Here is a 46,576-nt window from a genome sequence, read left to right as displayed (position 1 = left end):
CTGTCCCTCGCGGACGCCTGCACGCTGGTCGTGGCGCGCGGTCGGCTGATGGAGGCGCTGCCCGAGGGCGGCGCGATGGTGGCCGTCGGGGCTCCTGAGGCTGAGGTGCGGGAGCTGCTGGACGGTACCGAGGGTGTGTGGGTGGCGGCCGTGAACGGCCCGTCGTCCCTCGTCCTCTCCGGACACGAGGAGCAGGTCCTCGCCGTGGCCGCGGCTGCGGCGGAGCGGGGCTTCCGTACTCGTCGTCTGACGGTCAGCCACGCGTTCCACTCGGGTCTGATGGACCTGATGCTGGAGGAGTTCAACACGGTCGTCTCGGGCCTGCGCTTCGAAGAGCCGACCGTTCCCCTGGTGTCGACCGTGACGGGCCGGGTGGAGACGGAGCTGTGGACGGACCCCGCTTACTGGGTCCGCCAGGTCCGTCAGTCGGTGCGCTTCGCCGACGCCGTGACCACCATGCTCGACCTCGGCACCGGCGTGTTCCTGGAGGTCGGCCCCGACGCCGTGCTGTCCGGGATGGTGGCCGAGTGCCTGCCGCAGGACGGCCCGGCCCGCGCCGTGGTCCCGTCCCTGCGCCGTGACCGTGACCAGGCTCGTACGGCCGTCGAGGCGCTGGCCCGTCTGCACGCGGCGGGAACCCCCGTCACCTGGGAGACCGTGTTCCAGGGCACCGGCGCTCGCCGGATCGACCTGCCGACCTACGCCTTCCAGCGCCGCCGCTACTGGCCGGAGGTGTCCGGGACGGGCGTCAAGGACGCGACCGGGCTGGGCCTGGAGACCGCCGCGCACCCGCTGCTCGGCGCGGCGATCGAGGTCGCGGACAGCGACGAGGTCCTGTTCACCGGCCGGCTCTCCCTCGCTACGCACCCGTGGCTGGCCGACCACACCGTGCTGGGCGCCGTCGTGCTGCCCTCGGCCGGATTCCTGGAGCTCGCCGTCCGCGCCGGTGACCAGGTGGGCGCCTCCTTCGTCGAGGAGCTGACGCTGGAGGCACCGCTGGTGCTGGAGAAGGGCGCCGGGGTTCGCCTGCAGGTCCTGGTGGCGGAGCCGGACGCCGCCGGCCGGCGCGGCGTGGCGATCCACGCGCGACCGGAGGGCGCCGTGGAGGAGCCGTGGACCCGGCACGCGAGCGGTGTGCTGGCGGCGGACGGCCCGGTCACCGGGACCGATCTGACGCAGTGGCCGCCCGCCGGGGCCGAGGCCGTCGACCTCGACGGGTGCTACGAGCGGCTCGCCGGGTCGGGCTTCGCCTACGGGCCGGCGTTCCAGGGCCTGAGGGCCGCCTGGCGCCTCGGCGACACGGTGTTCGCCGAGGTGGTGCTGCCGGAGCAGGTCGCCCCGCAGGCCGCGTCGTTCGGCCTGCACCCGGCGCTCCTGGAGGCCGCGCTGCAGTCGGTGTCGCTGCCGGCGGCGGACGGCGGGGAAGGCCACCGGGGGCTGCCGTTCTCCTGGAGCGGCGTCTCGCTGGAGGCGGTCGGTGCGACGGCCCTTCGGGTCCGGCTGACCCCGACCGGGCCGGACACGCTGTCCCTGGCCGTCGCGGACGGGGCGGGCCGGTCGCTGGCGGCCGTCCGCTCGCTCGCGCTGCGGCCGGTCCGGGCCGACCGGCTCGCCGCCGTCGGCGGCACGGGGCAGCGGTCGCTGCTCGAACCCGCCTGGGTGTCGGTGTCGGTGCCGGAAGCGACCGCGGCCCCGTCCTGGGTGGCGGTCGGCGGCACCGGGGCCGTGCGGCTCGCGGCGGCCGTGGACGCGGCCGCCGACGACCGGCCTGCTGCCGGGGCGCTGGTCGTGCCCGATTTCGACGCGCTCGGCGGTCTGCTGGCCTCGGGCGGTCGGGTGCCGGAGGTCGTCCTGATCCCGGTGCCCACCGCGGCGGAACTCGCCGCGGCCGGCCTCGCCGTGGGCGCTCCGGCCCCGGCGGACGCGGACGCCCCGGACGCGGACGCCAACGTCGTGGGCGCCCCGATCGCGGACGCCGCGGTGGCGGCTGTGCGCTGGGCGGCCGAGGCGGTCCGGGCCGGGCTCGCCGACGAGCGGCTCGCCGGTGCGCGGCTGGTGTTCGTCACGCGTGGCGCGGTGACCGTCGACCCGGCCGACCGTGCGGCGGACCCGGTGGGAGCGGCGGTGGCCGGGCTCGTCAGGTCGGCGCAGGCAGGGGACGCCGGACGGTTCGGCATCCTCGACCTGCCCGACGGTCCGTTCGACGAGGCCGCTGCGGCCGCCGCGGCCGCCCTGCGGATCACGGACGAGCCGCACCTCGCGGTCCGCGCGGGGACGGTGCTCGCGGCGCGGCTCGTCCGCGTGCAGGGGCGGGAGGCCGGGGCCACGGCGCCCGCGCCGCTGTCCGAGGGCACGGTGCTGGTCACCAACGCCGATGGGGCGGTCGGTCAGGAGGTGGTCAGGGAGCTGGTGGACGTCCACGGCGCTCGGCACCTGCTCCTGACGGTCTCCGACGCGGGCGACCTCGACGGCGGCTCCTACGGCGACCTCGACGGTGGCTCCGAGGGCGACATCGACGGCGCGGAGGTACGGCTGAGCCGCGTGGTCTGCGACCTCACCGACCGTGCGGCGCTGGACCGGCTGCTGCGGGACGTCCCCGCCGACCGCCCGCTGACCGCGGTGGTCCACCTGCCGGGAGCGGAGGCGGCCGGAGCGGCCGCCGACCAGGCCGACGAGGAGGCGCGGCAGCACCTGCGGGCGCGGCTGGTCGCGGCCGAGAACGTGGATCTGCTGACCCGTGGAGCCGGGGTGGCGGCCTTCGTCCTGTGCGCCTCCCCGGCGGGTGTGCTCGGCGAGCCCGACCGGGCCGGCGCCGGTGCGGCCGGCGCGTTCCTGGAGGCGCTCGCCCACCGGCGCAGGGCCGCGGGCGGTGCGGCCACGGTGCTGGGCCGGGAGGCGTGGGCCGAGGAGGCCGGGACCGACCGGTCGCTGCCCGGGCCGTGGTCGGCCTGGCTGAGCGACTCCGGTCGGCCCGGGGGGCTGGGCGCGGCGCTCGACAGCGGGCTGCCGGCCGTGCTGGCCGTGCGGCCGCGGGTCGGGAGCCGGGGGGCGTCGGACCACACCGGTCCGGTTCCCGCGCTGCTGCGGGGCCTGGTGCGGGCGACGGTGCGCCGCACCGCGTCGGCCGGGACCGCGGAGACGCGGGAGGACCTCGGGCGGCGGCTGGCCGGTCTGCCGGAGCACGAGTGGCCGCCGGTGCTGACCGAGATCGTCTGCGGCCAGGCCGCCGCGGTGCTCGGCCACGGTGCCGCGGCCGCCGTCCGGCCGGAGAAGGGCTTCATCGAGCAGGGCTTCGACTCGCTCACGGCCGTGGAGCTGCGGAACCGGCTGAACGACGCGACGGGCCTGCGCCTGCCGTCGACCCTGGTGTTCGACTACGCGACCCCCGAGGCGCTGGTCCGGGGCCTGTGCGGGGAACTCGCCGCCGGGGTCCCGGCCGGTCCGGGGGAGGCGGCGGCCGGGGAGCTGCGGGCCGGTTCGCCGGGTGCCGGGGCCGTCGCGCCGGCTCCGGCCTCCGACGACTTCCTCGCCTCGATGTTCACGCAGGCCTACGAGCGGGCCAAGCTGGAGCACGGTCTCGATCTGCTGATCGCGGCCGCCAGGATCAGGGAGAAGTTCGAGGATCCGGCGGCGGTCGCCCGGGTGTCGGAGCCGGTGACGCTGGCGTCGGGTCCGGCCGGTGCGGCGATCGTCTGCTTCCCCACCCTGGGCGCGCTGTCCAGCCCGTACCAGTACGCGCGCTTCTCCGCGCCGCTGGCCGGCCGGCGCGAGGTGCTCTCGCTCCCGCTGCCCGGCTTCGTGAAGGGCGAGCTGCTGCCCGCCGATCTGGAGACGATCGTCGAGCAGCAGGCCCTGGTGATCGAGCGTCGGTTCGGTGACCGGCCGTTCGTGCTGCTCGGCCACTCGTCCGGGGGCTGGACGGCCGCCGCGGTGGCGCGCCGGCTGGAGCGGGGCGGTGCGCGGCCGGCGGCCCTGGTGCTGCTCGACACCTACGCACCGGACAGCCCGCCGCCGGCCTCGATCCAGTACGGGTTCATCGACACCATGCTGGACCGCGGCGACGTGTTCGGGAGCATCGACGACACCCGGTTCAGTGCGATGGGCGGCTACTTCGACGTGTTCGCCGAGTGGCAGCCGGAGACCGTTCCCGTCCCGACGCTGCTGGTGCGGGCGCAGGACCCGCTGCGGCACCCGTCGGCGGAGGCCGGCGAGACGGAGGAGTGGCGCTCCTCCTGGCCGCTGCCGCACGAGGCGCTGACCGTCCCGGGCCACCACTTCAGCATGCTGGAGGAGTACTCGGAGGACTGCGCCGTCGCCGTGCACGACTGGCTGACCACCGAACTCGGCGCCTGACGCCGGTTCTCTCCCGGGGGCTCCCCGGCGGCGTTCGCCGCCGGGGAGCCCCCGTTCGGTTTGCCGCTTGCAATCCGGAAAGTGCCACGGGGCCGTTTATGCGGTGCCGGAATTTGCGGAACCGGACCGTCAACACCCGCTTTCGATGAATTGTTGCGCCTGCACAAAGTCTGTCCGAGACTTGCTGGGAGATCGACCGGGGCTGGGGTAGGGTGAGCTCGTCGCGGGGGGCGAAGGAGTCGGGTCTGCCCCCAGGCTGCGGGTTCCGAAAAAGGCCTCATCGCCTATTCGGGCAATGCGTACACACGGGGAGATGCAGACCTATGGGAAATCTTCTTTCTGAACGCTTATCCGGCCGGTGGGCGCAATTTGTCGGCCCGCACCGCTTTTCACCTGGTCCTGCAGCGGGCCCTGAATTCGCTGTGCAGGAATTCCCGGCGCGCGCGGTTCTGAATGCCGCGCGCCGGCCTGGCCTCCCTCCTGCCTGATCCCCTCCGGGGGTGACCGCCGGCAGGCGCCTTGGCGCGTACGGACGCCGGTCGACAGGACGCCGGTCGGCGGGACGCCGTCGATGCCCGTCCTCTGACGCTCCCTCGGTGCCGGTGGCGCTCCGACCCGCGGTGGTGTGAGGGGGCGTCCGTCCGTGTGCCCGCGATCGGGTCCGGCGGGCGATCGCCACAGTCCGGAACCGAAGCCCGTCCGCCCCGGGGTCGCGCCGGCGGTGCCCGGCTGCCCCGTGCCCACCCGGTGGTGACGGCCGTGCCGCCGCGGCGCCGGTCCGGGCATCCCGGCCCCGCCGCGCGCACTTCGCTCCGCCATGCGCACTTCGCTCCTCCCCGGGCCGCAGCCGGGGGCATCCACGAAGGGAACTCTGATGACGGATCTTGTCATGCCTGCGACGGAACGGCCGGTCTCCGCCGAGCCGGCCTCGCCCGCCGAGGCGTTTCCGGTCCTGGGCGTCGACGCCGTCGAGTTCGCGGTCGGGAACGCCAAGCAGGCCGCGCACTACTACTCCGCCGCGTTCGGCATGCGCCTCGTCGCCTACCGGGGCCCGGAGACCGGCTGGCCGGAGACGGCGTCCTACGTCCTGGTCTCCGGAGACGTCCGGTTCGTCTTCACCTCGGTGGTGCGGGCGGCCGGCCCGGAGGCCGCCTTCCTCGCCGACCACGTCGCCCGCCACGGCGACGGTGTGATCGACGTGGCCATCGCCGTCCCCGATGCCCGGCGCGCCCATGACCTCGCGGTGGCACGGGGCGCGACCAGCCTGGCCGGGCCCCGCGAGGCGGCCGACGAGTACGGGGTGGTGCGGACCGCCGCGATCGCCACCTACGGGGACACCCGGCACAGCCTCGTCGAGCGGACCGGCTACACCGGCCCCTACCTGCCCGGCTACGCGCACCGCGAGCCGCTGCTGCCCGTCCCCCCGCGGCCCCTGCTGACCGGGATCGACCACTGCGTGGGCAACGTCGAACTGGGCCGGATGGACGAGTGGGTGGCTTTCTACCGCCGGGTCATGGGCTTCACCAACATGAAGGAGTTCATCGGGGACGACATCGCCACCGAGTACTCCGCGCTGATGTCCAAGGTCGTCGCCGACAGCACGCTGGCCGTGAAGTTCCCGCTCAACGAGCCGGCCGTCGGCCGGAAGACGTCCCAGATCGACGAGTACCTGAGGTTCTACGGCGGGCCGGGCGTCCAGCACATCGCCCTGGCGACCGGCGACATCGTCGCCGCCGTGCGCGAACTGCGGGCCAGGGGAGTGGAGTTCCTGGACACGCCGGACAGCTACTACGACACGGTCGGTACGTGGATCGGCGAGACCCGGGCGGCCGTCGACGAACTGCGCGAGCTCAGGATCCTCGCCGACCGCGACGAGGACGGCCACCTGCTGCAGATCTTCACCAAGCCCGTGCAGGACCGGCCGACGGTGTTCTTCGAACTGATCGAGCGCCACGGCTCCCAGGGCTTCGGCAAGGGCAACTTCAAGGCCCTGTTCGAGGCCATCGAGCGCGAGCAGGAGCGCCGCGGCAACCTCTGAGCCGCCACACCCCGACGTGGAAGGGAGACGACCCGTGTCCGACGAACGGTCGGAGCATCAGGCAGGCAAGCAGGTGCAGACGCAGACGCAGACGCAGACGCAGGCGCGGACGGAACGGTACCCCTCCCTCACCGGGCTGCGGTTCCTCTGCGCACTCGCGGTGTTCTTCACCCACGCCTGGTACGTCGCGGGTGTCTTCCGCGACGACCGGACCGAGCAGGCTGTCAAGGCCGTCCTGCCCCTGGGCATGGTGGGCGTCTCGGTGTTCTTCGTGCTGAGCGGATTCGTGCTCACCTGGTCCGCCCGCGAAGCCGAGCCCGCCCGCGCGTTCTGGCGCCGCCGGGCCGCCAAGGTCTACCCCAACCACCTACTGGTGTGGGCGCTGCTCCTGGTGTTCGTCCTCGCGACCGGCTCCGCCGTCACGGGCGGGCCGGGCGGCGCCTTCCCCTGGCTGCCCGCGCTTGCCAGCCTGCCGCTCGTCCACGCGTGGCTGCCCGACCCCGGATTCACCGCGGGCCTGAACATCGTCACCTGGTCGCTGGCCGTCGAGGTGTTCTGCTACCTCCTCTTCCCCGTCCTCCTGCCCCGGCTGCGGAGGATCCGCCCGGAGCGGCTGTGGCCGGCCGCCGGGGCGGCGGTACTGGCGGTGTGGCTGGTGGCCCTGACCGCCTCGCTGTTCCACGGCGGCCGCACCGTCCCGGACGTCGGGGTCTCCCAGTGGCAGTTCTGGATCCCCTACTTCTTCCCGCTCGGCCGGCTGCCGGAGTTCGTCCTCGGCATGCTGCTGGCGCGGATCGTCCGCGCGGGCCGGGGGGTCGCGCCCGGCATGGCGCTGTCCGGGGTGGCGCTGCTGCTCGCCCTGGGGACGGCGCTGGCCACGCTGCCGTTCGCCTTCCTGCCGGCCGCCGCGACGATCGTGCCCGTGTGCGGCCTGATCCTCTCGGCCGCCGCCGCGGACCGCGACGGCCGGCGGTCCTGGCTGCGCCGCCCGGCGCTGGTCCGCCTCGGCGAGGCGTCGTTCGCCTTCTACGTGGTGCACTGGCCGGTCGTCATGATCACCCACTGGGCGCTGGGCGGCGGCCGCTGGTCCACGCCCGCCGCGATGGCCGCGACCGCGCTGTTCCTCGCCCTGGCCCTCCTCGCGGCCCGCCTGCTCCACCGCTACGTCGAACTCCCCGCGATGCGCCGCTTCGCCCGCCCGCGCGGACCGGCTCCGTCGAACCCGCCCCCACCCCCCGAAGAGGCACGCCGCGCAGCGGTCCCGGTGCCCGGAAGAACAGGGAGCTGACGCATGAACAGCAGCACAGGATTCGCCGCCCCGGTCCCGGCGGCCGCGCCCGCACTGCCGCGCGCCGACCGGGTGCGCGCCTTCGTCCGGCTGGGCAGACCCAAGTTCCTGGTCCAGAGCATGATGGTGGTCGGCCTCGGGGTCAGCATGTCGGTGCACGACGGCCACGCCTTCCGGCCCGGCTGGTTCGTCCTCACCATGCTCTTCGCCTGGTGCACGCACCTGATGACGCACTACTGCAACGAGTACTTCGACCTCGACGCCGACCGGGCCAACGCCTCGCCGACCTCCTGGACCGGCGGCAGCCGGGTGCTGGTGAGCGGCCTGCTGCGCCCGGTGGTCAGCCTCTCCACGGCCTTCGTGCTGCTCTTCGTCTCCATCGTCCTGATCGCCGTCATGCCGACGACGGCCACCCGGCTCATGGCCGCCGCGATCGTCACCCTCTCCTGGTTCTACACGGCCCCGCCGCTGCGGCTGAACTACCACGCCCTGGGCGAGCTGGCCTGCGCGCTGGTGCTGTACGGGCTGGGGCCGCTGCTCGCCTGCACGCTCCAGTCCGGCTCGGTGACCCGGGCGGACCTCGTCTACGCCGGCGTGGTCTGCGCGCTGCAGTTCCTCCGGATGTCCGTGATGAACCTCGCCGACATCGAAGGCGACCGGCAGACCGGCAAGCACACCCTCGCGGTCAACCTCGGCGCTCCGGCCCTGATCCGGCTCTTCGTCGGCGGCCAGGTCGTCGTCCTCGCCGGGATGCCGACGCTCTGGGCACTGGACGTCGTCCCGCCGGCCGGCGCGGTCGCCGTCGTCGTGACCTCGCCGGTCGCGGTCTGGGTCTCCCACCGGCTGCTCACCGGCGCCCTGCGGGTGCCCGCGAAGGCGAACGCCGTGACCTTCTGGGCCTCCATGCACATGCCGCTCACCGCCTGCGCGATCACGCTCGGCCTGCTGGCCGGCGCGATGGACACCGACCGCGGCGTGCCCGGCGGCTGGCTGGCCGTCTACGGGGTGACGCTCGCGTCCTTCCTGGTGTGGCTGACCGGAGCCGTCCGCGGCAACGTCCTCCGCCGCCCCGCCTGACCGGCCCCACCTCCGAGGAACCACGCCCACCACCAAGCCGACCACCGCGACAGGAGAAAGGGTCCGCCATGACGACGATCGCGCACACTCCGACCCCGCACACGTTGGCCGCGCTCACCACGAGACGAGCCCGGGCACTCACCGAACCACTGCTGCGCGAGGCGGTCTCCCGGCTGGAACCCTGGATGGCCCTGATCAGCTCCTACCACCTCGGCTGGTGCCGGGCCGACGGCTCACCGGCCGAGTCCGACTCGGGCAAGGCCGTCCGGCCCGCACTCGCGCTCCTGGCCGCGGAGGCCGTCGGAGCGCCGGCGGAGGCCGCGCTGCCCGGCGCGGCCGCGGTCGAACTGGTCCACAACTTCAGCCTGATCCACGACGACATCATGGACGGCGACGAGGAGCGCCGGCGCCGTCCGACGGCCTGGAAGGAGTACGGCGTCCCGGGGGCGATCCTGGCGGGCGACGCGTTACAGGTCCTCGCGTTCGACGTGCTGCTGGCCGGGGGAGGACCGCTCGGCCAGGTCGCCGCCGGCCATCTCACGCTGGCACTGCGCGAGCTGGTGGACGGCCAGGCCCGGGACATCCAGTTCGCCGCCCGCCCGTGGTCCGGCCCCGGGACGGTCACCGTGGCCGAGTACCGGGCCATGGCGATGGGCAAGACCGGCGCCCTGCTGGCCGGCGCGAGCGCGATCGGCGCGGTGCTCGGCGGGGCCGACGAGCCGCTGGCCCGCACCCTGGCCGAGGCGGGGGGACAGCTGGGGCTGGCCTTCCAGTGCGTCGACGACATCCTGGGGATCTGGGGCGACCCGGCCGTCACCGGCAAGCCCGTGCGCGGTGATCTGCGCGAACGCAAGAAGAGCCTGCCCGTGATCGCGGCGCTGGCCGCCTCCGAATCCGCCGCCGACCAGCTGGCGGACCTGCTGGCCGATCGTCAGTCGGTGGGCGACGAGGGCGCTGCCGAGGGCGGCTCCGAGACGGCGCTGCTGAAGGCCGCCGACCTGATCGAGGAGTGCGGCGGCCGACGGGCCTGCGAACGCGAGGCCGAACTGGCCCTGGCCCGGGCGCACGACCTCCTCGACCTGGTGCCGATGCCCGCCGAGGTCCGGGCGCAGTACACCGCACTCGCCGACTCCTGCGTCGCCCGCGTGACCTGACGCGCCGGCCCGTCACCCCCACCGGAGTCCGGCCACCCCACCACCCCCGCGGAGCGTAGATGTCCCTCCAGCCGAACCAGCACACCCACGACGGCTTCGACCGGCAGGCCCGGCTCGAAGGCGCGGTCACGGCGAGCACCGGCCTGCTGCTCACCACCCAGCTGCCCACGGGCTCCTGGACCAACCCCCGCCCCGCCGCGATCTCCGGCACCGCGGCCGCCGCCCTCGCCCTGCACCTCGCGGGCACCGGCACGGACCACGCGCTGGCCGCACGCGGCTGCACCTGGCTGCTGCGCGTCCGCAACCCCGACCACGGCTGGGGCACCCTGGAGGGCTCCCCGTCCGACGTCGTGGCCACCTGCATGGCGGCGGCCGCGCTCCGCCTGGTGCCGCCACACGACCCGGACGACGCGGGCCGGGCCGCCGACGCCGTGTCCGGTGCGCTCCGCTGGCTCGGTGCGGCGGGCGGCGTCGAGGCCGTCGAGGACGACACCGTGCGGCAACTGTGCTCCCTGGTGCTGGCCCTGGCCGGCCTCGGCGGCGCCGCGCGACTGCGCCGCGTCCCGGTCGAGATCGTGCTCCTGCCCGCGCCGCTGCGCCGCAAGGTGCTGTCCTACCTGTCGCCCCCCTTCATCGCCCTGGCCCTGCTGCAGTCACGCCTCGGCGCTCCGGGCCCGCTCGCGCGCGGCGCGCTCGCCGCCGCGCGCCCGGCGGCGATCCGGCTGCTGGGCGAGGTGCAGCGGCAGGAGGGCAACGTCGGCTCGTACGGCGGCGACCCCTGGCTCACCGGCCTGGTCGTCACGGCCCTGGCCGGCCCCGACCCTGACCGGGTCCGGCCGGAACCGGGGCTGGTCGCCGCCGGGCTCCGGTACCTGCGCGACACCGTCCAGCCCGACGGTTCCTGGTGCATGATCCACGGCATGGAGACCGCCCGGGTCGAGGTCACCGGCCCGGCCTTCGCCGCCGCGGCCCTGGGCGCGGCCGGCTTCGCCGACGACCCCCGGCTCGCACGGACCAGGGACTGGCTGGCCGACTGCCAGCAGAAGAGGCCCTCCCCCCTCTACGACTGCCCGCCCGGCGGCTGGACCTGGTCCGGGACCAAGGGCTGGCCGAACGTCCTCGACTCGCTCGCCGTCCTCGAGGTGCTGCTGCAGGGCGACCGCGACGCCCCCGCGCTGCGCCGCGGCCTGGACTGGCTGCTCGCGCGGCAGGACCGGCGCGGCTCCTGGAGCACCTTCGTCCGCAACACCCTGGTCCCGCTGGACGGCCCCTGCCCGTACATCACCGCGAAGGCGCTGCTCGTCCTGCTCGACGGCGGCCTGCCCGCCGACGACCCCCGGCTGGCCCGAGGACTGCGGTGGCTGCTGCGCCGACAGCGCCCGGACGGCGGCTTCCAGGCACTGTGGCACCGGGGCGTCGTCCCGGCCACCGCCGCCGTGCTCCGGCTGCTGGCCAGGCTCGACCGGGCCGCGAGCCCGGCCGCCCGGCGCGCCCTCGACCGGCTGCGCGCCGCGCAGCTCCCGGACGGCTCCTGGTCCACCGGCGATCCGGGGGAACCCGGCACGGTGGACGAGACCGGCCGCGCGGTCCTCGCGCTGGCGGCCTGCGGGGAGCGCGCCCCGGCGCTGCGCGGCGCCGACTGGCTGCTGGAGCACCAGCGGCCGGACGGCAGCTGGCAGCCCGGCCAGACCTGCGTCTACATCCGCGACCACGTGCACTACAGCGACTTCCTGATGGCCCAGGGGCTGGCCCTCTCCGCCCTGGCGGCCTGCGCGCGCGAGGGGGGCCCGCGATGAGCACGGAACCGGGCAGCGGGCCGGACAGCGAGCCGGGCAGCGGGCCGGGCAGCGGGCCGCACACCTGGGACGCGATCGTCTGCGGTGCCGGCGTGGCCGGGCTCGCCACGGCCCGCGCGCTCGACCTCGCCGGGCTGCGCGTGCTCCTGCTGGAGAAGCGGCGGGTGCCCGCGCCGGTCGCCAAGGGCGAAGTGCTGCAACCGAGTTCGGTGCGGATCCTGCGCGACTGGGGCGTGCTGCCGATGCTGCTGCGGCGCGGCGCCGTCCCGCTCGGACAGCTGATGATCCGCGACGCGCACGGCCGGCGCCTGATGCTCTTCGACTACCGGACGATCCCCGGCGACGACCGTCAGCTGTACTCGCTCGACTACCCCGAGATCCTGGCGGCCCTGCGGGAGTCACTGGGGGAGGGCGTCGAGTCCTGGCCGGGCGCCCTGGTCGAGGAGCCGATCCGGGACGGGGGACGGGTGTCGGGCGTGCGCGTCTCCTGGCGCGGCCGCACCCGGGAGCTGGCCGCACCGCTGGTGGTGGCCGCCGACGGACGCTCGTCGAGGCTCCGCCGGTCGGCCGGCATCGAGACGACGTCCACCGAGTACCCGCACCGGCTGCTGTCGTTCGACATCGACGTCGAAGGCGTCCCGGCCGCGGCACCCGAGGTGACGACCTATCTCACCGGCCAGGGCCTGCGGCTGGCCTACCCGCTGCCCGGCCGGCGGATGCGGCTCTACGCCCAGGTGTCCCCGGACGCGCTGCGCGGCGCGGGCCGCGAGCACCTGGAGCGGTGGTGCCGCGAACTGCTCGACGGGACACCCGCCCTGCGGCCGCTCGAAGAACGGCTGGAGGGCAGCCTCGGGAGCAGGCAACTGCTCAACCTGTGGCGGTTCACCGCCTCGGTGCTGGCCGTGCCCGGCCTCGCCCTGGTCGGCGAGGCGGCGCACTGCGTCCACCCGATGGCGGCCCAGGGCATGAACACCGCGATCGCCGATGCCGAGGCCCTGGCCCGGTGCCTCGCCGACCGGGGCTTCGCTGACCGGGGCTTCGCCGCCCGCCCGTCCGCGACCGCCGCTGACCGGGCGCTGGAGGCGTACCAGGCGGAACGTTCCGCCTGGGTCCGGCACATGGACCGGATGAGCCACGACGCGACCCGGATGATCACCCAGCTGTCCCGGCCCGGCCAGGCGATCGGACGCCGGGTGCTGCGCCGGATGGACGGCAACCCGCGGCTGCGCTACCAGGCCACCTACAACATGGCGGGGCTCGGGATCCGGCCGTTCACCGCGCTCGACCGGCTGCACCAGCTGGGCCTGCCGGATCCGCGGGCCCGGCGCGTACCCGACTGGGCGTGACCGTGGCACCGACCGATCAGAAGAGGACGGGCCGACGAATGGACTCACGCTCGGACCGGGGGATGGACCGGGGGACGGACCGGGGAAAGGACCTCCGCCGCGCCGTCGTCCTCGGCGCGGGCTTCGCGGGCATGCTCACCGCCTCGGTGCTCGCCCGCCACGCGGCGGAGGTCGTCGTGGTCGACCGGGACCGGCTCCCCGCCGGCCCGCTGGCCAGGCCCGGCCTGCCCCAGGCTCACCACGGGCACCTGCTGATGGCCTCGGGCGCGGAGAGCCTGGAGGCCCTGCTGCCCGGATTCACCGACTCCCTCACTGCCGCCGGCGCCCGCCGCCTCGCCCTGCCCGGCGACCTGCTGTCGCTCGGTCCGCACGGCTGGCTGCCGCGGATCCGCGAGGCCTCCCACGGCTGGTGCCTCAGCCGCGACCTGCTGGACTGGATCGTGCGCGAGCGGGTCCTCGCCGATCCCGCCGTCCGGCTCGAACCGGGCGTCCACGCCGAGGGACTGTGCGGCGACGCCCGGCGGGTCACCGGCGTCCGCCTGCGCGGCGACGAGTGGCCGGACGGGCACGAGCTCGCCGCGGACCTGGTGGTCGACGCCACCGGACGCGGCTCGCGCGCACCGCGCTGGCTGGCCGGGCTGGGCCTGCCCGAGGTCGCGGAGGAACGCGTCGACTGCGGACTGGTCTACGCCACCCTGCTGGTCCGCCCGCCCGACCGCGCCGCCGGCTTCCCCTCCGTCTCGATCCAGACCGGCCCGGGCGCCGGGCCCGGGCGGGCGGGGGTGATCTTCCCGATCGAGGGCGGCCGCTGGCTGGTCACCCTCTCCGGCACCCGTGGCGTGGAACTCCCGCGCGATGAGCCGGAGTTCCACGCCTACGCCCGAGCCCTGCCGCACCCCCTGATCGCTGACCTGCTGTCGGCCTGCCGCCCCCTCGACCGGGTACGCCGCTACGGCAACACCGCCGACCGCCGCCGCCGCTACGACCGCTGCCGCCGGTGGCCGGACGGCTTCGCGGTCGTGGGCGACGCCGTCGCGCACACCAACCCCGCGTACGGGCACGGCCTGTCCGTCGCGGCGGGCGGCGTCCTGGCCCTCGCCCGGACCCTCGAACGCCACGGGCCGGACCGCGCGGGCGTCACCGGCGACATCCAACGGGCCGTCCACCGCGGCACACGGGCCGCCTGGAGCCTCGCCACCGCCCAGGACATCCACTACCCGGACGTCGTCGGCGCCCACCCGACCCGAGCCGACACGCTGCGAGCCCGCCTGGCCGACCGTCTCCAGGCGGCCGCCGCCCGCGCCGACGGAACGGGCGGCGACGCGGACGCCATCCTCGCCACCCTCATCCGCCTGGGCACCCTCAAAGCCCACCCCACTGCCCTCGCCCGCCCCGCCACCCTCCGCGCCCTCCTCCACCCCCCGACCCCAGCCCCCACCCCCGACCCCGCCCCACCCCTCACCCCCACCGAACAATCCGCCCTCCCGCAAGCCCCCCACCACACCTCGCCCCACCCTTGACCCCGAACGCCCCCCGAACCGACGGCATCGCGTCAAACAGGCCGAGTCGACCGGGGCGGGTTGGCGGCATGGCCCTTTCCGGTCATTCTGCCGAATGCGCCTACCTTCGGGCGGGATGCGGTCCTATGGTGTTCCTCCATCGATCCGTTCGTGCACTTCAGGAGATGACATGAGCATGCAAAAGCGAGTCGCGGCGCTCGCCTTGGCCACGGCCATGGTCGGAGCGGGTTTCGTCGGCATCTCGGCGACATCGGCCTCCGCCACCACGACGGCGCTGAGCTGCGGCAACAAGCAGTTCTTCTCCGGGAGCGGCGGCCATGCGGGCGCGTCGATCAGGTGTACGGGCGGGGCCTTCGTCGCGAACGTGACGTGCTTCAAGCCGGGCTATGGCAGGTACCACCACTACGGCAACCGCGTCGAGAGCGGTGGCACCTCGGTCGTGTGGTGTGACCTGTACGCCACCGCGGAAGACGTGACGGGCCTGCCGTCCTGAACGCGCGTCATCGACCGGTGGCCTGGCGGTCGTGGACGTCCGCCAGGCCCCGCGCGCGCAGGTACGGCCGACCGCCTGTCCGGCCGCACCTGCACTTCACTTCGGTGGGCGCTGAGCGGCCCTCGTCGGGTCGCCGGCCGGTCAGGTCTCAGGAGCCTGACGGCATCAGCCGGGATCGGCCCAGGACGGGCCGGGTGGCGTCGGCCCGTGCTCGCGGGGATTGCTCCTGCGTCGGCGTACCCACCAGGCAGCCGGACGATTCGGCCCGGCACGCGCGCCCGGAGGACCGGCCCTTCGCCCAGGCGGGTGGCCGCGGCCGTGCGGTCGGGCGGGGGTGCCTGTCCGCCGGGCAGCCGCCCCGGGCTCCTGCCCCGCGCTCAGAGTGACATGCGGTCAGCCACGGGCCGGTCGGCCGGGTACACGGGAGGCACCTTCCGACACGGCGGCGGCGAGTCGGCACACCGCGTAGGCCGTCCTGGTGAGGTCGGCGGCGGCGTGGCGCAGTGCGGTGTCGAGGTCGCGGGGGCCCGGGCCGATGGGCAGGACGGCGGCGGCCCCGCGGTCGTAGAGGAGGTCGGCGTCGGGGCTGAGCGTGCCGCCGAGGACGACGCAGGGCACGGCGGCTTCCGCGCACGCGTCCACGACGCCGCGGGTGGTCTTTCCCGCGTCGGTGCCGGCGTCGACCTTGCCCTCCGCGGTGAGGCAGAGGTCCGCGCCGGCGAGTCGCTCGTCGAACCGGGTGAGCCGCTGGACGAGGCTCGCGCCCGGGACCAGTTCGGCGCCGAGGGCCAGCAGTGCCGCACCCAGCCCGCCGGCGGCACCGGCGCCCTCTTCGTCACCGGCTCCGAGCAGGAGCGGCGAGAGCCGCCGGAGACCGTTGTCCAGCAGCGTGACCGTGTCCGCTCGCGCGCCCTTCTGGGGGCCGAAGACGTGGGCGGCGCCGTCCGGTCCGAACAACGGGCTGGCCACGTCGGCCGCGACCAGGACGTCCACGCCGGCCAGGCGGCGGCGGGCGGGGGCGAGGTCGATCGCGTGGACGTGGGCGAGGTCGGCGCCGCTGCCGCTCAGTCGGTTGCCGTCCGCGTCGAGGACGTGGGCGCCGAGGGAGGCGAGCAGCCCGGTGCCGCCGTCCATGGTGGCGGTGCCGCCGAGGAAGACGACGATCCGCCGGGCGCCCTGCCGGACCGCCGCGAGCAGCGGGGCGGCCAGGCCGGCGCTGGAGGCGCGCAGCACGTCGGGTTCGGTGCTGCCGAGCGCGTCCCAGCCGATCGCCTCGGCCGCCTCGACGACGGCGGTCCTGTCGTCGATCCAGTCGATCCAGCTGACGGGGACCGTCAGGGGGCGGCCGAGCGCGTCGATGCTGTCCACGCTCATCGCCGTGCCGTCGAGGGCGGTCTGGACGGTGCGGCGGGAGCCCTCGCCGCCGTCGGCGAGCGGGTGTTCCACGGGTGTGCCGCCGGCCGCCCGCACGCCTGCGGCGAGGGCGGCGGCAGCCTGGGCCGCGTCGAGCGAGCCGCGCAGCTTGTCGGGGGCGCAGACAACGTACATGGTGGTTCCCTGGGAATGTGTGGCGGTCCGGGAGGGCCGGGGGTGTGGGTGACGGGTGGTCTGCCCGTTCGGGATCGGCGGGGCCGGCGCCGGATCTTCGGGACGCCCGACCGCTGACCGACGACCGAGGTCGCCGCCGGTCGGGCGTCCGTTGGTGAGGTGGGCCGGTCAGACGGTCATCCAGCCCAGCACCGGCGTCGACTGCAGGTAGACGATCAGGGCGAACACGGCGAGCAGGCCGAGGCTCCAGCCGAGCACCCGGCGGAAGATGGTGCTCTCGCTGCCGGGCAGGCCGATCGCCGCGGCTGCGACGGCCAGGTTCTGCGGGGAGAGCATCTTGCCGAGCACACCGCCGCTGGAGTTGGCGGCGGCGAGCAGCACCGGGTCGAGTCCGGTCTGGTGCGCGGCGGTCACCTGGAGCACGCCGAACAGCGAGTTGGCCGAGGTGTCGGAGCCGGTGACGGCGACGCCGAGCCAGCCCACGATCGGGGAGAACAGGGCGAAGGCGGTGCCGGTCTGGGCGAGTGCGGTGCCCAGGCTGACGGTCTGCCCGGAGAGGTTCATGACCCAGGCGAGGGCGAGCACGGCGGTGACGGTGACCACCGTCCAGCGCAGCCGGTGGAGCGTCGCCCCGTACGCCTTCGCCGCGGTGCGCGGCCCGATCCGGTAGAGCGCCATGGTCAGCAGGCCCGCCAGGAACAGCACGGTGCCGCCGCCCTTGAGGTGTTCCAGCTTGAAGGTGACGGCCGAGGCGGGCGCGCCGGCGGGGGTCTCGACGTGCAGGCCGGGCCAGGTGAAGTGCAGGGTGCCGTTGGTGGTCAGCCAGTCCTTGACCGGGCCGACCTGGGTGAGGGCGAACAGCGCGCAGATGATCAGGTACGGGGCGAAGGCCATCAGGGCGCTGCCCCGCAGGGCGGGTTCGGCGCCGGTCCCGGCCGCGGTCCCGGCCGCGGGCTCGGTCGTGGCCGCGGTTGCGGCCTCGGTGGGCCCCGCGGGAGCGGCGGCCGGAGCCTGCCGGACGGTCGCGGGCTGCCAGACCCGCAGGAAGCCGACCACCGCGAGGAGGGTGGCGATCCCCGCGACGATGTCGGTGATCTCGACGCTGCCGAAGTTGGCGCAGAGGAACTGGGCGAGCCCGAAGACCACGCCGGCGACCACGGCGACCGGCCAGGTCTCCCGGACGCCGCGCCGCCCGTCGAGCAGCAGGACCAGGACGAGCGGGATGAACGCGGCGATCAGCGGGGTCTGCCGCCCGGCCATCGCGCCCAGGTCGTGCAGCGGCAGGCCGGTGACGCCGGCCAGGGTGGTCAGCGGGACTCCGAGGCTGCCGAAGGCCACCGGCGCGGTGTTGGCCACCAGGGCGACGGTCGCCGCCTTGACCGGGGCGATGCCCACCGCGACCAGCATCACCACGGTGATGGCCACCGGGGTGCCGAACCCGGCAAGCGCCTCGATCAGCGCGCCGAAGCAGAAGGCGATCAGGATCGCCTGGACGCGCTGGTCGGTCGAGACGCTGCCGAAGGAGCGCCGCAGGACGGCGAACCAGCCGGTGACCTCGGTCATCTTGTAGATCCACAGGGCGTTCAGCAGGATCCAGAGGATCGGGAACAGCCCGTAGAACCCGCCTTCGGCCGCGCCGGAGAGGGCTTGGCCCGCCGGCATGTCCCAGACGAGCACGGCCAGGGCGATCGCGAGGACCAGCGAGGCGACCGCCGCGAGGTGCGCCTTCACCCGGAAGACACCGAGCAGCACGAACAGGGTGAGCAGGGGCAGGGCCGCACAGAGCGCGGACCACAGCAGTGAGCCGGCCAGTGGATCGAGGACCTGGCGGTACATGGAACCTCCTGGAACGCGACGACCTTGTCGCGTGGAGCGTGAGGGTGGGGGAGTGGGGTTCCCAAAGTTGTAAGACAAGTATTCATAGCAGTCAAGAGTTCGCGTATGGTAACTTAGCGGAGCCGATCGACACCCTGGAGGCATGATGGCCACCCGCCCGCAGGCGACGTCCCTCATCGACGCGCTGGTCGGCGAGCTCCGCGAGCAACTGCTCGACGGGCGGCTCCCGGGCGGCACGGTCCTGGTGGAGACGGACATCGCGGGCCGGTACGAGGTGGCGCGGCCCACGGCCAAGGCGGCCATCGAGCGGCTCACCGGGGAAGGGCTGCTGCGGCGCGACGCGCACCGGAGCGCCCGGGTCCCGGTGTTCGACGCGGACGACGTCGCCGACCTCTACTACGTCAGGACCTGCGTCGAGCGCCAGGTCATACGGGAGCTGGCGCAGCGCAGGCTCGTCCCGCCGGCCGCCCGGGAGGCGCAGGCGCAGATCCGTCGGCTGGCGGAGGCGCAGGACTCGGCGCTCGCCTCGGTGGAGCCGGACGTCCGCTTCCACCGCTCGCTGGTCGACGCCCTGGAGAGCCCCCGGCTGAGCCGCTCGCACGCGTCGATCATGGCGGAGATGCGGCTGTGCATGGCCCAGGTGCAGACGTACAAGCTGCTCAGCGTCGCGGAGATCGCGGACGAGCACGACGCGATCCTCGCCGCGATCGCCGACGGTGACGCCGAGCGGGCGGACCGCGCGCTCGCCGTCCACCTGGACCGGGCGAGCGCGCGGCTGCGCGAGCGGATGGGCTGACCGGGGGAGTTCCGACCGACTGCCGCACCCGCCCCGAGTTCACGGCCCGGGTCTGTCGGCTCCTCGCCGAGGAGTTCGGCGTCGAACTGCGCGAGACCGACGACCACTTCCAGGTACAGAGCACGCTGGACGCGGCCGTGCACGCCGGCGGCGCGGCATCCGTACGACCGGCCGCGGCCCGGCCGCGGTGGAACGCGGTCTGATGATGGCCACCGCGCTGGCGCCCGAGGTCGGTCACGCCGCCGCCGCCGACATCGCCCGGGAAGCCCGGGAAAGCGGGCGGACCGTCCGTGAGGTCGCCCGGTAGCGCACCGGCCTCGGCGAGGAACGGCTCACCGAACTGCTCGACCCGCGCGGGTCAACGGTCGCTGAGCGGATCCCGTCGCCCCCCACCGGGTCTCGCCCGACCCGTTGGGGGCGACCTCGCGGCAAGCCCGTCGACCGGCTCACCGGGCTCCGGCTGGTGGGCCGGTTCATGAGTGAACCGGGTCGGTCCCGGCACGCGGGACCTACCCGGTTCAGGTCCGGCGCCGGGTCAGTTGACGTTGACCGCGGTCCAGGTGGCGGCGACGGCGTTGTACTCGGCGCTGTTCGCGCCGTACAGGTCCGAGGCCGCGCTGAGGGTGCCCGCACGGGCCCCCGCGTAGTCGGTGGTGGACGTGAAGTACGTGGTCAGCGCCTTGTACCAGATCTGCGCGGCCTTGTCCCGGCCGATGCCGGCCAGCGTCGAGTTGTCGTACGTCGGGCTGTTGTAGCTGAACCCGTTGATCGTCTTCGCGCCGCTGCCCTCGGCGAGCAGGTAGAAGAAGTGGTTCGCCACACCGGACGAGAAGTGGACGTCCAGGTTGCCGACCTCGGCCGACCAGTAGTCGGCCGAGTTGCCGTCCTGGCTCGGCTGATCCATGTAGCGCAGCGGCTTGCCGTTGCCGAAGATGTTGATGAGCTCGCCGACCTGGTAGTTCGGCGGGTTGGAGGGCAGGTTGGCGTACCACTCCACCATGGTGCCCATGATGTCGGAGGTGGCCTCGTTGAGGCCGCCGGACTCGCCCTCGTAGTTGAGGTTGGCCGTCGCGGAGGTGACGCCGTGGGTCATCTCGTGGCCGGCCACGTCGATCTCGGTCAGCGGGGCGTTGTTCTTCTCGCCGTCGCCGTAGGACATGCAGAAGCAGTCGTCGTCCCAGTACGCGTTGGCGTAGTTGGTGCCGTAGTGCACTCGGCTGAGGGCGCCGACGCCGTCGTTCCTGATGCCGCTGCGGTTGAAGGTGTTCTTGTAGAAGTCCCAGGTGGTGGCGGCACCGAACTGGGCGTCCACGGCGGCGGATTCGCGGTTGTGGTTGGTGCCGTCGCCGAACCGGTTGCTGGTGTTGGCGAACAACGAGCCGTTGCCCGAGGTCCCGCCGCGCATGTCGGTGGTGGACTGGCCGCCGCGGCCGGTGTCCTTGAGCTCGAACTGCGAGCCGTTCTGGTTGGTGTCGAGCGGGACCTGGCCGACGAAGACGCCCTTGCCGGTGCCGGTCGCGGTCTGCACCCTCTCGTGGGTGGAGAGCACCGCGCCGGTCGCCGCGTCGGTGACCATCACCTGGCGGCTCGGGGTGCCGTCGGCGCGCACGCCCTCGACGGTGGTCCGGTACGCCAGTCGCGGGGCGCCGTCGGTGGCCCAGACCACCAGCTGGGCCGTCCCGGTCCGGTGGACGCCGGCGATCGGGGACCGGTCGGCGTCGACGGTGATGCCGACGGTGGCCTTGACCGCGCCGGCGGCTTGGTCGGCGGCCTGGTCGGCGGGGATCTTCGGGGTCAGGCCGGGCAGCGCGATCCGGGCGGCGACGGCCTTGTCCACCGACTTCACGGCGCCGTCGGACTTCTGGTGGACGACCAGGTCGCCGCCGATCACCGGCAGGCCGGCGTAGGTGCGCTCGAAGCGCAGGTGCTTGGTGCCGTCCTTGTCCACCACGGCGTCCTTGGCCACCAGCTTCTCCTGGCCGCCGAGGCCGAGCGCCTTGGCGAGCGGGGTGGACTGGCCGTTGGCCACGGCGACGGCGGCGGCGTGCTGCGAGGCGGCCTGCGCCTGCGGCGACGGAGCCGCGGGGGCGGCCTGGGCGGCGGTGGTGGCCACCTGGATGACACCGGTCAGCATGGCGGTGGCCGAGAGTACGGCGACAGCCGCGAGCTTTCGCTTCACGTACGAGTCCTTCCGGGAAACCGCGCGTCGGCGCGGTCGCACCGCGTTCCGTGGGCCTGGTCGGCACCTGAGGGGGCGGAACGGGCACTGACGTGCTGAGACCCCGTGCAGTCGAGCGGCTCGCCGCCAAGGGGTGGGGGTGGGGCGGGGCCGCCGGGGATGGACAGAAGCATGACAATCAAGTTCACGAAATGACAGGTACTGCTCAATAATGGCCAGGTCTCGCCAGCTTGCAGACCCCGTCAGGCGGCAGTGATATCAGGGCAATTCGGCTCACGGTCTGACGGGCTGTGGGCCCGGGCAATGGCAGGCTGCCTGCATCGATGTCCGAACGATCGCGCCCCCGGGGGCGAGGCGGTCGGCGCGGCCCGGCGGTCGATCGACTTCTACGTGCGTGTAGAGGATTCCGTTTGCCCCTGCGCGCCCGGGTGGCGAGGATCCGCCAGCGAGCTCCCCTTGCCCGTTCGATCGGACATCAACTAGAGCGGGCCCCGGGTCTGATTTTGCAGGGCGGGCGTGTGTCGTCGGTGAGGTGAGCGCCGCCAGGGGAAGCCGGGAGCAGGAGGGGAAGAGAACAGCGCTGCACGGCCATTGGCATCCGCTCGACGAACGTGCTCTGCTTCACCGCGGCGAACGGCGCCCCTCGGTTCCTGTCCGAGGAAAGCCCCGAATCCTGCCGCCCCCACCCTGTCGCGTTCAGCCCGGCGAGGAAGAAGTCAGCTGTCCGGCAGGCGACTTGCCGCCGCGGCCTTCGGCTCGACGCCGGCCGCGGGGACGCTGGCTACCACCGCCGCGTCCGCCGCCCTCCCGCAACGCCCGTCGGCTTGGGTCGAGGTCGAGACCGGACAGACCTTCGCCGACGCCTGGACCGAGGCGGATCAGGAGCGCTGTCGCCAACTCCTTCTCGGCCTCAAAGCCCGCCTCTACATGACACCCACCATCGAAGGCTAGGGCCTGTGTGATGTTGTGATCAGTTGGGTGGTCGTACGAGGTCGTCTATCCAGATCATCGAGGCGCGGAGGTGGAGGCCTGCGAGGTAGCTCTCGGGCTTCTTGTCGAACCGGGTGGCGATACCCCGCCAGGCCTTCAGTCTGTTGATCAGGCGTTCGACGGTGTTCCGCTCCTTGTAGAGGTCGGTGTCGTGGTCGACGGGTCGGCCACCCCTGCTGCCCTTCCGTTTCCGGCTGGCGGCTTGGTCCCTCTTCTCCGGGATGACGGCCTTGATGCCGCGTTTGCGCAGGTAGGCGCGGTTGGCGCGGGACGAGTAGGCCTTGTCTGCGGCGACCGCGCCGGGCCGGGTGCGGGGCCGGCCGACGGGCAGGCGCACGCGCACCTCGGCGAGGACGGGGACGAACTGCGGGCTGTCTCCGGCCTGCCCGGCGGTCAGGACGAGCGCCAGCGGGCGGCACCGACGGTCGGCGGCGAGGTGGACCTTGCTGGTCAGCCCGCCCCGTGACCTGCCGAGTAGGGCCTGCTTCAAGCGGAGCTTGCGTCGCCGTCGGATGCGTCCGCGCTCGTCCGGTCCGTTCTGTTCCGGTGGCTCGCCCCCTTTTGTCGGGACGTCTCCTGCTCGCGCGCGGCCTCCTCCAGGGCCTGCATGAGGTCCTCGTCGACGAGCATCCCGGCGGCGTCGTGGTGGGCCCGGACGGTCGTGGAGTCGACGCTGACCAGCGACAGGTCCGTCTTCCCCTCGCGGGCGGCCCCGGCGATCAGGCCTTCGAGCAGGGCACTGAACACGCCGGCGTCCCGCCAGACCCGGAACCGCCCGAAGACCGTGGACCAGGGGCCGAACTCCTCGGGCATCTCCCGCCACTGGGCGCTGGAGCGGAACCGCCAGATCAAGCCCTCGAACTGGTCACGAAGCCGTTCGGGGTAGGGCCCGAACCTGCCGATCGGCAGATAGGGCTCGATCAAACTCCACTGCTCGTCGGTGAGTTGCCTGCGCGTCACGTCAAATAGTCCTATCGGGTTCTGCCTCGGAGTAGGGGTAGAACCCGAATATTGATCGCAACATCACACAGGCCCTAGTACCTGCCTGCCGAACTCGAAGCGCGCGTCGGGCAGCTGGAACGTGCTGGATGCTCGGCGTAGTTCGCGAGGCGGACGAGCAACTGACGGCCGTCCATCGACGGGCTCGACGAGCCGCTTCCGCGTGGGGGAGCGGCTTCGGCGCTAGCCTCTGCCCTCGGCTGCAGGTAGCAACAAGTCGAAGGTAGGCAATATGTTGGTCGAGCATCGAGCACTGTAGTTATCGAAGAGTCGGCCACGATCAAGACCGGATCTGCCGAATCATCCAACTGAGGAGTCCTGGGCCGGCAGGATGGCCGGACCGGTAGTTGATGCCGGTGCTGGACGAGGAGCGTGTGTGGGACCGCATGTGATCAACGATCGCTTCCTGCTGGTGGGAGACAGCGCGCGCAGCGGCGGTCTGTCGGAGGTTCGGAAGGCCGTCGACACGGCAAATAGCGACAGTGACAGGTAGTTCGCGGCGTTCAAGTTACTCAAGCGGCGCGACGACGAAATTATCAAGGTCTTCCTGGAGCGAGAGACCGCCGCGCTCAAAGCTGTCGAGCACCCTCATATCGTGCGAATGCTGGAGTCTGGCTGGGACAGCTCGGTATCCAATAATCGGATGATCAAAGCCAGACTGGAGCCGCTATACAACGCGATCAGGTCCGCGCGATCAGCGTTTTCGAGCACCCCGACCTGCTGGACGAAGCTCTCACCCAGGCTCGACAACGCATCCTGATCATCTCCTCCTGGATCAAGAGCGCCATCATCACCACCGACTTCCTCAGCAACCTCGAGAGCCGGCTCAAGCGCGGCACCACCGTCCACATCGCCTACGGCTACCAAGAGAACGACACCAAGACCGACCCTGCGGCCGTCCACAAGCTCGAGAACCTAGCCCACCGCTACCCTGCCAAGCTCACAGTCGCCCGCCTGAAGTCCACTCACGCGAAGATCCTCGTCTTCGACGACATCTGGATCGCCACAAGCTTCAATTGGCTCTCCTTCCGTGGCGACCCCGACCGCACCTACCGCATGGAAGAGGGGACCCTCGTCAGCAACAGACAAGCCGCCGACGATCAGTACCGTCGCTACATCGAGCTGATCGATCAGGAACGCCGCTAGGAGGCAGTGGTACCCGTCTGAGGTCAGGCGCTGGTTGGGCGCAATGTCAGGCAAGTCAGTCGCGCTGGCCGGGGAAGCTGCCAACCCGTTACTGTCCGAGGCCTCGGTATGCGAGCGGTTGGTAGCCGCCAATATCGTGGCCGGGCGACCGCGCGTCGACACCCCGCTGAGCTGCGGCTATCGTGAAGGAGAGAGGCCAAGGACGTAATAGTGCGCGCCTCGGGGTGGATCGGAGCGATCCCAGGAGGGCGTCATGAAGAGCCTGCACGCGCTGTGGTGCCTGCGCAGGATGAACGCCGCTCGGGACTCCACGGAACCGGACGTGGCGGCGGATAAAGCTGCTGCGGACAAGGCCGCCGAAGAGGCGGCCGAGCAGGAGCGGGTGAAGCTGGCCTACAAGGTGGCCATGGACCTGTTCGCCGCCCAGGACCGCACGGTCGGGAACCTTCGTACGAGGGCGACCGGGATCTTCGCGACCGCGGCCTTCGTAGTCACGTTCTCGTCATCCGTGCACCTGGTCGGGAAGGACAGCGCGGTCGAGTTCCCGCTCTGGGCGGCCATCTCCTTGTTGTGCGTCGTACTGGTGCAGGGATTCTTCGTCATGATGGTGCTCTGGCCGAGGACCTTTACGTTCGGTCACAGCGTGCTCGGTGTGCTGGACCCGCGGTCGGGCGCGGCGAACGATCCTCCCGTGGATCGGGAGCTGGTGCTGCAGCTGGTGGAGACCCTGAAGAAGAATAAGGAGCAGATCAAAGAGCTGGCCGCGTACTACCGATGTGCCGTCCTCTTGCTGCTGGCCGAGGTCTCCCTCGTCCTCGCGGCGGTGATCTCCCAATTGTGACTGTCCGTGATTGGAGCGGGAAATGCCACGTCCGCATGGGAACGGTGACGAGCACGAGTGGCCCACGGTCGTCTACCGGGGCGACGAGCACGGGCGACAGATTCTGGGCTTGGACCTACCCGAGGGTGTCGACGCCGCGGCGGTGGGCGATATCCTGACCCGCCACGGCATTGGATACTTGAACGTCGCGGACCTTCCCGGTGAGAAACCGGCCGCGCAGGTGGAGCTGATCGTTGGCGGTGATGTGGCGGACCAGGCCGTGGTGGCGCTGCGGGCCGACCTCGGGGGCGGCGCGGCTACCTCCGGCTGAGACGCGGACTCGAAGGAGCGCGGAGGACAAGCGATGGAGCGCGACTCCCTGTTATTGGAGATCTCGGGCCACGAAGGCCGCTACTCGGTCCGGGCGCAGGCGGGACGCGTTGGCGGTGCGCTGGTCGACGGCGTCCCGCTGGATGTTGTGGATCTCCGGAGGACGACAGGCCTGCTGATGATGGGTGCTGAGCAACCCCCGCGAGCGCGGGGCCGACGCACCGGCTGCGCGCGCACCTCGGAGCCGCCGGGAGCAACCCCCGCGAGCGCGGGGCCGACTGCGCGCCGAACGCGAAAACGAGGACGCCCGGGAGCACCCCCCCGCGAGCGCGGGGCCGACACGGGGAAGGAGTCGCAGCCGCCGATGAAGTAGGAGCAACCCCCGCGAGCGCGGGGCCGACGTCTGTCCCACCATGGCGCGCAGGTCGCCGGTGGAGCAACCCCCGCGAGCGCGGGGCCGACCCGGAGTAGCCCGTGGCCGGCATGAATCTCCCGGAGCAACCCCCGCGAGCGCGGGGCTGACCCTCAACCTGCCTGGTTGGATTTCCAACCACGAGAGCAACCCCCGCGAGCGCGGGGCGGACGCAGAGCGGGCCGAACGAGGGTACGCGGCCACGGAACAGCCCCCGCGAGCGCGGGGCCGACCTCACCGGCCTGGCCGTGGTCGCGGGCGCCACGGAACAACCCCCGCGAGCGCGGGGCCGAGCTGTCGTTTCAGAGGTTGCGGGTCACGTCGACGGAGCAACCCCCGCGAGCGCGGGGCCGAGGCCAGCTGGATATCGTCGCCCCGGACCCGGAGGAACAACCCCCGCGAGCGCGGGGCCGATTCTCCGGTGCAGGGACTCGGTTACCAGGCATCGGAGCAACCCCCGCGAGCGCGGGGCCGAGCGCTCGGCGGCCGTGCGGGCCGCCTTCTTGGCGGAACAACCCCCGCGAGCGAGGGGTCGAGTGTCCGAGGGCGGCCCGGCCGGGCGTCGAGGTGGAACAACCCCCGCGAGCGCGGGGCCGACTGGGCGTCCGCCTGGGCCTACCGGCGTTCGCAGGAGCAACCCCCGCGAGCGCGGGGCCGACAGCAGGCCGTCCAGCGCGGACGCGAAGCAGGCGGAGCAACCTCCGCGAGCGCGGGGCCGACCGGCGACCGCTGACCCGTGGCGAGCCTCGCTCGGAGCAACCCCCGCGAGCGTGGGGCCGACGCGTGCGCGCTGGAGGTCAAGACCCGCTCCGCGGAGCAACCCCCGCGAGCGCGGGGCCGACCAGGATGTCCCGGACCGCCTTGCCGAACCCGTCGAGCAATCCCCGCGAGCGCGGGGCCGACGACGCCCCGAGGAGGTAGCTCAGCGCCGCCACGGAGCAATCCCCGCGAGCGCGGGGCCGACCTCTCCACTGATCATCCACAGGTAGGCGGAGAGGGAGCAACCCCCGCGAGCGCGGGGCCGACGGCGGGCCCGAGCTCTACCTCCCGATCCACGGGGAGCGACCCCCGCGAGCGCGGGGCCGACGAGGCCGCGGCCGGCGGCAGGCACCTGAAGGCAGAGCAACCCCTGCGAGTGCGGGGCCGACGCCAAGGCCGACCGCAAGGCCGCCCGCAGCAAGGAGCAACCCCCGCGAGCGCGGGGCCGACAACAGCACAAGGTGACGGCCGCGGAGGCCGGCCGAACAACCCCCGCGAGCGCGGGGCCGACCCTTGGACACCCGCTAGCCGGTGGTCCCCGCGGGAGCAACCTCCGCGAGCGCGGGGCCGACGCACGACGTCCGCCCACTCACCATCCGTCAGGGGAGCAACCCCCGCGAGCGCGGGGCCGACACCATGCCGTTCATCGCGGTCGTCCTCGACGAGGAGCAACCCCCGCGAGCGCGGGGCCGACGAGCTGGACGCGACGAAAGCCCGCGAGTACCGGGAGCAACCCCCGCGAGCGCGGGGCCGACGTCTGCCACGACGGGCGGCCGGCCGTGATGCGGGAGCAACCCCCGCGAGCGCGGGGCCGACGTGTCGCCCGTCTCCCACCCGACCAAGTCGCGGGAGCAACCCCCGCGAGCGCGGGGCCGACCGTCCCGGGACTGCGCAATAGCGGGAATGGCTGGAGCAACCCCCGCGAGCGCGGGGCCGACAGGACGAGGGGACCTGACGTGAACATCCACCAGGAGCAACCCCCGCGAGCGCGGGGCCGACCGAGGACCTGGCCGCCGGCCGGCGGGCCGCAGGGAGCAACCCCCGCGAGCGCGGGGCCGACCACGTACCAGGTGTGGGTGCCGGACCCGCCGGTGGAGCAACCCCCGCGAGCGCAGGGCCGACGGCAGGGTCAGGTCCCCCGCCGAGCCGCGCTGGGAGCAACCCCCGCGAGCGCGGGGTCGATGCCCCGTCGGGTAGTGCGAATGTGGCTTCGCGCGAGCAACCCCCGCGAGCGCGGGGTCGATGGCGCCGTGATCGGCCTCGGCGCCATGACCGTGGAGCAACCCCCGCGAGCGCGGGGTCGATGGCGCCGTGATCGGCCTCGGCGCCATGACCGTGGAGCAACCCCCGCGAGCGCGGGGTCGATCTGAGAGGGAGAGGCCTCGGGGAGCGTCCTGGAGAGCAACCCCCGCGAGCGCGGGGTCGATCGCAGTCCGGCGGCGAGCGCCTGGTCCTCCTGGGAGCAACCCCCGCGAGCGCGGGGTCGATCACCACGGAACCGGCACCGGCCCCCAGCCGGCGGAGCAACCCCCGCGAGCGCGGGGTCGATCGGAAGGTGCCCAAGGGCGTGTCGTCCGGATCGGAGCAACCCCCGCGAGCGCGGGGTCGATGAGCAGCCGGCGGCCTCGGCGAGGACCTGGAGGGAGCAACCCCCGCGAGCGCGGGGTCGATAGTCCCGCGAGGAACGTTCCGTCGTCCACCCGGGAGCAACCCCCGCGAGCGCGGGGTCGATCTCGTTGGTGCCGGTGGGGTGGAGGGAGATCAAGAGCAACCCCCGCGAGCGCGGGGTCGATTCGACGGCGCCCGGGCTCCAGTCCGGCACCGTGGAGCAACCCCCGCGAGCGCGGGGTCGATGCTGGACATCAGGTGTCTCCTTCGGTCAAAGGGGAGCAACCCCCGCGAGCGCGGGGTCGATACTTGGTGACCTGCGGCGATTCTCCTCAGTGGGCTCCGATTGATTCAGTTCGATTCGGTGGACGGTCTGTTGAGGAGCTCATGCGTTGTCGCCGTCTCTTGTTCTGTCCGGGTGGATTGTCAGTGTCGGGCTCTACGCTCCGCAGCGTACTCGTACGTGGAGGTCGGGACGATGGTCGAGGATCGCTGGCGGTGGTATCCACCGGAGGTCAGGGGCTGGCTCGGTGCGTTGTGGGGCAAGTCGGCGGGGCGGGCCGGGGGGACGGTGAATCTCCTGCTGTCGCACATGCTGGACACCGCCGCGGTTGCCGAGCTGGTCTGGGACCGGTACCTGCCGCAGGTGACGCGGTGGCGTCTGGACGCTCTGGCGGGGGGTGCGGGGAAGGGGCGGCGTCTGTTCGCGTGGTTGTGCGGGATCCATGACCTGGGCAAGGCCACGCCGGTGTTCCAGCACCTGGACGCGGAAGGGGCGGCCGCGGTCCGGCAGGCGGGGCTCGCCTGGGACAAGTACGCGGTGAAGGGGGCGTCCTGGCGGCACGACAAGGCCGGTGCCCGGGTGCTGAGGGCGCTGCTCGCCGAGGCGAAGTGGTGTGAGGACCAGGTCGGTTGGGTCTGGCCGCTGGTCGCCGGCCACCACGGTCTGATCCCTACGGAAGGGGACCTGAAGCCGCCCAAGAAGAACGAGAAGCTGCAGGGCCACGATCGGTCGTGGAAGCTCGCGCAGCTGGCCCTGGCGGAGGTGTTCTCGCGGGAGGTCGGCTACGAGGGTGAGTCGCCGCTGGCCGCGGTTGAGCCCGCTCTGGTGCCGAGTCGCGCGATGCAGCTTCAGCTGTCCGGCTTCGTGGTGATGGCGGACTGGATCGCCAGCGACGAGCGGCACTTCACCGGCGTGTCGGATCTGTCGAAGGTGACGATGCCCCAGGCGCGCCGGCGGGCTTCGGCGGCATGGTCGAGGCTCGGACTGCGCGGTGGCTGGGGCACGTTGGCGGTGCCCGGGCCGGAGACGTTCCGGGACCGTTTCGGGCACGGAACGAGGCCTTCGCAGGAGTTGGTCCTCGACGTGGTGCGCCGGATGGGCGGGCCGGGGCTGGTGATCGTCGAGGCGCCGATGGGGGAGGGGAAGACGAAGGCAGCGCTCGCGGCGGCCGAGCTGATGGCGGCCCGTCACGGCGCGGACGGGGTGTTCCTGGGCATGCCGACCCAGGCGACCGCGGACCCGATGTTCACCCAGCTGCGTTCGTGGCTGCACGAGGTCGAGGACGGCCTGGAGGACCAGGTCGCGCTGCTGCACGGCAAGCGGATGTTCAACAAGGAGTGGCGCGCCCTGCTGGAGGGCGCGGGGGAGTGGGGGCAGGGCGCGGACGACCCGTTCACCTCGGTGGGGGAGGACGAGTTCGGCATGGCGGCCGACTGCTTCGACGGCTGCGAGGGCGGTGGGCGCAGGGCTCCCGCCGAGTGGTTCCTCGGTCGGCGCCGTGGTCTGCTCAGCCCGTTCGCGGTCGGCACGATCGACCAGCTCCTGTATGCCGCGACCCGCACCAGGCACGTGATGCTGCGGGTGGCCGGCCTGGCCGGCAAGGTCGTGATCCTGGACGAGGTCCACGCCGCCGACGTCTACATGTCTCAGTTCCTGCTGGAGGGATTGTGGTGGCTCGGGCAGGCTGGAGTGCCGGTGGTGCTGCTGTCGGCGACCCTGCCGCCCGAGCAGCGGCACCGTCTGGTCGCCGCCTACGTGGCCGGTTCGCAGTCGGCGCAGGACCCGGCGGCGCTGGAGCTTCCTGAGCCGCAGGGCTATCCGAGCGTGACGGCCGTCTGGCCGGGCCGGGACGGGCGGCCGGAGCTGCTGGTCGAGAGTGCCCAGTCGTGGCGTGACGACCTCCAGGTCCGGGTCGAGGTGCTCGACGAGCCGCCGGCGCCGACCGGCCAGGAAGGGCGGCAGGACGACACGGCCACGGCCGATACGGCCGTGGCCGACTGCCTCAAGGAGCGCCTGGCCGACGGCGGATGCGCCCTGGTCATCCGCAACACCGTCGCCCGCGCCCAGTCCACCTTCGAAGCCCTCCAAAAGGAGTTCGGCCCCGACGTCCGCCTCCTGCACGGCCGCCTGCACGCCGGCCACCGGGCGGACCGCACACAGGAGGTGCTGAAGCTCCTCGGACCGCCCGGCCAGGGACACAAGCGCCCCGACCGGCTGATCGTCGTCGCCACCCAGCTCGCCGAGCAGTCCTTCGACGTCGATGCCGACCTGCTGATCACCGACCTCGCCCCGGTCGACCTGCTCCTCCAGCGCATCGGCCGCCTCCACCGCCACGACGGCGTGAAACGCCCCCACCGGCTGTCCCGGCCCACCGTGGTCGTCACCGGCCTCCACCTCCACGACGACCAGGCACCGCACATCCTGGGCGCCTCCGAGAAGATCTACGGCCGCTACCTGCTCCTGCGCACGGCCGCCGAGATCAAGCGGGTGACCAAGGACGGCGGGGACACGTGGCGCATCCCCCGTCAGGTGCCGGACCTGGTGGCCCGCGTGTACGGCACCGGCCCCGTCGTCCCGGACACATGGGCTGAGGCCGAGACGCAGGCCCGGCAGGACTGGGACAAAAGGCAGGCCAAGCGCCGCGAGAACGCCTCCCAGTACCTGCTCACTCGCGCCGGGGAGCAGGGCGAACCGACCCTGGCCGGACTGCACCGCGGCGCCCACGGCAAGCTGACCGAGGGACAGTTCGAGGCACTCGTCCGTGACGGCGAACGGAGCGCGGAGGTTGTGCTTGTACGCCGCACCGAGGACGGCTGCCACGCGATGACGGGCCGCAGGCTCGGGCCTAACGGCGTGGTCGCCACAGAACTGCTGGACGACGTCCTCGCGGGAACGGTGCGCCTCCCCGCCAAACTGACAGCGGCAGCCGAGCAGGCGCTCGGCCCGCTGGCGGGCTGGCGCGACCACCCCTGGCTGCGCTACAGCCTGGCCCTCGAACTCGACGAGGACGGCGAAGCGACCCTCGGAGACTTCCGGCTGCGCTACGACGACGACCTCGGCCTCGTGGTGAGCGGGGGACCCCGGTACGGATGACGGTGAGGTGGTGGGCCGGGCGATTGCCGGGCCCACCACCCAACCCCGCGAGCGCGGGGCCGACTTGTGCCCGTCACGGGCGGCCAAACACGGCCAGGGGCCATCCCCGCGCGAGTGAACCTGCGGGGCCGAGGGGCAATTCAAGCATTCGCCCCACGATCGGCCGCCGATGATGCCACGATGATTCAACAACGAGCTAAACATGGCCAGTTGGGAGAACAGTGCGTGTCTGGGTACAACCTTGTCGACGAACCGTGGCTGACGGTGCGGCCTGTCGGCGGAGGCCCTCCCGTTGAGCTGGGGATCGCCGAGGTCCTGGCCCGGGCCCACGAGTTCGAGGGGATCGTCGTCGAGTTCTCCACCCAGCTCCCGGCCCTCCTGCGCCAGGTCCTGTTGCCCGTCGTCGCCCACGCCACCGGAGCGCCCGGGAACCTTCGCGAGAAGGGCGAGCGCCTCACGCAGAACGGCGGGTTCGCCGAGGGCGAGCGCAAACTCCTTCAGGTCTATCTCGACGATCACTGTGCGAAGTTCGACCTCTTCGACCCGGCCGCCCCGTTCGCCCAGGTCGCGGGGCTGCGTACCGCGAAGGACGAGACGAAGGGTTCTGCCGCCCTCGTGGCGACCGCCGCGAGCGGCAACAACGTCCCGCTGTTCGCCAGTCGCACGGACGCGGACCCGCTCGACCTGACACCGGCCCAGGCCGCCCACTGGCTCGTGCACACCCACTGCTGGGACACCGCGGCGATCAAGACCGGCGTCGTCGGCGACGACCAGGTCAAGGCAGGCAAGACCACCGGGAACCCCACCGGCCCGCTCGGCCAGCTCGGCGTCATCGTCCCCGCCGGGCGCACCCTGTACGAGACCCTCATGCTCAACCTCCCGGTCACCCCGCCCAGCGTCCTCGGCACCCCGCAGTGGACGCGAGGCCCACACGGCCCCGCCTGGTCGACGCGCGCGGCCAAGGGCCTGCTCGACCTGTGGACCTGGCAGGCACGGCGGATCCGCCTCATCCCACACCAGAACGACGCCGGGCAGCTGCGAGTCGCACGGGTGGTCATCAGCGCCGGCGACCGCCTCACGCCGCTGCCCGAGCAGGAACCGCACACCGCCTGGACGTTCACCGCCCCCGCCAAGAAGTCCGCGACGGCTCTGCCCGAGCGCCGGCCGCGCCGCCACACGCAGGGCAAGGCCGCCTGGCGAGGCCTGGACGCCCTCCTCGCCCCCACCCGCCAGAGCGCCGACGGGGCCTTCGAGACCAGCGTCCTGCTCGATGAGGTCAGCGGCCTGCAGGAGAGCGGCAAGCTCGGCGCCGACTATCCGCTGCAGGTCGAGACCTTCGGCATGGTCTACGGTACCCAGTCCGCAGTCGTCGAGGACGTCATCCACGACGCCATCCCCCTGCCACTGCTCGCTCTCCACCAGGACAGCGAAGCCCACCTCCTTCTCCTGGACGCGGCCGAACAGGCGGAACTCCTCGCGAGGGCCGTCAACAACCTCTCCGCGGACCTACGCCGCGCCGCCGGAACCGACCCCATCCCCTGGGATAAGGGCCAGCGCCCCGGCGACCTCCTCCTGCACACCCTCGACCCCCTGGTGCGCCGCCTGCTCGCGGGCGTGCGCGGAGCCGGCGACGACGAGGACGTCCTGGAGCGGGGCCGGCTCGCGTGGGAACAGGTCGCCCACCGCCACGCTTGGGAGGCGGCGAACACGCTCCTGCTGGCCGCACCTGCCACCACGTTCGGCGGCCGGACGCTCGACCAGAGCGGCAAAGCGGGCAAGGCGCAGACCTACCGGCTCGGCACGGCCGTCGCCAACTTCCGGCGCCAGGTCGACGAGATCCTTCCCCGCCACGCCGATGCCGTCCGGCAGGCGGCTGCCGCCCGCGAAGCCGAGACCGGACCCGCCCTCGATTCCGACCCCGCCTCTGGAGCGGACTTTGACTACTGAGCACACCACCAACCGCAAAAAGCGCCGGTACTGGGACGACTTCACCGCCCCCGACCACACCTGGCGCACCGACCCCCGCACCAAGCAGCTACGCCGACCCCCCGGCGAGGACCTCGCCGCCATGCGCTCCGGCCTCGGACGGCCCGCCATGGACAGCCCCAGGATGTGGCCGCTCTACAGCTGCGACGTCGACGACCGTCTCGCGCTGCGCGACGAGGTCTCCGACGAGCAGAAGGCCGAGCACGCCGCCCTGGCCCTTTACGGCCTGCACCAGCAGAGCCAGGCCACGCCGATGCACCGCCGCGGCGTCAAACTCGGCGAGGCACTCCGCGCCCTGCGCCGCAGCGGCAAGTTCAGCGAGGAAGCCCTCGACACCCGGGTCGCCCAACTCGCGGGCGCCACCAGCGTGTCGGCGCTGCTGGTCCACCTGCGCGGCCTGATCACCCAACTGCGCACCGTCGGGCAGCCGCTGGACTACAACCACCTGATGGCCGACATCCAGGCCTGGCACCACACCGACCGGCGCCCGCAGGTCCGCCTCAAGTGGGCGGTCGGCTACCAGGCGTGGAAGGACAAGGCGCCCGCCGACTGAGCCCGCCTGCCCGCCTCCCAGCTGCCCGTACCGCCATCCCCGAGGAGAAGCGCATGACCGACCGCCTCTACATCGACGTGCACATCCTGCAGACCGTCCCGCCGGCCAACCTCAACCGGGACGACAACGGCAACCCCAAGGAGGCCTACTTCGGCGGCAAGCGCCGCTCCCGGGTCTCCTCCCAGGCCTGGAAGCGCGCCACGCGCCTGCACTTCGCCGAGAGCCGCGACCGGCAGGACCTCGCCACCCGGACCAAGCGGATCGCCTCCCAGCTCGCCAAAGGCATCGCCGAACGCACCCCCGTCGCGGCGGAGGACGCGCAGCGGATCGCCGACGCCCTGATCAAGACGACCGGGATCTCCGCCGGCAAGAAGGAAGGCGACACCGCCTACCTCCTCTTCTACGGCCGCCGCCAGCTGGCCGGCATCGTCGACCTGGTCGCCGACAGCGCCGCCGACCTCGCCGCCCTCGACGCCAAGGCGCTGGAGGAGGCCGTCAAGGCCCTGCCGGTCAAGGAGCAACTGAAGACCGGCCACCCGGCCGACGTCGCCCTCTTCGGCCGCATGGTCGCCGACATCCCCAGCCTGAACGTCGACGCCGCCACCCAGGTCGCCCACGCGATCTCCACCCACGCCGCGGAACTCGAATTCGACTACTACACGGCCGTCGACGACGAAAACACCGCCGACGAGACCGGGGCCGGCATGATCGGCACCATCGGCTTCAACTCCGCCACCCTCTACCGCTACGCGACCGTCGGCCTGCACCAGCTGCGCGAGAACCTCGGCGACGACAAGGCCGCCGTCGACGCCGTCGACCTGTTCGTCGACTCCTTCGCCCGCTCCATGCCCACCGGCTACGGCAACTCCTTCGCCCACCGCACCCGCCCCAGCCTGGTCGCCGTCGTCGTCCGCGCAGACCAGCCCGTGAACCTCGTCTCCGCCTACGAGAACCCCGTCCCGGCGAGCCGGGGCATCGTCGTCGAGTCCGCGCGCCGCCTCGCCACCGAGTTCGCCACCGCCACCGAGCAGTGGGGCGACGAACCGGCATACCTCGCCATCTGCCACACCCTTGGCACCGGCAGTGGTACCGATGCCGAGGAGACCGGGCAGAAGCTGGCGGACTCGTTCGGGGCGAACCGCACCTTCACCGAACTGCGCGACGGCCTGCGCGCCGCCCTCACCGAGCGGGTGAACGGCAACTGATGCCCATCAAACCCACCCCCGGTCCCGCCCCCGCCGCGGACCGGCCGGACGACGCGCAGGCAGTCCTCGTCCTGCGCCTGGCCGGCCCGCTCCAGTCCTGGGGCGACCGCAGCGCCTTCAACCGCCGCGACAGCCGGCCCCAGCCGACCAAGTCCGGCGTCGTCGGCCTGCTCGCCGCCGCCGCGGGCCGACCGCGCGAAGCGGACATCACCGACCTCGTCGGCCTGCGCCTGGGCGTGCGCATCGACCAGCCCGGCACCCTGCTGCGCGACTACCACACCGTCAGCGACTACCGCGGCCGTCCGCTCCCGCAGGCCGGCGTCAACGCCAAGGGCCTGCAGAAGCCGACCTCCCCGGCCAAGGACACCTACGTCACCCACCGCTACTACCTCCAGGACGCCGTGTTCGTCGCCGCCGTCCAGGGCCCGGCCATGCTCGTCACGGCGCTCGCCGAGGCGATCCGCCGCCCCGCCTTCCCCCTCGCGCTCGGCCGGCGCTCGTGCGTCCCGACCCAGCCGATCGTCCTCGGCGCGGTGCGCGACGCCACCCTGGAGGACGTCCTGGCCGCAGAGCCCTGGCAGGCGGGCGCGCCTGCCAGGGACGCCTACCGGCGGCGGGCCGAACGGCGGCCGGAGCCGTTCTCGCCGCACCGGATCGACCTGGCCGCGACCTTCGACGACCCGGCGGGCGAGGACACCCTCCAGGACGTCCCGCGCACCTTCGCACCCCGCGAACGCGGCTTCTCCATCCGGCGGATCCGCCACGAATGGCTCAGCGTCCCCACCGGCCTCGACCCGTCCGCCACGACCACGCACCCGGCCACCGACGCCGGCGGCCACGACCCGTTCGCCCTGCTGGGCTGGTGACCTAGATGACCTACCTCTCCCGCGTCCGCATCAACCCCCTGCGCGCCGCCAGCCGCAACCTGCTCGCCAACCCCCGAGCCCTGCACGGCGCCGTCCTGGCCGGCATCCCCGACACCGCCCCCGGCGACCGGATCCTGTGGCGCCTGGACGCCGACCACCCGCGCCGCCCGATGCTGCTGGTCCTCACCCCGTCCAAGCCGGACTGGACCCACATCGTCGAACAGGCCGGCTGGCCCGACGCCGAAGGCGAGCACTACGCGATCCGCGACTACAGCCCGCTGCTCGCCCAGCTCGCCGTCGGCCGGGAGTTCGCCTTCCGCCTCAAAGCCAGCCCCGTGCAGAACACCTCCAAGCCGGACAAGGCGAGCCCGCACCGCACCAAGACCGAAGCCGAACTCCACCACCGCTCCTACCGCATGGCCCACCGCACGGCCGCCCAGCAGCTCACCTGGTTCCTCGACCGCACCACCCGCTGGGGCTTCACGGTCCCCGAAGCGCGGACCGACGAGCCGGCGCCGGGCCTCGCACCGCCGGCCTCGGACACCCCCGGCGATGCGCAGCCCGCCCGGGAGGTGAGGATCACCGATCGCGGCCGCAGCACCTTCACCAAGCCCGGTACCCGCACCCCGGTCACCCTCACCACCGCCACCTTCGAGGGCCACCTGCGCATCAGCGACCCCGCCCTCCTGCAGGCCGCCCTCCTCGGCGGCATCGGCCCCTCCAAGGCGTACGGCTGCGGCCTGCTCACCCTCGCCCCGCTGCCGCCAGGGGCAGGCTGACCGATGGCCGACATCTGGTGGAAGGCCCACCCCCACGACCTGCACCGCCTCGCCGACCGGATCTCAAGCGTCTACGTCGAACGCAGCCACATCGACCGCGACGAGAACGCCGTCGTCATCATCAACAAACGCGAGACCGTCCGCGTCCCCGCCGCCATGGTCGCCGTTATGCTCCTGGGCCCCGGCACCCGCATCACCCACGGCGCCGTCAACCTCCTCGCCGACTCCGGCACCACCGTGTGCTGGGTCGGCGAACAGGGAGTACGCATGTACGCCGCCGGGCTGGGCCCCAGCCGCGGAGCTGCGCTCCTCAACCGGCAGGCGTGGCTGGTCAGCCGCACCAAGGAACGCCTCGCCGTCGCACGGAACATGTACCGCATGCGGTTCCCGGGCGAGGACGTCAGCGCCGCCACCATGCAGCAGCTGCGCGGACGCGAGGGCGCCCGCATCCGCAAGCTCTACCAGGCCGAATCGCGGCGCACCGGCGTTGCCTGGAACGGCCGCGTCTACAAGGCCGGCGACGCCCACGCCGCAGGCGACGACCTCAACCGCCTCCTGTCGGCGGCCAACGCCGCGCTCTACGGCATCTGCCACGCCGTCATCACCGGCCTGGGCGCCAGCCCCGGCCTCGGCTTCGTCCACACCGGCCTGGCCACCTCCTTCGTCCTCGACATCGCCGACCTCTACAAGGCCGAATACACCATCCCCCTCGCCTTCGACCTCGCCCAGCAGGGCCACACGGAGGAGCGCGACGCCCGCCTGGGCCTGCGCGACCGCATCGCGCAGGACAAGCTGCTCGGCCGCATCGTCCACGACGTCAAGACCCTCCTCAGCCCGGAGGGCACCGACATGCCCGACATGGAGGTCAACGAGCTCTGGGACGAACGCGTCGGCACGGTCCAGGGCGGCGTCAACTGGTCCGGAAGCGAAGGCGAGCCAGCGCCCGAGGCCCTCGACCGGGGCATGGGCGACGAACACCTAGCCATCATCGGCCCGGAGTTCACCCAGGACACGAGCAGCCCATGACCGTCATCATCCTCATCGCCGCCCCCGAAGGCCTACGCGGCCACCTCACCCGCTGGATGGTCGAAGTCAACGCCGGCGTCTTCGTCGGCACCCCCAGCCGCCGCATCCGCGACCGCCTCTGGGACCTCCTCGCCACCCGCATCGGCGACGGCCAAGCCGTCCTCGTCGAACCCGCCACCAACGAACAGGGCTGGACCGTCCGCACCGCCGGCAAGGACCGCTGGAAGCCCGTCGACTTCGACGGACTGATCCTCTCAGCCCGCCCCCGCCGGTAAACCCGCAGGTCACGAAGCATCGGCCCCGCGCTCGCGGGGATTGCTCCCGGGTCGTCGACCGCGCGGTGTGGCCCTGCCAGTCGGCCCCGCACGCGCGGGGATTGCTCCCTCCTCGGCCCCGGCCAGCCTGCGATCAAGCTGTCGGCCCCGCGCTCGCGGGGGTTGCTCCACCCCGCTGCCGGGGTCGTAGGTGAGCAGGGCGTCGGCCCCGCGTTCGCGGGGGTTGCTCCCGGTCGGGCATGTTCGCCCGCCGCAGCACCCCGTCGGCCCCGCATGTACGGGGATAGCTCCTGCACCGGCGTACCCACCTGGTAGCCGGCCGATTCGGCCCGGCACGCGCGCCCGGAGGACCGGGCCTTTGCCCAGGCCGTGAGGGTCGAGACGTCTGGGCAGGGCTCCCCAGTCTCCTGAGGAGCCCTGCCCACGGAGAGCTGTCAGAACTGGTGGTCGTACGCCACGGTCACCGGGGCGTGGTCGGACCAGCGCTCGGCGTGGGTGTCGGCGCGCTCGACGTAGGCTTCGACGGCCTTGGCGGCCAGGGCCGGGGTGGCGACCTGGAGGTCGATGCGCCATCCGGAGTCGTTGTCGAAGGCGCGGCCGCGGTAGGACCACCAGGAGTAGGGGCCGGTGCGGTCGGGGTGGAGGGCGCGGACGACGTCGACGTAGCCGGCCTCGTCGTAGACGCGGGAGAGCCAGGCGCGTTCCTCGGGGAGGAAGCCGGCGGACTTCTGGTTGGCCTTCCAGTTCTTGAGGTCCTCGGGGCGGTGGGCGATGTTCCAGTCGCCGCAGACGACGACCTCGCGGCCGTCGGCGGCGGCGCGGGTGCGGAGCTTGCCGAGGTGGGTGAGGAATTCCGCCATGAAGCGTTCCTTCTCCTCCTGGCGCTCGGTGCCGACCTCGCCGGAGGGGAGGTAGAGGCTGGCGACGGTCAGGCCGGGCAGGTCGATTTCGACGTATCGGCCCGAATTGTCGAATTCATCCGATTCGAAGCCGATGACCGTGCGGCTCGGCTCCTGGCGGGACAGGATGGCGACGCCGGCCCGGCCCTTGGCGGCGGCGGGGGCCCAGATTGCGTGCCAGCCGTCCAGGTCGCGCAGTTCTACCGGTAGCTGCCCGGGTTCGGAGCGCACCTCCTGGAGGCAGATGACGTCCGCCTCGGTGGCGGCCAGCCACTCGATGAAGCCCTTCTTGGCGGCGGCCCGGATTCCGTTCACATTCACACTCGTCACCACGATCACCCGGGCAGCCTACCGAGTGGGGTGGGCGGACCCGCAGTGCGACGCGTCCGCTTGCGGAGCTGTCGTGAACGCGACATGAAAGTGTGCGGTGGGCCCGGTGTGCGCCGTCATTGGTCTTGACCATCTCCCGGCCGAGCCCCTAGGGTCACTTACTGCAAGGACCTTTAATAAAGAAGGACGGAAAAAGCCCGCTCTCCCACCTGCCGCAACAGCGGACAGCGGGTCGGCGCCGCCCCTCTTTCGGCCGGTCGTCCGGGTAGGGCGGTCCGGCAGGGTGTTCGGCAGTGCGGAAGAAACCAGGGTGGAGGACACGGTGGGGACGACAGGACAGCTCACGGCGGTACCGGAACCGAAGTACTGGCACCTGCGCACGGTGCTGCTCCGCGCCATCGACACGGAGTTCTCCACCGGCCAGATCCTCCCGAACGAGCGCGAGCTCTCCGCCCGCTTCGGCGTCGCCCGGGCCACCCTGCGGCAGGCGCTCGACCAGCTGGAGCTGGAGGGCCGCCTGGTCCGCCGGCGCGGCATCGGCACCCTGATCGCCGCCCCCCGGGTCGGCGTCCCGGTGAACCGGCAGGAGGAGGGCTGGCCCGGCGCCGCCCGCAGCCAGTCCTGGCGCACCGTCGACTGCACCACCGCCCCGGCCGCGCCCCGGCTGGCGCAGGCGCTCGGCATCGCCGAGGGCGCGACCGTGCACACCGTCCGCCGGGTCCGCCTCGTCCAGGGCCAGGCGATGGCCACCGAGTCGCTGCACGTGCCGGCCGCCGCGCTGCCGCACCTGCCCGGCTTCCGGGCCGAGAGCGACCGCGCCCGTTCGGTGCTGCGGCAGCTGGAGCGGCTGGAGGTCGACGGCGAGTCCCGTTCGGTCGAGCTCGGCGTCGCCGAGGCCGAGGAGGCCGCCCTGCTGGAGCGGCCCCCCGGCTCCCCGGTGCTGGTGATGACCACCCAGTACGCCGCGGCCGGCCGCCTGGTGGCGCTCGCCGTCTCCACCTACCGCGCGGACACCTGCAAGCTCACCTTCGGCGAGACCGGCCTCGTCGAGGTCACCCCCGTCGGCGCCACCCCGGTCGGTGCCGCCGCCTCCTGAACCATCTCCGAAAACCCTCAGGCCCAGGCCCGGACGCCTTCCAGTCGGAAGCGTCCGGGCCTGGGCCGTTTCCAGGCCTTGTAGGGGCCTATGGAGAGAGGCCAGGGGCAGGGGGAGCCGCCCCGGTCAGGCGCCGTCGGGCCCCGTCAGGCGCGGGCGGGGGCGGCGGCCGTGGCGGGGGCCGGGTCGGCCGGCGGGTTGACGGCGAAGAGCTGCTCCTCCACCTGGTCGAGCGCCACCCGCAGGGCGCCCATCGCGACGACCTCCGACCCCAGGGCGGCGAGCGCCACCTCCGGCGCGCGCAGGGTGAACTGGGCGAGCCGCTCGCGCAGCGGGTCCAGGACCCCGTCGAGCCCGGCCGCCCAGCCGCCGACCACCACCAACTGCGGGTCGATGGCCAGCACCAGGGCCGCGACGCTCTGCACCAGCCGGGTCAGGAAGCGGTCCATCGCGACCTGCGCCACCTCGTCGCCCTCGCGCGCCAGCCGCAGCACCCGGGCGACGGCCGCCTCGTCCAGCGGGTTGAGCGGCTTGCCGGTGGTGGAGAGCAACCGCTCGGGCGTGACCTCCTGGCCGAGCAGGTGCAGGGCGCCGATCTCGCCCGCCGCCCCGCCGTAACCCCGGTGCAGGCGGCCGTTGATGAGCGAACCCGCGCCGGGGCTCAGGCCGGCCATGACGAAGACGACGTCGTCGGCGCCGACCGCCGCGCCCTGCCAGTGCTCGGCGATGGCCGCGAGGTTGGCGTCGTTCTCGATCATCACCGGGCAGCGGAACGACCGCCGCAGCCGGGCCCCGAGGTCGAGGCCGGTCCAGCCGGGCATCGCGGTGCCGAGCTGCACGGTGCCGTCCCGGTCGACGATGCCGGGCGTGCCGACGCCGACCGCCCACAGGCTGTCCCGGGACACGCCCGCCTTGCGCAGCACCTCGGCCACCACCGACCGCACGGCGGCGAGCCGTTCCTCCGCGTCGATGGTCTCGTCGACCGTCCGGCAGTGGCTGCCGACGACCTCGCCGGTCAGGTCGGCGAGGATGATCCGCAGGTCGTGCACACCGATCTCGATGCCGAGGATGTGCCCGGCCTCGGCCCGGAACCGGAACCACCGGGCGGGGCGCCCGCGCCGGCCGGGGCCAGGCTGGGTCCCCTGCTGCGGCTGCTCGACCTCGGCGACCAGGCCGGTCTCCACCAGTCCCTCGATCACGCCCTCGACGGTCGGCCGGGACAGCCCGGTGTCGCCGACCAGCTGGGTGAGGGTCACGGCGTGCCCGGCCCGCAGGGCGCGAAGGGTCACCGCGGCGTTGATCCGCCGCAGGAGTGAGGAGTCGCCACCGGTGAGTCGATCCGCCAAGACGCTGCCCTTCGCCGTTCGCGCGACTGCCCTGGCGCGCGTGCCGAGTACGCGGGCATCGCCGGATGGCACGACCGGGTGGCCCGCGAGAGTCCGCCGCCCGACAGGCCGGCACGGCGGCGCTGGGCCGCCTGCGCCGGGCCGGGTGGCCCGAGCCGGATGCTACCCGGGTGCGGCCTCGCCCGGCGAGCATCCTCGCAGCTCACCCAGGCTTCGGTATCGAAATGGTACGCACCGGGGGGCGGTCCGTGATCCGCCGTTCACCGCACCGTCCCGAGGGCCCCGCCAGCCCCGTCCGCGGGTCGGCGGCGGGCCGTTCGTGAGCTGGTGGAGGGGGCGGTGGAGAGGGCCGGCGGAGGGGGCGACGACGGGGCCGTTCGGATGCTGTGCGGATGCGGATGCGGGTGTGGGCGGCCCCGTCAGCCCAGGCCGCCCGTCGCGCCGAGGTTCTGGCCGGAGACCCACCGGCCGTCCGGCCCCGCCAGGAACGCGACCACGTCCGCGACGTCCGCCGGCTGCCCCAGCCTCCGCAGCGGCGTCAGACCGGCCACCGTCTCCAGCGCCTGCGGCGTGTTGACGGAGCGCAGCAGGTCGGTGTCGATCGGTCCGGGGGAGACGGTGTTGGCGGTGATCCCGCGCGGCCCGAGCTCCAGTGCGGCGGCGACCGTCAGCTGTTCCAGCGCGCCCTTGCTGGCCAGGTAGGGCGCGATGCCGTCGACCGGCCGGCGGGTGTTGAGGGTGGAGATGTTGACGATCCGGCCGCCGGCGCGCATCCACCGCGCCGCGTAGCGGATGGTCAGGAAGACGGCGCGGGTGTTGACGGCGAGCACGGCGTCGAACTCGGCCGGGTCGGTTTCGGCGAGCGGCGTCCGGCTGAACGAGCGGGCCGCGTTGTTGACCAGGATGTCCAGGCCGCCGAGGTGTTCCTCAGCCGCCGCCATCAACCGCTCCGCGCCGTCCGGCTCGCCGAGGTCCGCCCGCACCGCGTGGGCCCGCCCGGCGCCCTTGGCGGCGACCGCGCGGACCACGTCCGCGGCGGCCGCGTCGTCGCTGGCGTACCCGAAGACGACGTCCGCGCCGTCCGCCGCCAACCGCTCGACCACGGCGTGCCCGATCCCGCGCGAGCCGCCGGTGACGACCGCGGCCCGACCCGTCAGCGTCCTGTCCGACACCGCGACTCCCCGTTTCCGGCCGGTCGCACACCGGCCCCTCGCAGAACCTACCGGTCGCGGGCCCGCCGGGGGCGCTTTCGGCTGGTCGCGCGCCGTCTTTCTGATGAACCGTCAGGGCTCCGTCGTCCAACCTCCGTTGCCGGACCCGCACCCTCCCTCGCCGCCCGGCCTGACCGTCCGACGATCCGGTGCGTGCGCGGAGCGCCAGGTCAGGAGCCTTATGCTGCTGCGCATGCTGAACGAGACGCGCCCCGCCCAGGCGGGCGGGCCCGCCGTGACCTCCCCGCGTGCCCCGTCCTCCCCGTCCGACCGGGAGTCCGACCGGGAATCCGACCGGGCGTCCGACCGGGAGTTCGTGCGAGCGGAGACGCGCCTCGTGCCCGTGCCGTTCGTGCCCGAGGTGAGCCTGCACATGGCGGAGGACGCCATCGCGCTGTGGGAGTCGACCGAGTCCGCGCGCGGCGAGCGCGGACTGCCGCCGCCGTTCTGGGCGTTCGCCTGGGCGGGCGGGGTCGGGGTGGCCCGGTACGTGCTGGACCACCCGGAACTGGTCGCCGGGCGGACGGTGCTGGACCTCGCGGCCGGCTCCGGCCTGGTCGGCATCGCGGCGGCGCTGCGCGGGGCCCGCGCCGTCCGGGCTGCCGAGATCGACGCGTACGCGGTCGTCGCCATCGGGCTCAACGCGGAGGCGAACGGCGTCCGGGTGGACGCGGCCGTCGAGGACCTGCTGGACGGCGACGGCGCCCCGGCCGAGGTCGTGCTCGCCGGGGACGTCTTCTACGAGCGCGCCATGGCCGCCCGCTTCCTGCCGTTCCTCGAACGCGCGCGGGCCCGCGGCGCGACGGTCATCGTCGGCGACCCGGGGCGCGCCTACCTGCCGCGCGAACGGTTCACGGCGCTGGCCGCGTACGACGTCCCGGTGGTCGCCGACCTGGAGGACGCGGCGCTGAAGACGACCACGGTGTGGGCGCTCGCGGACGCCCGCTGAGGCTGCCGTGAAATCCTCGGCGGGGCACGGCCGGGCCCTGGTAGACACATCGGTATGACCGACGATCAGAACCACTCTTATTCGCTGCGCGCCGCCACCCCCGACGAGATCCCCGCCGTGCTCGCCCTCTGGGCCCGGGCGGCCAAGGGCACCAGCATCACGGACGACGCCGCCGGCGTGGCGGCGCTGCTCGCCCGCGACCCGGAGTGCCTGCTCGTCGCCGCCCGCGCGGACGACCCGGCCGTCCTCCTCGGCACGGTGATCGCCGGCTGGGACGGCTGGCGCTGCCACCTCTACCGCCTCGCCGTCGACCCCGACCACCGCCGCCGCGGCATCGGCGCCGCCCTGATCTCAGCCGCCGAACAGCGCTTCGCGGCCCTCGGCGGACGGCGGGTGGACGCGATGGTGCTGGACGAGAACGCGCTCGGCCACCGCACCTGGCACGCGGCGGGGTACGAGGCGCAGCCGCAGTGGTCGCGCTGGGTGAAGCCGCTGGCCTCGGACTGACGCACCGGGAGCCGTCGGCGCCAGGGTCGGTCGCCGGATGAGCCCCGGCCGCCGGATGGGCGCGGACGGCTGGCGGGGGCCGTCGGGGCGTGGTGCGCTGGCACCATCCGTATGCGAACCGATTCGGTTCCGCGGTCCCCGGCGCACCTGGAAGAGAGCCACCACGCCATGACCGTTTCGACCGGCCCGATCGAACCCGCCGAGCTGCTCGCGCAGATCCCCGACTTCGAGCAGGCCCTCGCCTTCTACCACCGCCACCTCGCCCCGGACACCGCCGTCGACCTGTCGGTCGCGGAGAACGTCCTCGTCTACGAGGACTCGATGCAGAAGATGGTGTTCGACCACACCGCCCTGCTGCCCGAGGAGTACCTCCACTACTTCTCGGCGTACGGCACGCCGCAGCTGCGCGCGCGGGTCGCGGCGCTGCTCGCCAAGGCGTTCGACGCCCCGGTGGCGGCGGGGGACGTCTTCGGCACGGCGGGCGTCGGCTCGGCACTGGAGTGCCTGGCCTTCGCGCTCCAGGACGCGCCGAAGCCGGACGAGCCCGGCCCGCCGCCGCTGCTGGAGGGGGACGCGGTGCTGCTGCCGGCGCCGTACTGGCAGGGGTTCAACTGGTCCTTCGAGCAGCGCCCGAAGCTGGAGTGCGTCCCCGTGAGGCTGCCCACCGAGGGGCCGGAGCGGTTCCGGCTCTCGCTGGCCGTGATCAAGGAGGCGTACTTCCGGTACCACCGGCTGAACGACAAGTTCCCCCGGCTGCTGGTGCTGACCAACCCGCACAACCCGCTCGGCGTCAACTACGGCAAGGCGCTCCAGGAGGAGATCTACGCGTGGGTGATGGACGAGACCGAGATGCACATCATCTCCGACGAGATCTACGCACATTCACAAGTCCACGGCGTCCGGGTGCCGTTCACCAGCGCCCTCGCCCTGGACGCCTACCGGGCCCATCCGGAGCGGGTCCACGTTGTCTGGGGCTTCGCCAAGGACTTCGGGCTCTCCGGCTTCCGGACCGGCTTCGTGGTGTCGAAGTACGGGCCGGTGCAGCGCGCGATGCTCGGCACCAAGGGCATCGAGGAGAAGAAGCACCCGATGTCCTGGTTCACACCCTTCGACTCGCTGAAGCACTACGTGGTCGGCTCGGTGCTGGAGAGCACGGTCAACGGCAGCCCGGAGCTGTACACCGACTACGCGATGCGGCGCTACAAGGACCTGCTCAGCGAGAGCTTCGAGCAGGTGAAGGACCGACTCACCGCCCGGGACATCCCCTTCGTCCATCTGGAGGGCGACAACCCCGCGCAGTTCTTCTGGCTGGACCTGACCTCCTACCTCGGCAAGCGCCCGCCCGTCGGCGCGTACACCCTCCCGCCGCTGCCGATCACCGCGAACAGCGGCGACCTCGACCCGGACGAGCTCTGGCTCTTCAACTACTTGGCCGCACCTCCGACCGAGGTCTCCCTCCTCCCCGGCGGCACCATGCACTGCCTCGCCCCCGGCTTCTTCCGCCTCTGCTACACCGCCCGCCAACCCGAGGAGGTCTGCGCCGCCGTCGACCGCGTCGCCGAGGCCCTCTCCCAGCTGGTCATCGTGGGATAGGGGACAACGGGTCGGCCCGGGAGGAAGCGCCCTCCCGGGCCGACCGTTTGCCTGTCCCGGCCTGCGCGGGAAGTCGGCCCGTCCGAGATCG

32 protein-coding genes, 1 pseudogene and 1 CRISPR repeat array are annotated in these 46,576 nt (G+C 73.1%); of the genes and pseudogenes, 26 read left to right on the top strand and 7 right to left on the bottom strand.

Annotated elements, in window-relative coordinates; genetic code table 11:
* The 9 genes from AB0N76_RS26740 to AB0N76_RS26700 form a co-directional block, all read left to right on the top strand.
* Positions 1–4,353: acyltransferase domain-containing protein (locus AB0N76_RS26740; RefSeq protein WP_363561140.1), on the top strand; the 4,353-nt coding region annotated here is incomplete at its 5' end.
* Positions 4,354–5,242: 889 nt separating this feature from the next.
* Positions 5,243–6,391 (top strand): 4-hydroxyphenylpyruvate dioxygenase, encoded by a 1,149-nt coding sequence (gene hppD / locus AB0N76_RS26735; protein WP_363561138.1) that lies wholly within the window; start codon positions 5,243–5,245, stop codon positions 6,389–6,391.
* A gap of 34 nt (positions 6,392–6,425) precedes the next feature.
* On the top strand, positions 6,426–7,679 hold the full coding sequence (locus AB0N76_RS26730; RefSeq protein ID WP_363561136.1) for an acyltransferase: 1,254 nt from the start codon (positions 6,426–6,428) through the stop codon (positions 7,677–7,679).
* 3 nt (positions 7,680–7,682) lie between these two features.
* On the top strand, positions 7,683–8,756 hold the full coding sequence (locus AB0N76_RS26725) for a prenyltransferase (protein ID WP_363561134.1): 1,074 nt from the start codon (positions 7,683–7,685) through the stop codon (positions 8,754–8,756).
* 68 nt (positions 8,757–8,824) lie between these two features.
* On the top strand, positions 8,825–9,910 hold the full coding sequence (locus tag AB0N76_RS26720; protein ID WP_363561132.1) for a polyprenyl synthetase family protein: 1,086 nt from the start codon (positions 8,825–8,827) through the stop codon (positions 9,908–9,910).
* A gap of 59 nt (positions 9,911–9,969) precedes the next feature.
* Positions 9,970–11,706 (top strand): prenyltransferase/squalene oxidase repeat-containing protein, encoded by a 1,737-nt coding sequence (locus tag AB0N76_RS26715; RefSeq protein WP_363561130.1) that lies wholly within the window; start codon positions 9,970–9,972, stop codon positions 11,704–11,706.
* Positions 11,703–13,052, top strand: a complete 1,350-nt coding sequence (locus AB0N76_RS26710) for an NAD(P)/FAD-dependent oxidoreductase (protein WP_363561128.1) — start codon at positions 11,703–11,705, stop codon at positions 13,050–13,052. Before AB0N76_RS26715 ends, AB0N76_RS26710 begins: the two co-directional genes overlap by 4 nt.
* A gap of 38 nt (positions 13,053–13,090) precedes the next feature.
* Positions 13,091–14,572 (top strand): pyridine nucleotide-disulfide oxidoreductase, encoded by a 1,482-nt coding sequence (locus tag AB0N76_RS26705; protein WP_363561126.1) that lies wholly within the window; start codon positions 13,091–13,093, stop codon positions 14,570–14,572.
* Positions 14,573–14,741: 169 nt separating this feature from the next.
* Positions 14,742–15,065 carry a hypothetical protein gene (locus tag AB0N76_RS26700; RefSeq protein ID WP_363561124.1) on the top strand — a complete coding sequence of 108 codons (324 nt, stop codon included), beginning with the start codon at positions 14,742–14,744 and terminating at the stop codon, positions 15,063–15,065.
* Positions 15,066–15,458: 393 nt separating this feature from the next.
* Here the strand turns inward: AB0N76_RS26700 and AB0N76_RS26695 are convergent, their stop codons facing one another.
* Together AB0N76_RS26695 and AB0N76_RS26690 are read right to left on the bottom strand one after the other, a co-directional pair.
* On the bottom strand, positions 15,459–16,613 hold the full coding sequence (locus tag AB0N76_RS26695) for a glycerate kinase (RefSeq protein ID WP_363561122.1): 1,155 nt from the start codon (positions 16,611–16,613) through the stop codon (positions 15,459–15,461).
* Positions 16,614–16,781: 168 nt separating this feature from the next.
* Entirely contained in the window at positions 16,782–18,449 is a 1,668-nt protein-coding gene (locus tag AB0N76_RS26690; RefSeq protein WP_363561120.1) for an L-lactate permease, read from the bottom strand.
* 142 nt (positions 18,450–18,591) lie between these two features.
* Between AB0N76_RS26690 and AB0N76_RS26685 the strand changes: the two genes are divergently transcribed.
* Positions 18,592–19,245, top strand: coding sequence for a GntR family transcriptional regulator (locus AB0N76_RS26685; protein ID WP_363561118.1), 654 nt, complete (start codon positions 18,592–18,594; stop codon positions 19,243–19,245).
* 202 nt (positions 19,246–19,447) lie between these two features.
* On the top strand, positions 19,448–19,552 hold the full coding sequence (locus AB0N76_RS26680; RefSeq protein ID WP_363561116.1) for a hypothetical protein: 105 nt from the start codon (positions 19,448–19,450) through the stop codon (positions 19,550–19,552).
* 228 nt (positions 19,553–19,780) lie between these two features.
* On the opposite strand, the gene AB0N76_RS26675 is transcribed toward AB0N76_RS26680, so the two are convergent.
* Positions 19,781–21,424, bottom strand: a complete 1,644-nt coding sequence (locus AB0N76_RS26675) for a M4 family metallopeptidase (RefSeq protein ID WP_363561114.1) — start codon at positions 21,422–21,424, stop codon at positions 19,781–19,783.
* A gap of 970 nt (positions 21,425–22,394) precedes the next feature.
* A pseudogene (locus AB0N76_RS26670) lies at positions 22,395–23,374 on the bottom strand (IS5 family transposase).
* Between the two features lie 708 nt (positions 23,375–24,082).
* On the opposite strand from AB0N76_RS26670, the gene AB0N76_RS26665 reads away from it, so the two are divergent.
* The 11 genes from AB0N76_RS26665 (at position 24,083) to cas2e (ending at position 38,554) form a co-directional block, all read left to right on the top strand.
* Positions 24,083–24,559, top strand: a complete 477-nt coding sequence (locus AB0N76_RS26665) for a phospholipase D-like domain-containing protein (protein ID WP_363561142.1) — start codon at positions 24,083–24,085, stop codon at positions 24,557–24,559.
* A 253-nt stretch (positions 24,560–24,812) separates the two neighbouring features.
* Entirely contained in the window at positions 24,813–25,400 is a 588-nt protein-coding gene (locus AB0N76_RS26660) for a hypothetical protein (RefSeq protein WP_363561112.1), read from the top strand.
* Positions 25,401–25,509: 109 nt separating this feature from the next.
* The gene (locus AB0N76_RS26655; protein WP_363561110.1) at positions 25,510–25,710 is read left to right on the top strand and encodes a hypothetical protein; all 201 of its coding nucleotides are present in this window, start codon (positions 25,510–25,512) and stop codon (positions 25,708–25,710) included.
* A gap of 188 nt (positions 25,711–25,898) precedes the next feature.
* Positions 25,899–28,794: direct repeats of the CRISPR family, unit length 27 nt; unit sequence GAGCAACCCCCGCGAGCGCGGGGTCGA.
* A 172-nt stretch (positions 28,795–28,966) separates the two neighbouring features.
* The gene (gene cas3 / locus AB0N76_RS26650) at positions 28,967–31,864 is read left to right on the top strand and encodes a CRISPR-associated helicase Cas3' (protein WP_363561108.1); all 2,898 of its coding nucleotides are present in this window, start codon (positions 28,967–28,969) and stop codon (positions 31,862–31,864) included.
* A gap of 225 nt (positions 31,865–32,089) precedes the next feature.
* Positions 32,090–33,811, top strand: coding sequence for a type I-E CRISPR-associated protein Cse1/CasA (casA, locus tag AB0N76_RS26645; RefSeq protein ID WP_363561106.1), 1,722 nt, complete (start codon positions 32,090–32,092; stop codon positions 33,809–33,811).
* Positions 33,801–34,403, top strand: coding sequence for a type I-E CRISPR-associated protein Cse2/CasB (casB, locus tag AB0N76_RS26640; protein ID WP_363561104.1), 603 nt, complete (start codon positions 33,801–33,803; stop codon positions 34,401–34,403). Before casA ends, casB begins: the two co-directional genes overlap by 11 nt.
* A 53-nt stretch (positions 34,404–34,456) precedes the next feature.
* A complete protein-coding gene (cas7e, locus tag AB0N76_RS26635; protein ID WP_363561102.1) occupies positions 34,457–35,608 on the top strand; it encodes a type I-E CRISPR-associated protein Cas7/Cse4/CasC in 1,152 nt (383 codons plus the stop codon).
* Complete coding sequence (gene cas5e / locus AB0N76_RS26630) at positions 35,608–36,474, top strand: type I-E CRISPR-associated protein Cas5/CasD (protein WP_363561100.1); 867 nt, start codon at positions 35,608–35,610, stop codon at positions 36,472–36,474. The genes cas7e and cas5e overlap by 1 nt, the downstream gene beginning before the upstream one ends.
* Positions 36,475–36,479: 5 nt before the next feature.
* On the top strand, positions 36,480–37,253 hold the full coding sequence (gene cas6e, locus AB0N76_RS26625; protein WP_363561098.1) for a type I-E CRISPR-associated protein Cas6/Cse3/CasE: 774 nt from the start codon (positions 36,480–36,482) through the stop codon (positions 37,251–37,253).
* 3 nt (positions 37,254–37,256) lie between these two features.
* Entirely contained in the window at positions 37,257–38,279 is a 1,023-nt protein-coding gene (gene cas1e, locus AB0N76_RS26620; protein WP_363561096.1) for a type I-E CRISPR-associated endonuclease Cas1e, read from the top strand.
* Entirely contained in the window at positions 38,276–38,554 is a 279-nt protein-coding gene (gene cas2e, locus AB0N76_RS26615; RefSeq protein WP_350882445.1) for a type I-E CRISPR-associated endoribonuclease Cas2e, read from the top strand. The genes cas1e and cas2e overlap by 4 nt, the downstream gene beginning before the upstream one ends.
* Positions 38,555–38,988: 434 nt before the next feature.
* Here cas2e and AB0N76_RS26610 read toward each other — a convergent pair whose 3' ends face one another.
* Positions 38,989–39,792, bottom strand: coding sequence for an exodeoxyribonuclease III (locus AB0N76_RS26610; protein ID WP_363561094.1), 804 nt, complete (start codon positions 39,790–39,792; stop codon positions 38,989–38,991).
* A gap of 313 nt (positions 39,793–40,105) precedes the next feature.
* On the opposite strand from AB0N76_RS26610, the gene AB0N76_RS26605 reads away from it, so the two are divergent.
* A complete protein-coding gene (locus AB0N76_RS26605) occupies positions 40,106–40,879 on the top strand; it encodes a GntR family transcriptional regulator (protein ID WP_363561092.1) in 774 nt (257 codons plus the stop codon).
* 146 nt (positions 40,880–41,025) lie between these two features.
* Here AB0N76_RS26605 and AB0N76_RS26600 read toward each other — a convergent pair whose 3' ends face one another.
* Entirely contained in the window at positions 41,026–42,225 is a 1,200-nt protein-coding gene (locus AB0N76_RS26600) for an ROK family protein (RefSeq protein WP_363561090.1), read from the bottom strand.
* A 419-nt stretch (positions 42,226–42,644) separates the two neighbouring features.
* Positions 42,645–43,397, bottom strand: a complete 753-nt coding sequence (locus AB0N76_RS26595) for an SDR family oxidoreductase (RefSeq protein WP_363561088.1) — start codon at positions 43,395–43,397, stop codon at positions 42,645–42,647.
* 232 nt (positions 43,398–43,629) lie between these two features.
* Here AB0N76_RS26595 and AB0N76_RS26590 point away from each other — a divergent pair, with 232 nt between their 5' ends.
* The 3 genes from AB0N76_RS26590 (at position 43,630) to AB0N76_RS26580 (ending at position 46,485) form a co-directional block, all read left to right on the top strand.
* Positions 43,630–44,385 (top strand): 50S ribosomal protein L11 methyltransferase, encoded by a 756-nt coding sequence (locus tag AB0N76_RS26590; protein WP_363561086.1) that lies wholly within the window; start codon positions 43,630–43,632, stop codon positions 44,383–44,385.
* A gap of 54 nt (positions 44,386–44,439) precedes the next feature.
* Positions 44,440–44,892, top strand: coding sequence for a GNAT family N-acetyltransferase (locus AB0N76_RS26585; RefSeq protein WP_363561084.1), 453 nt, complete (start codon positions 44,440–44,442; stop codon positions 44,890–44,892).
* A gap of 168 nt (positions 44,893–45,060) precedes the next feature.
* Entirely contained in the window at positions 45,061–46,485 is a 1,425-nt protein-coding gene (locus AB0N76_RS26580; RefSeq protein ID WP_363561082.1) for an aminotransferase class I/II-fold pyridoxal phosphate-dependent enzyme, read from the top strand.
* The last annotated feature ends 91 nt before the right edge of the window (positions 46,486–46,576 follow it).

Origin of the sequence: Kitasatospora sp. NPDC093806, assembly GCF_040683335.1 — a bacterium.
Classification (GTDB): Bacteria; Actinomycetota; Actinomycetes; order Streptomycetales; family Streptomycetaceae; genus Kitasatospora.
Note: the sequence above shows the minus strand (reverse complement) of the source record. Positions and strands in the feature narration are given on the sequence as shown.

Excerpts from the sequence above, each read along its gene's own strand:
- cas6e (WP_363561098.1), top strand. The coding sequence starts at position 36,480 with ATGACCTACCTCTCCCGCGTCCGCATCAACCCCCTGCGCGCCGCCAGC.
- hppD (WP_363561138.1), top strand. The coding sequence starts at position 5,243 with ATGCCTGCGACGGAACGGCCGGTCTCCGCCGAGCCGGCCTCGCCCGCC.
- AB0N76_RS26705 (WP_363561126.1), top strand. The coding sequence starts at position 13,091 with ATGGACTCACGCTCGGACCGGGGGATGGACCGGGGGACGGACCGGGGA.
- cas5e (WP_363561100.1), top strand. The coding sequence starts at position 35,608 with ATGCCCATCAAACCCACCCCCGGTCCCGCCCCCGCCGCGGACCGGCCG.
- AB0N76_RS26585 (WP_363561084.1), top strand. The coding sequence starts at position 44,440 with ATGACCGACGATCAGAACCACTCTTATTCGCTGCGCGCCGCCACCCCC.
- AB0N76_RS26660 (WP_363561112.1), top strand. The coding sequence starts at position 24,813 with ATGAAGAGCCTGCACGCGCTGTGGTGCCTGCGCAGGATGAACGCCGCT.
- AB0N76_RS26580 (WP_363561082.1), top strand. The coding sequence starts at position 45,061 with ATGACCGTTTCGACCGGCCCGATCGAACCCGCCGAGCTGCTCGCGCAG.
- cas3 (WP_363561108.1), top strand. The coding sequence starts at position 28,967 with ATGGTCGAGGATCGCTGGCGGTGGTATCCACCGGAGGTCAGGGGCTGG.
- cas2e (WP_350882445.1), top strand. The coding sequence starts at position 38,276 with ATGACCGTCATCATCCTCATCGCCGCCCCCGAAGGCCTACGCGGCCAC.
- AB0N76_RS26695 (WP_363561122.1), bottom strand. The coding sequence starts at position 16,613 with ATGTACGTTGTCTGCGCCCCCGACAAGCTGCGCGGCTCGCTCGACGCG.
- AB0N76_RS26710 (WP_363561128.1), top strand. The coding sequence starts at position 11,703 with ATGAGCACGGAACCGGGCAGCGGGCCGGACAGCGAGCCGGGCAGCGGG.
- AB0N76_RS26590 (WP_363561086.1), top strand. The coding sequence starts at position 43,630 with ATGCTGAACGAGACGCGCCCCGCCCAGGCGGGCGGGCCCGCCGTGACC.
- AB0N76_RS26690 (WP_363561120.1), bottom strand. The coding sequence starts at position 18,449 with ATGTACCGCCAGGTCCTCGATCCACTGGCCGGCTCACTGCTGTGGTCC.
- AB0N76_RS26725 (WP_363561134.1), top strand. The coding sequence starts at position 7,683 with ATGAACAGCAGCACAGGATTCGCCGCCCCGGTCCCGGCGGCCGCGCCC.
- AB0N76_RS26700 (WP_363561124.1), top strand. The coding sequence starts at position 14,742 with ATGAGCATGCAAAAGCGAGTCGCGGCGCTCGCCTTGGCCACGGCCATG.
- AB0N76_RS26685 (WP_363561118.1), top strand. The coding sequence starts at position 18,592 with ATGATGGCCACCCGCCCGCAGGCGACGTCCCTCATCGACGCGCTGGTC.
- AB0N76_RS26720 (WP_363561132.1), top strand. The coding sequence starts at position 8,825 with ATGACGACGATCGCGCACACTCCGACCCCGCACACGTTGGCCGCGCTC.
- AB0N76_RS26680 (WP_363561116.1), top strand. The coding sequence starts at position 19,448 with ATGATGGCCACCGCGCTGGCGCCCGAGGTCGGTCACGCCGCCGCCGCC.
- cas1e (WP_363561096.1), top strand. The coding sequence starts at position 37,257 with ATGGCCGACATCTGGTGGAAGGCCCACCCCCACGACCTGCACCGCCTC.
- AB0N76_RS26715 (WP_363561130.1), top strand. The coding sequence starts at position 9,970 with ATGTCCCTCCAGCCGAACCAGCACACCCACGACGGCTTCGACCGGCAG.
- cas7e (WP_363561102.1), top strand. The coding sequence starts at position 34,457 with ATGACCGACCGCCTCTACATCGACGTGCACATCCTGCAGACCGTCCCG.